Origin of the sequence: Lentzea sp. NBRC 105346 (genome assembly GCF_030269605.1) — a bacterium.
Classification (GTDB): Bacteria; Actinomycetota; Actinomycetes; order Mycobacteriales; family Pseudonocardiaceae; genus Lentzea.
Window position 1 is genome coordinate 172,047 of the sequence record NZ_BSTQ01000017.1, and the last position, 56,258, is coordinate 228,304.

Sequence of the window (56,258 nt, forward strand, 5' to 3'; positions counted from 1 at the left end):
AGCAGGCGGGCATCTCGCTGGACGACTGCTTCATGGGCGTCGTCATCCAGGAGCAGGTCGAGGCGGACTTCGGCGGCGTCCTCGTGACGACGAACCCGATGAACCGCAACGACTTCCGCAACGTCTACGTCAACGTCTCGCCGAAGGTCACCGACGTCGTCGACGGTTCGAAGCTGCCGATGCAGTTCCTCTACAGCACCGTCGAGGGCGGCGGCCGCACCGTGTCGCTGGGTGACGCGAAGGAGGACCTGTCCGAGGCCGGGCACGCCCAGCTGCAGCGCCTGGCGATCGTGGGCCGCCTGCTGCAGTCGCACTTCTCGCCGGACTACACGTTCGACTCGCCGGTCGACATCGAGTGGCTCGCCACCGACGAGATCCTCTACGTGCTCCAGCTGCGGCCGTACTCGATCTGATGCTCGGTCTTCGCGTACCGGCGACTCCGGATGTGGCGCGGGCCGTCCGCCTGACGTACGGCTTCCAGTTCTTCTTCGGCCTGCTGCTGTGGGTACCGATCTTCTACGAGTACCAGAAGCAGCTCGGCATGTCCGACGCCGAGATTTTCGGCATCCAGTCGATCTACTACATCGCGTTCTGCCTCATGGAGATCCCGACCGGCATGGTCGCGGACCGCTTCGACTACCGCACCTCGCTGTGGCTCGGCGCGGGCGTGCTCGTGGTGGCGAACATGGTGCCGGTGTTCGCCGGGAACTACACCGGGTTCCTGGTGCACTTCCTGCTGATCGCGCTCGCGCGGTCGCTGATCTCCGGCGCGCAGAGCGCGTACCTGTACGAGTACCTGAACGCGCACAACGCCGGGCACCTCTACCTGAAGGTCGAGGGCGTCGGCCGGTCGTACAGCCTCGTCGGCAAGATCGTGTACTGGCCGGTCATCGGTCTGCTGATGCAGTGGAACATGCCGTCGCCCTACTGGCTCACGGCCATCAACGCGTTCATCGCCGTGGTGTTCGCGCTGAAGCTGCCGCCCATCCCGGGCTGGCAGCGCACCGAAGGCAAGACGTCCAAGCTCCTCGCGGGCGTCGGCGGCGCGTTCTCGGCGTTGAAGTCGTCGCGCTGGTTGCTGCTGCTGATGATCCAGGGCATCGCGATGTTCACCCTGGTGCGGATCATGCAGGTCAACCTGTTCCAGCCGGCGCTCGAGTCGAAGTCCGTGTCGGTCAACTGGTACGGCTCGGTGCTCGCCGCGATGACGATCTTCGAGGCGGTCAGCGCGGCCCGGCCGCACTGGTTGTCGAAGAAGATCGGCCCGGCGCGGTCGGTGTTCCTGCTGACGATCGTGATGGCGCTGTCCATCGGTCTGATCGTGCCCGCGAACGGCATCGTGACGATCGTGCTGCTGTGCCTGTTCTCGGTCACCGCGGGCATGAGCTTCCCGATCCAGAAGAAGCTCCTCAACGACGCGATCCCGGATTCCCGTTACCGGGCAACGCTGTTGTCGATGGAGTCCATCATGGACCGTGCGGTGTGTGCCGTCGTCGCCGTGGCGCTCGGCGCGTACCTCGCCGGTGGGCGGCTCAACGAGTTCCTGCTGCTGTCGTGCTTCGTCAGCGTCGGACTCATGGCCCTGCTCGCGGCACTGCTGCTCGCGGTCAGGACCACAAGGCGGCGACGAGCTCAGCCCGTCCGTTGATACCGAGCTTGCGGTAGACCCCGGACAGGTGGAGCTCCACCGTGCGGCGGGTGAGGTGCAGGGTCTCGGCGATCTGCCGGTTCGTCAGGCCCTGCGCCGCCATCCGCGCGACGCGGTTCTCCTGCTTGGTCAGGCCCTGCATCTGCTCGCCGTCGTCACGCACCTCGTCGCTGGCCAGCTTCGCCAGCGGGTGCGCGCCGCACGACCGCGCCATGTCCAGCGCGCGCCGCAGGTGCGGCATGGCCTCGTCGGGCTTTCCCTTGCGGCGCAGGTGCAGTCCGAGCCAGTAGAGCGCCTGGGCGTGCAGCAGCTTGTGCGGTGACGCGTCGAGTACGTCGCACGCCTCGGCGAGCACCTTCACGTCCTCGGTCGCGATCCCGACGCCGATCAGCGCGATGCCCATGACCTTCGGCGTGCCCCAGCGCTTGGCCAGGTCGAGGTCCTCCTGAGCCACCCGCAACGCCTCGTCGCGGTTGCCGAGCGCGAGGTGCGCGCGCACGACGTGGTGCCGCCACGGCATCAGCGCGGGGTTGTGGATGTCGAGCTGTTCGAGGCGACGGCCGCACTCCAGCAGGTCCTCCAGCGCGCCCTCGGGGTGGCACGACGCGAGCTTGAGCCGGCCGCGCGCGTAGAGGATGTGGCTGTGCTGCAACAGTTCCCCGTCGTGCGCGACGAGCGGCAGAGCCTCGTCGAACTGGCCCATCTCGATGCACACCTCGGCGAGCTTGGCCGAGGCCAGCAACACGGCCGGGCACTCCGGATCGCCGCTCGCGGGCTGCGTGAGAAACGTGTAGGCGCGGGCGAGGTCACCGGTCGCGTGGAACGCGGCGCCACGCGCGATCATGGTCAGCACGCCCTGCCGCAGGTGCGGGTCGTGCGACACGGGCGCGCTGCTCAGCGCACGCCAGAACCGGCCGGTGTGGTCCGGGTGGTCGGTCAGCACGGGCAGCAGGAACGTGAACACGAACGGCTCGCCGAGCACGTCGATCCACTCGCCGTCGAGCGCCTCAAGGGCGTGCTCGACGGCCTCGGTGGCCGAGTCGCCGCGGCGGGAGTTCCCGATGGCCAGCAGCGCGGACCGCGACCGTTGCAACGCCGGGTCCCGCGGGGTCTCACCGATCAGATCATCGTAGTACTTGGCTGCGCAGTGCGCCATCTGCGGCTCACGGCCCGCGGCCATCAGGTAGGTGGCGCACACGATGTGCCACACCAGGTCCCGGTCCTCGGGCATGAGCCGGCCGACGACCAGGATCGCCAGCGACACGGCGAGATGCGCGTCCGAGCGGCTGCACATCCGCAGAATCAGGTTCAGCGCGGTGTGCGCGGCCAGGTGCGGGTCCTCCGCGCGGGCCAGCGCGTCGCGGATCATGTCGCGGCCCTCGGCCGGGTCCATCAGGTGCCGCACGTGGCCGAGCTCGACCTGCACGGCCAGTTTGTCCTCTTCGGACAGATGTTCCTCGAGCGCGCGTTCGAGGTGTTCGACCCGACCGACCTCGCGCAGCACGTCGACGGCCCACGGCAGCCGGACCGAGCGAGCCTTGAGCACGTGGTCGGCGATCCGCTCGTCGGGTGCGTCCGACTCGTAGAGCAGCCAGGCGGCGCGGGCGTGACCGGCGCTGCGGACGGCGACCGGCATGTCGGCGAGGATGCTGTTGCGCACGAACGGCTGCGCGAACGTGAGCGGGTCGGTGTCGGCGAGAATTCCCATGCGCACCAACGGGTCCACCGACGGCAGCACGTCGAACCCCGTAAGCGCCGACAACAGCGCGATGGTCGCGTCCTCGCCGAGCACGGCGGCGGAGCGGACGACCTCGGCGGCCCCGTCGAAGTCTCGCAGCCGCGCGCGCAGCGTCTCGCCGACCGAGGCCGAGCCGGCGGTGCGCACGTCACCGGGTTCGCGCAGCAGCTGGTGCAGCAGGTAGGGGTTGCCCGCGGTGGCCTCGTGCGCCGCTTCGGGGTCCTTGTCGGTGAGCTGACGGACAGCGTCGACATCGAGGCCGCCGAGCTCGATGCGGTGCGGGTCGGCACCGGTGATCTCGGGTAACGAGACCTCGTCCAGCGCCGGATGGCCCTGCGCGACGCAGAGTGCGATGACGACCGGCAGCCGGTCCAGGCGGGGGCGGATGAACGCGACGGCCCGCTTGGACCACGTGTCGGCGAGGTGCACGTCGTCGATGGCGATCAGCAGGGGCGCCTTCTGGACGGTGCCGAGGACCCGCTCGTACAGCTCCTCCAGGTCCAGCTCGTTGTCGAGGCAGGCGGCGAGCTGCCGGACGACGCCGCCGCTGAGGTGGCTCTCCAGCCGGGAGCAGCGGGCGGACCGGGCCTTGAAGCCCAGCTGCTGGGCCTGCGCCGTCATCGCGTCCAGCAGCGCGGTCTTGCCCGCGCCGATGCCGCCCGCGATCACCACGCAGGACGCGGTGCCGCCGACGGCGTCGGTCAGCAGTCCGCGCAGAAAGGACAGTTCGTTCTCACGTCCCACCAGTGGCGTGGTCACCGCAAACGACTCCGATCTTCGGTACCGAAGGGAGCAGGGCTTCGGAGGGCTTCGGATTCCTTCGGTGTGGACCGTAGAGACCTCCGTCACCCGATCGGGCAAACTTACCGAGAGGTAACAGTTCGTGGAACAGCGGAGCAACAGATGATCCTGGACAGGCTGAGGCAGGGCTGGCAGGCCCTGACGCGCCTGCTCACCAGGTCACACATGCCGCAGCTGCGGGATGACAGCGGAATGACCCTGGGCGTCGACCTCGACGACCTGCGGTTGCGTGCCGCCGTTGCCCGCGGCCAGCGACTCCACGACGGACAGCACCGCGGCGACTGCGACGACGAACCCCGCGGCGACGAGCAGCAGGCTTCTCGCGACCTTGCACAGCGGCGCGCGCACCGACATGGCGAGCGCGGCCCTGGCCGAGGGCTCCCGCAGCAGCGGGGCGAAGCTGGAGAACTCGTCCATCTCGCGCTGACAGTCCCCGCACCGGGTTAGGTGCCACTCGAACGCCTCGGCGTCCTCCGGTGCGAGGACGCCGAGGGCGTACGCGGCCACATCATCATGGCGCGTGCCTGACTCCATCTCCCTAGCTCCTGTCCTGCAAAGCCCGGCGGATCGTGTGCATCGCCTTGTACAGCCGGGACTTGACGGTTCCTTCCGGTACCCCCAGAACCAACGCCGCCTCCTTCACCGTGCGACCGAGAACGTACGTTTCGTAGATTGCTTGACGGTGTTCGTCACTCAATTGGCGGATCACATCGGTGATCACCATGACGGAAAGTGTCTGCTCGGTATCGTCGGGCGATTCGGCGATGTCCGGTCTCGTCAATTCGACTTCCTGTGGCCGCGCCTGCCGGCTGCGCCATCCGTCGATGACAATCCGGCGGGCGACGGTGGAAAGCCAGCCACGTAACATGCCCGGTTCCCGAACAAGATTGTCGGAGTTCTGCCAGGCCCTGATCAAAGTCTCCTGGACGACGTCCTCGGTCCACTGCCGGTCGTAGTTGGTCAGACAGAGCACCTGCGAGAAGAGCATCCGCTGGAACTGCCCGTAGAGCAGAGTCAGCAATTCCTCGTCTTGGGCCCCTGAAGCTCTGGCCAGATTTCCCATGGAGCGTGCGACCTCCCCGGAGATCGGAAACGTCTCGCTGCGGGCGGCAGATCCTGAAGCGACGTGTTCCGAAGGCGGAATCAAGCCCACCTTACTACGCGAACACGAAAGCCTCTCGGGTACGTAAATCGGGCCCGAATGGTTCGACTAAAGTTATGTGATCCACGTCACATATTGATCATTGCATCGATCGTGAACCACGGCACCACCAGCACGTATCTCCTTCGAAGGCAGCTCGAAGTCGGGAGGAACGAGCAACCATGGGGCTCCGGGTCACAATCACCGGTTTCTTGGCTTCAGTCACTCTGTGCATTGTCGCCGCCACCTCGGCGAGCGCACAGCAGTCGGAGATCAACAATGCCGACCGAATGTTTCTCATCGCATTACGACAAGCGAACGTCTGGATTCTTCCGACCACTCGTCAGGCCCCCGACCAGACCACCAACGAAACCGTCCGAACGGCCGCCAAGGAACTGTTCGACGCACATTCCCGGCTCGATATCGACATTCTGAAGGCGGCGGGCGACGTCGGCGTCGTGTTGCCGAACGACCCGAGCAACGAACAACAGTCCCGAATTGTCGAACTGGGCGCCCGGACCGGTACCGATCATGACCGCGCGTTCGCGACGACGATTCGCGCCGCCCAGGGCACTCTCCTGGTCCAGGGCGCGAATATCCGGGCGACCACCCGCAACAGCGCGCTGCGCACGCTCGCACATTTGACCGTTCACATGTTGCTGCGCGGAATGCAGACCATCGAGGCCACCGGCCTGGTCGACCCGAAGGCATTCCAGTTGAACGCGAAGAAGGCCGAGGTGAACGCCGTCCGGATAATCGCGGACAACGTCGACCCGGCGGACCGGGAACTGTACGTGAAATTGCGTCAGGACACGTTGTGGCAGGCCCCGATCAGCCGGGAGGCCGCCGACCGCGCCGCCGACAACCGTGTGCGGAACGTGAGCGAGAAGGTCGCCAGGGAACACACCGCCCTGTCGCAGAAGATCTACGACCTCGCCGCGAAGGCGGGCGTCACCCTCCCCGACGAACCGACGGCCGAACAGAAGTCGTGGGCCAACGCGATCTCCAAGAGCTCCGGCCCCGAACTCGACCGCACGTACGCGAACCTGCTGCGCGCCGCCGACGGCTCACTGATCACGGCCGTCGCCGAGTCACGTGCGAGCACGCGGGACAACGCCGTACGCGACCTGGCGGGCAGCTCGCTCGATCTCCTGCTCAACCAGATGACCCTGCTGGAGAGCACCGGCCTCGTCAGCTCCGACTCGCTCTCCGCCGGAGCGCCGGCACCGGCGCCGAAGGCGAGCGCGCAGTCCCCGTCGCCAGTCGAGGAGTCGAGCAACAACGGGGTGCTCACCGGCATCATCGTGCTGATCGTCGCCGCGGCGGGCACGCTCTGGCTCGTCCGAGCCGTCGGCCACCACGGCGAGCACCGGCGTTAGATCCGCTCGAGAGCCTCGGGAATCGAGCCGGCGACCGGCATACCGGTCGCCTCCAGAGCCCGCCGGTTCATCACACCGGTCGCGACGAGCACGCACCGCGCGCCGACGCTGCGCGCCGCCTCGGCGTCGTCGACGACGTCGCCGATGAGGACGGTGTGCTTCGGGTCGACCCGCTGCGCCTCGAGGTGCTCCCCGAGGTGCTCGGCCTTCGACCCGCCGCCGGTGGCGAGCCTCAGCCCGTCGATCCGGTCGAACAGCTCGGTGAGCCCGTACTCCGTGACGAGCGGGACCAGTTCGTCGTGGAACCACATGGACAACAGGGACTGGGTGCGCCCGGACTCACGCCACGCGTGCAGGTGGTCCGGCACTCCCTTGGCGAGCCGGCAGATGGCGAGCAGCTGCCGGTACTCGTCGTGGTACAGCTTGTCGATCCGCGCCCAGTCCTGTTCGGTCAGCTTCGTCTCGAGCAGACGCTCGTAGCACTGCAACAGCGGCCGGCTGAAGATCTCCTGCCAGTACTCCATCGTGATCGGCGCCCGGCCGAAGCCGGCGCACACGTTGTTGACCGCCGCGAGTACCGCGTGGTTGTCGTCGAGGATCGTGCCGTTCCAGTCCCACACGACGTGCTTGATGTCCACGCCGCGACACTACCTTCTGGCACTGGCGTACCAAACTGGTTTCCAGCTGACCAGGTTGACGATCTCGAAGCGGATCGCCTGCCACATGAGGGAAATCACGTTCCGTCCACTCTCCAGGACACTCTGATGTTCCCGTATCGAGTGCCCATCATGATCCATTAGCAAACCTGTCATCGATCCACTCGTCCGGGTGAACGGGTGTCGACGAGCTCGACGATGTGCGCCTCCGTCGGGTCCGGCGCCTCCCACTTGGCGGCGAGCCGGTCGATCACCGTCCGCGGCACGGGTTCGGTCCGCGCACGGTTGCGGGCGTGCAGCGTGGCCGGCGGCGCCTCGAGACCGACGAGCGTGATCCGCGCGTGGTAGCCGGCGGCGAGGCCGATGCAGCGGTCGCGCATCTGACGCGAGATGTTGGTGGCGTTCCAGACGAACGGCCGCTTGGCGCGCAGGTGATCGCGGGCGAGCTCGAACGCTCGCGCGGCAACGGCCCGCTGGTCGCCCGCCGGGTCCGCGCCGAGCTGGTCGCGCACCGCGTCGAGGCTCACGACCGGCCAGTCCGGGCGGTTCTGCGCGATCCAGTGATCCTTGCCGACGCCCGGAAGTCCGGAAAGGACAGTCACATCGACGCGAGTGTCGTCGTACGCCGCGTAGTTCGGATCGCGGCCGGGCGTGCGGAAGTACCGGAACCGTGCATGGTCGCTGGGAAACGTCCTCGGGCGGTCCAGACAGTCCAGCTCACGGCAGTAGTCCCGGTACAGCGCGATGTTCTCGAGCACCTCGGCGGTGTCGCCGCAGACGCGGCCCTCGATGTCCGCGGTGGCGAGGATCGCGAGATCGTCGTTGCGTGCCAGCAGGCTCACGCGGAACGCGATGCGCTCGAGGTCCGGCCGCTCCAAACCCCAGAACGGCACCTGGTGGTGCCGCACGAGTGCGGCGACATGCTCCCGCTGACGGGATGCCACGTCGAGTTCCCACAGGATCCGGCGGGCCAGCAGATCACCCGCTCGCGAGTGGCCGTGCGCGGTGATCCGGTCACCGTCCACCTGGGTGCGGAACGGCTTCGCCGAGTCGTGCAGCAGCACCGCGGCGAACAGCAGCACGCGGTCCTCCTCGGATCGATCGCGCCATTCCCGTTGCCGCGCAAGCGCTTCACACGCCATGCGGGTGTGTGTGGCGACATCTCCCTCGGCATGATGAACGGCGTCCTGCGGCACCCCGTCCAGCTGCCGCACCCACGCGAACTCCTGGTGGATCGCCCGCCAGTCGACCGTCCAGTGCGGCGGCTTCGGGCAGAGCTCCTCAAAGACCCGCATACATCACCGCCGGGTCCGCGAGCCGGTTGGGCAGGATCGGCCGGTCCTGCCAGTGGCTGCCCGAGTCGAGCACCGCGGTGAGGAAGGTCGGCCGCACCCACTTGTAGCGGGCGACGGTCAGGTCGTCCTCCTCGACCTTGATGTACAGGCCTTCCATGTGGTCGTCGGCGTCGGTCTCGCGCTGGGTCCGCTCGGGGTCCAGCCCGTGGGCCCGCGCGGTCTCGGCGAGGGTGTCGCGCCAGTTCGCGGTGCGACACGTCGACGTCGTGACCAGGCTCGTCAGGGCCTTGATGTTCGCCAGCGCGCCTTCGTGCAGCACGGGAACCGACACGACGGGCGTGCCCCGGAGCACTTCCCGGCGCCTCGGTGTCGAGAGAAACTCGTTCGTGGCGCGATCGAGAAGGTCGAACTCGCAGAAGTAGTGCGGCAACGCGTCGTAGAACACGGTGTGCTTGGCGTACAGCCATTCGCCGTACAGCACGTACCGCGTGCCGAGGCTGCGCCACAGGCTGTCGCGGTGCGCCGCGACCCAAGCCTTGAGCTGTGTGAACTGCCGTTCGCGATGCCCGCCCGCCAGGAAGTGACCGCGACTCTGCAGCCGCGGCTCTCCATCGCCGGTGAAGCTGATGCCCGCGTTGGCGCCGTCGAGCTTCTCCTCGACCACGAGGTGCCGCCCCCGGACAGCCGTGAACGGCACCGAGTCGAGGTCCTCGTCGCCCGGCTGGCGGCGGGAGCCCTCGAGGTGCGGCGTCCGCGGGTACTTGAGCAGCATGCCGCCGGTTGTATCCGAAAGCTTCGGGTGAATGCCACGGGTTTTCACACGACCGCGTCGCCCTCACCAGACTTCCGGACGTAGCGGCGTGACTACGATCCGCAACAAGCTGGCACCGGATGCCATTTTCCTGAAAGGAACCCTGCATATGGCACGACGACTTGTCGGCTCCCTGCTGACCGCGGTGGTGGCACTGGCGGTCTGCGCCGCCCCCGCGCAGGCGGCGCCGATCGACTTCACCGGAATCGTGGCGTTGAACAACTGTTCCGGCTCGCTGGTCCGCACCCCGAAGTCGGCGCCCGGTGACCGCGCCCTGGTCATGAGCAACGGCCACTGCGTCAAGTTCATGGGCGCGAACGAGGTGATCGTGAACCAGGCGTCGTCCCGCACGTTCACCCTGCTCACTCCCACCGGCGGCTCGGCGGGCACCCTGCGCGCGGCCAGGCTGGCGTACGCGACGATGAGCGGCACCGACGTCTCGCTCTACCAGCTCAACACCACGTACGCGCAGATCGAGCAGCAGTACAAGATCCGCGCGCTCGAACTGTCCACGACGCACCCTGTAGCCGGCTCGGACATCAAGGTCGTCTCCGGCTACTGGAAGCGGATCTACACCTGCAAGGTCGACGGCTTCGCCTACCAGCTCAAGGAAGCGCAGTGGACCTGGAAGGACTCGATCCGCTACACGCAGTCCTGCAACACCATCGGCGGCACCTCGGGTTCACCGGTCGTCGACGTGGCGGGCGGGAAGGTCGTGGGCGTCAACAACACCGGCAACGAGAGCGGCGAGCGCTGCACGCTGAACAACCCGTGTGAGGTCGACCAGTCCGGTGCCGTGACCGTCCGCAAGGGCACCAACTACGGCCAGGAGACCTTCCACATCAGCGCCTGCTTCGGCCCCGGCACGACGCTGAACCTGTCACTGCCGGGCTGCACGCTCCCGAAACCGCAAAGCTAGAACTGGTCGTCCAGAGCGGTGGTGCGCAGCTCCTCGCGCACCACCCTGAACGCCATCCCCTCGCTGTACCCCTTGCGCGCCAACGCCCCCACGAGCCGACGGATCTTGGTCGTCTCGTCGAGACCGTCCATCGTGCGCAGACGTTTGCGCACGAGGTCGCGAGCGCGAGACTCCTCGGCGTCGGAGTCGACGGCGGCGACGGCTTCCGCCACCACCGCGTCGTCGACTCCCTTGCGCCGCAGCTCCATCGCGAGCGCGCGACGGCCGAGGCCCTGGTGCTCGTGGCGGGAGCGGACCCAGATCTCGGCGAACGCCGCGTCGTCGATCAGGCCGGCGCGGTCGAACTTGCCGAGCACCTCGTCCGCGACGGACTCGGTGATGCCCTTGCGCAGCAACGCGTTGCGCAGCTCCAGCCGAGTGCGCGGCCGGGCGGTGAGCAGCGCGTAGCAGATGTCCTTCGCCCGGCGAGCCTCGGTGTTTGACGGCCGCTGCTCGGCAGACGGCGGCGAGGTCTCCGGGAAGTCGCTCATCCGGGGCGACCTCCCGAACTCCTCTTCAGTCATCAGAACTCGGTCGGCGCCGGAGCCGTGTCGTCGGCGTCGAGCGTCGCGCCGATGCCCAGCTTGTCCTTGATGCGCTTCTCGATCTCGTTCGCGATGTCCGGGTTCTCCAGCAGGAACTTGCGGGCGTTCTCCTTGCCCTGCCCCAGCTGGTCGCCCTCGTAGGTGTACCAGGCACCGGACTTGCGCAGGATGCCCTGGTCGACGCCCATGTCGATGAGCGAGCCCTCACGGCTGACGCCCTTGCCGTACAGGATGTCGAACTCGGCCTGCTTGAACGGCGGCGCGACCTTGTTCTTCACGACCTTGACCCTGGTGCGGTTGCCGACGGGCTCGCCGCCGTCCTTCAGGGTCTCGATGCGGCGCACGTCCAGACGCACGGAGGCGTAGAACTTCAGCGCCTTACCACCGGTCGTGGTCTCCGGGGAGCCGAACATCACGCCGATCTTCTCGCGCAGCTGGTTGATGAAGATCGCGGTCGTGCCGGACGCGTTGAGCGCACCGGTGATCTTGCGCAGCGCCTGGCTCATCAGGCGGGCCTGGAGGCCGACGTGGTTGTCGCCCATCTCGCCCTCGATCTCGGCGCGCGGCACGAGCGCGGCGACCGAGTCGATGACCAGGATGTCCAGCGCGCCGGAGCGGACCAGCATGTCCGCGATCTCCAGCGCCTGCTCACCGGTGTCGGGCTGCGAGACGAGCAGCGCGTCGGTGTCGACGCCCAGCTTCTTCGCATACTCGGGGTCGAGCGCGTGCTCGGCGTCGATGAACGCCGCGATGCCGCCGTTCTTCTGGGCGTTCGCGACCGCGTGCAGCGCGACGGTCGTCTTACCGGAGGACTCCGGGCCGTAGATCTCGACGACCCGGCCGCGCGGCAGACCGCCGATGCCGAGCGCCACGTCCAACGCGATCGCACCGGTCGGGATGACCTCGATCGGAGCGCGGCCCTCTTCGCCGAGCCGCATCACCGAGCCCTTGCCGAACTGCTTGTCGATCTGCGCCAGCGCCAGCTCGAGCGCCTTGTCCCTGTCGGGTGCTGCAGGTGCCACGGATCCACCTCGTCCTGTCTTAGGCCTTTGTTTCGTCATGTTGGACCTGACGCTACGGACAGGGTCTGACAATTTTCGCGAGGCCTGGTTGCGGGCACTACTGTAGCCGAACATCTGTTCGACGGAACAACCGACACGCCATCAGCGCCGATGCTCGGGAACATCGAACGCCTCGCACACCGCGAGCCAGATCTCCTTGGCCGGGATTCCGGCCTCCAGTGCCTGGTCGGCGGTGCGCCCGCCCAGCGAGGACAACACGTGATCATGGGCCAGCATCTCGGCCCTGATCTCACCGAACTCCCCTGCCATCAGCTTCCGGAACATCGTGTTGCGCATCTGTCCCAGACTAGCCAACGGGTCTGCGCAGGGTCACGAAGAGGCAGACCACCAGCAGTGGCAGCGCCGTGAAGCCCACGATCAGCCCGAGCGAGGCGTAGGACCAGGCGGTGACGACGATGCCGGACACCGCGCCACCGACCGCGCCACCGACGTTCATGCACAGGTCGGACAACCCCTGCGCGGCCGGCCGGTCCGCCACCGCGACGGACTCGGTGAGCAGCGCCGAACCGGCGACCAGCCCGGCGGACCAGCCGAAGCCCAGCAACGCGAGTCCCGCCGCGAGCTGCGGCGCCTCGTGTGAGGGCGCCATGCCCGCGATGCCGGACGCGGCGACGACGAGCGCGGCGCCGATCGCGAGGACGGGGATGCGGCCGAGTTTGTCGGCCATCCATCCGAACAGGGGACTCGCCGCGTACATCGCCGCGATGTGCAGGCTGATGACGACGCCGACGACCTTGAGCGACGACCCCGCGTGGTTCATGTGCACCGGCGTCATCGACATGAGGCCGACCATCGCGGTGTGGCACAACGTCATGCCGGCCAGCGCCAGCCGCGCCGCCGGGGTGAGCGTCGCCCACGTGCGCAGCCCGCCGGGCGCGCCACCGCCGCCGCAATGGGACGGCACAACGGGTTTCGCCTCCCGCACGATCACCAGCGGGTCGGGCCGCAACGCCAGGTGCACGGCCAGCGCCGCGGTCGCGAGCACGACGGCGCCCAGGAGGAACGGTCCCGCGCCCACGGGCAGTCCGAACCCCGACGCCACCCGGCCGGCGGGATCGGCGAGGTTGGGCCCGACGACCGCGCCGATCGTGGCCGCCCAGACGACCATGGACAGTTCCCGCGCGCGCCGGTGCGGATGCGCGAGGTCGGTCGCGGCGTATCGCGCGGCGAGGTTCGCGCTGGACGCGCCACCGAACAGCACCAGGGCCGCGAGCAGCAGGATCCACTGCCCGGCGATCACCGCGAGCGCCGCGATCACGGCCCCGAGCGCGCCGAGCCCGTAGCCGAGCACGAGCGCGGGCCGCCGCCCGCGTCGGACGGCGATCCGGGCGGCCAGCAGCGAGATGACCGCCGCGCCGGTGACGGCCGCGGTCTGCGCGAACCCGCCGACGGCGTCGGATCCGGACAGCGCCGCCGCGATCAGGGTGCTGACGGCCAGGCCGATCGCCATGCCCGCCGCACCGAGGACCTGCGTCGCGGTGAGCACGCGCAGCACTCTGCGCTGGACGTGCTCCACCTGCGGCGCGGCCGTCTTCATGATCACGATGGTGGCACGTGACCAGCACGTCTTAATAGAGCCGTCCGGGTCAGGTGCCCGGCTGCACCGTCTTCTCGAAGAAGTCGGCCACGTTGTCGGCGGACAGTTCGGCGTTCTCGCCGTCGCTCTTGGTGAGGATGCCGAACATCGGGCGATCCTTGACGGTGAAGACGAGCACACCGACGCCGTTGTCCGCGGTGGCGCGGTACTGGCCCTCCAGCCCGTTGCCGGTCCAGTCGGCCTCGACGCGGTCGGTGTTGAACGTCTTCACCACGGCCTCGGCGTTGGTGCTCGCGCCGGTAACCGTCTCGGTGAGGATGTACTGGACCGCGTAGCCGTCGCGCACCTGGCACGTCACGACCGTGCCCTTGATCTCGTCCATGCCCGTGACCTGCGCGGACTGGGCGGACTCACACGTCGAGCCGTCCGGCACCGCGCCGGCGAGCTGGCGCAGGCACGGCGTGAAGCCCTTGTCGTCCTGCGTGGTGTTGTCCTTGCAGTCCTGGGCGTCGGGCAGGTTCGGCCTGGTCAGCGCGAACACCGTGCCCACGACGGCGAGCAGCAGGACCACCGCGGCGCCGATCGCGATGAGCGCCTTCTTGTTGTCCTTCTTCGGCGCGGCCTGCTGCTGCGGGAAGTGGAACTGCTGGGGCCCGGTGACCGGGTAGGTGCCGCTGACCGAATACGGCCCGCTCGGCATCTGGTGCGCGCCGGACACGTTCGGGTTCGGCACCTGGTACGAGCCTGACACGTCCGGTTTGACCGGTTCCGTCACGACGGTCGCGGGTTCGACGTGCTTCTTCGCCGGGTCCTCGGCGCGCAGCGTGATGGTGTCCTTGGCGACGACATGCGCGCCCAGCGCCGCGGCGGGCGCGTCGAGCAGCGTCGGCGTGAGCCCCTTGGCCGCGATCATCTGCGCCACCAGCGGAGTCCGGCTCGCCCCGCCGACGAGGCCGACCCCGGCGGGGGTCACGCCCGCAGTGCGGATCACCGACGCCAGCAGGTCGGCGCCGCGGGAGACGTCGCCGCGGATCAGGGCTTCGAGCTCGACGCGCGTGATGGTCACGGCACCGAACGGCTCGGGCATCCGGAGTTCGGTCTGCGGGTGCTGCGACAGGGCTTCCTTGGCCGTGCGGATGGCTTCCTTCAACTCGGCACGTGTGCGCCGGTCGTCGTCGTCCTCCGGGCGAAGGACCTTCATCCAGTCCGCGGGGTGCTGGTGCGCGACCTGCCGTCCGAGGTGGTCGAGCAACGCCTGGTCGACGTCGAGGCCGCCGACGTCGGCGAGTCCGTCGTCGGCGAGCACGGTGAACCCGGCCGGCGTCGCGCCGACGACCGACACGTCGAGCGTGCCCGCGCCGTAGTCGAACACGGCGAGCGCCTGACCCGCGGGCAGGCGCGCGTAGGAGGCGATGGCGACGGGTTCCGGAACAAGCACCAGATCGGGTGACATTCCGGCGAGGCGGGCGGCCGACAGCAGGACGTTGCGCCGGGTCGGCCCCCACTGCGCGGGGTGCGTCAGGCGGATCTCGGTCGGTTCCTCCCGCACCTTTTCCATGAGGTGCGCGAGGATCGCGGCCAGTACGTCGGTGACGGGCACGACCTGGTCGCCGAACGCGATCGTGCCGTCGTCGATGCGGCGTTTGGGCGTGGCCTCGTAGCGGGCGGGGTCGTCGCGGCCGAGTTCTTCGGCCCGCGTGCCGGCGACGAGCGTGCCGTCCTCCGCGCAGTAGACCCCGGACGGCATCGACTCCAGCGGTCTGGGTGGCTGGCCGGGCGTGGTCAGCACCGCGACGGTGGTGGAAGTGCCCAGGTCGACGGACAGGACGGTCACCGTTCTCCCCTCAGAGTTTGTCGTGGTGGACTCTGCCACATCAAAAACTGTCAGACCTCGGGTTCATGATGTGTGCCATGGACGTGTTGGAGGCTTTCTCGCCGGCGACCAGGCAGTGGTTCACCGGGGCTTTCGCCGCGCCCACGCAGGCTCAGACCGGTGCGTGGGCGGCGGCGGCCGCCGGGCAGCACGCGCTGGTCATCGCGCCGACCGGCTCGGGCAAGACGCTGGCCGCCTTTCTGTGGGCGCTGGACCGGCTGGCGTCGGCCCCGAAACCGGCCGAGCCGAAACACCGCTGCCGCGTCCTCTACATATCGCCGTTGAAGGCGCTGGCGGTGGACGTCGAACGCAACCTGCGGGCGCCGCTCGCGGGCATCCGGCAGGCGGCGTTCCGGCTGGGCGCGCCGGAGCCGTCGATCACGGTCGGCATGCGCACCGGCGACACCCCGGCCGAGGAGCGGCGGCTGTTCCAGCGCACCCCGCCGGATGTGCTGGTGACGACGCCGGAGTCGCTGTTCCTGCTGCTCACGTCGTCGGCGCGGGAGTCGTTGCGCGGGGTCGACACGGTGATCGTCGACGAGGTGCACGCCGTGGCGGGCACGAAACGCGGTGCGCATCTGGCGTTGTCCCTGGAGCGGCTGGACGCGTTGCTGCAACGGCCGGCGCAACGCATCGGGCTCTCGGCGACCGTGCGGCCGGTCGAGGAGATCAGCGCGTTCCTGGCGGGCGGGCGGCCGGTGACCGTGGTGCAGCCGAAGACCCCCAAGACCATCGAGGTCGAGGTGGAGGTGCCGGTCGAGGACATGGCTTTGCTGGGTCAGCCGACCGGTGAGGTCTCGGGATCTGCGGCTGGCGCCGAGCAGCGGACGTCGATCTGGCCGTCGGTGGAGCAACGGATCCTGGAGCTGGTGCGGCAGCACCGGTCGACGATCGTGTTCTCGAACTCCCGGCGGCTCGCGGAACGGCTGACGGCACGCTTGAACGAGCTGGCCGAGGAAGCGCGGGAGCTGGAGACGTTCCCGGCGGAGGCCATCGGTCAGTCGGGGCTCACGACTCAGGTGGCCGCGACAGTCGCGCGGGCGCACCACGGCTCGATGTCGCGTGAGCAGCGCACGCAGGTCGAGGAGGACCTGAAGTCGGGGCGGCTGCCATGTGTCGTGGCGACGTCGTCGCTGGAGCTGGGCATCGACATGGGCTCGGTCGACCTGGTCGTACAGGTCGAGGCACCGCCGTCGGTCGCGTCCGGGATGCAGCGCGTCGGCCGGGCGGGGCACCAGGTGGGCGCGATCTCGCGTGGCGTGATGTTCCCGAAGTTCCGCGGCGACCTGGTGTCGTGCGCGGTCGTCGCGGAACGGATGCAGGAGGGCGCGATCGAGGCCGTTCGCTATCCGCGCAACCCGCTGGATGTGTTGGCACAGCACGTTGTCGCGATGGTGGCGATGGAACCGTGGGCGGTCGACGAGGTAGCGGGCCTGGTGCGCAAGGCCGCGCCGTTCGCCGCGCTGCCCGAGTCGGCACTGATCGCGGTGCTGGACATGCTGTCCGGGCGCTATCCGAGCGAGGAGTTCGCCGAGCTGCGGCCGCGGATCACGTGGGACCGCGTCAACGGCGAGCTGCGCGGACGGCCGGGTTCGCAACGGCTCGCGGTGACGTCCGGCGGCACGATCCCCGACCGCGGCCTGTTCACGGTGATGACGCCGCCGTCGGAGAACGGTCCGGGTTCGCGGGTGGGCGAGCTGGACGAGGAGATGGTGTACGAGTCGCGGGTGGGCGACACGTTCCTGCTCGGCACGTCGTCGTGGCGGGTCGAGGACATCACGCACGACCGGGTGATCGTCGTGCCGGCGCCGGGCCAGCCCGCGCGCATGCCGTTCTGGAAGGGCGACGCGCCCGGCCGTCCGCTGGAACTCGGCCGCGCCATGGGGAAGTTCCTGCGTGAAGTGTCCACAATGGAGCCTGATGACGCGCGCTCCCGGGCCTCCGCGGCGGGCCTCGACGCGTGGGCGACGGACAACCTCATCGCGTACCTGGGCGAACAGCGGAAGGCGACCCGGCACGTCCCGAACGACCGGACCGTGCTGGTGGAACGGTTCCGCGACGAGCTGGGCGACTGGCGGCTCGTGGTGCACTCCCCGTTCGGCGCGCAGGTGAACGCGCCGTGGGCGCTGGCGATCGCCGCGCGGCTGCGCGAACGACGGGGCGTCGACGTGCAGTGCGCGCACTCCGACGACGGCATAGTCGTGCGGCTCCCGGATGCCGTCGACCTCGACGGTGCCGAGGTGAAAGCAGCCGCGGAGGACGTGCTGCTCGATCCGGAGGAGGTCGAGCAGATCGTCATCGCCGAGGTGGGCGGCTCGGCGCTGTTCGCCGCCCGGTTCCGTGAGTGCGCGGCGCGGTCGTTGCTGCTGCCGCGCCGCGATCCCCGCAAGCGCACTCCCCTGTGGCAGCAACGGCAACGCTCCGCGCAGCTGCTGTCGGTCGCGGCGAAGTACGAGAGTTTTCCCGTGGTGCTGGAGGCGATACGCGAGTGCCTGCAGGACGTCTACGACGTGCCGGGACTGCGTGAGCTGATGACGGACATCCGGGCGCGCCGGGTGCGGGTGGTCGAGGTGGAGACGCCGACGCCGTCGCCGTTCGCCCGCAGCCTGCTGTTCGGCTACGTGGGCATGTTCCTGTACGAGCTGGACGCGCCGCTGGCCGAACGCCGCGCGGCGGCACTGTCGCTGGACTCGACGCTGCTCGCCGAGCTCCTAGGCTCCGAGGCGATCCGCGAGCTGCTGGACCCGGAGGTCGTCGCCGAGGTCGAGCAAAGCCTGCAGCGCCTGGCCCCGGACCGCCGCGCCCGGCACGCCGAGGACGCCGCGGACCTGTTGCGGTTCCTGGGAGATCTCTCCGACGCCGAGGCGCTGGAGCGCGGAATCCTGCGGGAGTGGCTCGACGACCTGGTCGGTCAGCGCCGCGCGATCCGCGTGCGCATCGCCGGTGAGGAACGGACGGTCGCGATCGAAGACGCGGGCCGGATCCGCGACGCCCTCGGCGTGGCGCTGCCGGTGGGCGTGCCCGAGGCGTTCACCGAACCGGTCCCGGATCCGCTGGGCGATCTGCTGAGCCGGTACGCCCGGACGCACGGCCCGTTCGCGGCCCTCGAGCCGGCCGCGCGCTTCGGCCTGGGCGTGGCCGTGGTGACCGGTGTGCTGGAACGGATGGCTGGCACGGGCCGCCTGGTCCGCGGCGAGCTGCGTCCCGGCGGCACGCACACCGAGTACTGCGACGCCGAGGTGCTCCGCCGGCTGCGCCGCGCCTCGCTGGCCCGCCTGCGCGCCGAGGTCGAGCCGGTGGAACCGGCGGCCCTGGGCCGCTTCCTGCCGACGTGGCACGGCATCGGCCGCCGCCTGCGCACCGCCCCGACCGTCGACGACGTCTTCTCGGTGATCGAGCAGCTGGCCGGATCCCCTTTGCCCGCAAGCGCTTTCGAGACACTGCTGCTGCCCGCGCGCCTGCCCGGCTACTACCCGGCGCTGCTGGACGAGCTCACCGCGTCCGGCGAGGTGACGTGGACGGGCTGCGGCTCGCTGGCGGGCGGTGACGGCTGGATCGCCCTGGCCCCAACGGATGTGGCGGATCTGCTGCTGCCGGACCTGGTTTCCGAGGCGGCCCCGTCATCACCCCTGCACACCGCGGCGCTGGAGGCCTTGTCCGGTGGCGCCCTGTTCTTCCGTCAGGTCGTCGACCGGGTGTCGCTACACGGCCCGATCACGGACGCGGAAGTCGTTGGCGCACTGTGGGATCTGCTGTGGGCAGGCCTGGTCACCAACGACACCCTCGCCCCGCTGCGCGCCCTCGTCGCGGGCGGCGGCACCGCCCACAAACCCCGCCGCGCAACGCCCCGCGGCCGCTACGCACGCCTACGCGCGGCCCGCCCGGACATGCCGTCGCGCACCGGCCCGCCCACGGTCGCCGGCCGCTGGTCCCTCGCGATCATCCCGGCCGAGGACCCCACGCGCCGCGCCCACGCGCGAGCCGAGTCGTTCCTCGAACGCCACGGCGTCCTCACGCGCGGCGCCCTCGACACCGAACGCGTCACCGGCGGCTTCTCCGGCGTGTACCGGGTGCTGCGGGCGATGGAGGAATCCGGCCAGGTGGTCCGCGGCTACGTGGTCGAGGGCCTGGGCGCGGCCCAGTTCGCCGCACGCGGCGCGGTCGACCGGCTGCGAGCCCTGTCCCGCCCACCCGGCCAGGAACACCCAGGCGATCCCGACGCCGTGGTGCTGGCTGCGGCCGACCCGGCCCAGCCGTACGGCGCCGCCCTGCCCTGGCCTGTTCCGACCGGCGAAGGCAAACACCGCCCGGCCCGCAAGGCCGGAGCGCTGACCGTCCTGGTCGACGGCGTCGCCACCCTCTACGTCGAACGCGGCGGCAAGTCCCTGCTGTCGTTCACCGACGACGAACCCACCCTCCGCGCCGCCGCCCACGCCCTGAGCCGAGCCGTCCGCGACGGCTGGCTGGGCCAGCTGGCGGTCCAACGCGCGGACGGCGAGGTCGCCCTGACCTCCCGCCTGGCCACCGTCCTGCAGGAGGCCGGCTTCCGCGCCACCCCGAAAGGACTGCGGCTGCGCGCCTGACCGGTGTCCGCTGCCCCCGCGCGCTTCCTCGTACGCGAGAGCGGCGAACTCGCGAATCGGGACACACATCACCCAATCGTGTGACCCGATAGTTCGAGTCACCACGAATCTACCGCGATTCCCCTGCCCTGGTGTCCGGGTTCGCGAGGTTCACAACCAGAACGCCCGGCCGGGTTCGTCGATCACGTCCAGCAGCGCGGCGGGCGAGGTTTGAGCAGGTACGTCCTGCAGCAGGTGCCAGCGGGTGTTGCGGTCGGGCCAGTACAGCCACCAGCGAGTGCCGTCGTGTCGCAGTTGGGCGATCGGACGCCGAGTCCACTCGGGCCCGAAGTCTTCACGCCATGGCGCGCGGACTTCCAGGATCGTCACGTTCGAGCCGCGCACGGTGTGCTCGACGCGGACCTGATGGCGATAGTGCGCGGGGATGCGCTGCTCGCACCAGCGGGCGATCTGACGCAGGTGGGTGTCCGGGACAGCCATGACGCCGATCGTCGCAGGCGCGGGCGGGCGGCCCGCAGCAGGTTGCGGACCGCGCGCGGCCGGCAGCGGCCCGCAGCGCGAACAGCTCCACGAGCGTCTCCGCGGCAGCACGGATCGCAGCGCACACACCGTTAGACCAGGCCGCACCAATCCGGACCGCGACGCCGGTCCGGCCGCCCGGTCTTAGGCGCGGAAGAGTCCCGCGTAGGCGTCGAGTGCCGGCTGGCCGCCGAGGTGTGCGTAGAGAACGGTCGAGTCACGGGAGATCTCGCCGGTCGACACGAGCTCGATGAGCCCCGCCAGCGACTTCCCCTCGTACACCGGGTCGGTAATCATCGCCTCCAGCCGCGCACCGAGGCGGATGGCGTCCATTGTGGAGTCGTCGGGCACGCCGTAGACGCCCGCGTGGAAGCGCTCGTCGAGCTCGACGTCGGAGTCCTTGATCTCGGTCCCGATCAGCTTGGCCGTGGCGTGCGCGATGCGGGTGATCTGGGCACGCGTCTCCGCGGGTTTCGCGGACGCGTCGATCCCGATGACCCGGCGGTCTCCGGCGAACCCGGCGACCATGCCCGCCTGCGTACTGCCGGTCACCGAGCAGACGATGATCGGGTCGAAGCGCAGGCCGAGCTGCGCTTCCTGCTCGCGCACCTCGTCTGCCCACGAGGCGAACCCGAGTCCGCCCAGCGGGTGGTCCGAAGCGCCCGCGGGGATCGGGTACGGGTTGCCGCCCGCGCGGCGCACGTCCTCGATCGCCTGCTCCCACGCGGGTTTCACACCGATGCCGAAGCCCGCTTCGATGAGCCGTACGTCGGCGCCCATGAGCCGGCTCAACATGATGTTGCCGACCCGGTCGTAGATCACGTCCGGCCAGTCGACCCAGCTTTCCTGCACCAGCACGGCCTTCAGACCGGCGCGGGCAGCGGCCGCGGCGACCTGCCGGGTGTGGTTGGACTGGACGCCGCCGATGGACACCAACGTGTCGCAGCCCTGCGCCAGGGCGTCGGCGACGAGGTACTCCAGCTTGCGGGTCTTGTTGCCGCCGTAGGCCAGGCCGGCGTTGCAGTCTTCGCGCTTGGCCCAGATCCGCGCGCCGCCGAGATGCTTGGTCAGCCGCTCGAGCGGATGCACCGGGGAGGGACCGAACAGCAGCGGGTAACGGTCCATCACATCTCCTCCTTCAGGGTCGCCCAGTTGCGTTCGACGAGTTGTGCCGCAAGTTCGCCGTCCCCGATACGGAAGGCCTCGATGATATCCGCGTGCATCGATACCGAATGGTGTCCGATCGCCGAGGCGAACCGCTGGTGCTCCAGCCGCCGGACCAACGGCAGGTAGCGCTCGATGGTGGCGGCGACGGCGAAGTTGCCGCAGCGGTCGACGGCGACGGAGTGGAACTCGTCGTCGGCGTCGAGTGCAGCGACAATATCCTTTTGTTTTAGAGCTTCCTCGAAGCGCGCGTTCGCGACGCTCATGTCGTCGATGTCGTCGTCGCCCATGACGGCCGAGCGCGCGGCCAGCACGTGCATCGCCTGGACGACGGCGTGCGCGGCGCGCACCGCGTCGGCGTCCAGTGGCGTGACGCGCGTGTAGCTGCCCGGCTTCGCCTCGACGAGGCCCTCGTCGGCCAACCTCGACAACGCCTCCCGCACCGGCGTGCGCGACAACCCGAGACGAGCGGCGAGGTCGACGTCCCTGATTGCGGTGCCCGGTTCCAGGTCGCCGCGGACGATCGCGTCGCGGATCGCCGTGACGGCCTGGTCCTTCAGCAGCGTGCGTCCAATATATTGCATTCTGCATACTGTACGCGGAGTATTAGGCTTTGCATATGGCCCTCCGCGACATCCGGTACCTGGGCGACCCGGTGCTCAGCAGTCCCGCCGATCCGGTCACGAAGTTCGACCGCAACCTCGAAGCGCTGGTCAAAGATCTGCTCGACACCGTCGAACCGCCGGGGCGGGCAGGGCTGGCGGCGCCGCAGATCGGGGTCGGACTCCGGGTGTTCAGTTACGCCGTCGACGGCGACGTCGGATACGTGATCAACCCGGAGATCGTCGAGCTGTCCGGCGAGCTGCAGGAGGGCGACGAGGGCTGTCTGTCGGTACCCGGACTCTGGTACCCCACGACTCGGGCGAAGGAAGCGGTCGTCAAGGGCGTCGACCTGCGCAACGAGCCGGTGACCGTGCAAGGATCGGGCACGATGGCGCGCTGCCTGCAACACGAGACCGACCACCTGGATGGCAGGCTTTACCTGTCCCGGTTGACCCCGGAGCTGCGCAAACGGGCACTGCGCGCGGCTCGCGACTCCGAATGGTTCTGGGCAAGCTGATGCTCGTCGCCGGCATTGACTCATCAACGCAGTCGACCAAGGTCGTCGTGTGCGACGCGGCGACGGGCGTGACGGTCCGCGAAGGGCGCGCGTCCCACCCGGAAGGCACCGAGGTCCCGCCCGCCGCGTGGTGGCAGGCGTTCCAGGAGGCGACGGCCGGCGGTCTGCTCGACGACGTCGAGTGCATCGGTGTCGCCGGCCAGCAGCACGGGCTCGTCGCGCTCGACGGCGACGGCGAACCGGTGCGCGACGCGTTGCTCTGGAACGACACCCGGTCGGCGCGGGCCGCCGCCGACCTCGTCGACGAGCTCGGCGCCGCGACCTGGGCGGAGCGCACCGGCTCGGTGCCGCTGGCCAGCTTCACGATCACCAAGCTGCGCTGGCTCCAGCGTCACGAACCCGACCTCGCGCAACGGGTTCGGTCGGTACTGCTCCCGCACGACTGGCTCGGCTACCGGCTCACCAACCGCATGGCGACGGACCGCGGCGACGCGTCCGGCACCGGCTACTGGTCGCCACAGCACGACCGCTGGGACACCGAGCTGTTGACGCACGCGTTCGGCCGCACCGTCGGACTGCCGACGCTGCTCGCCCCGCACGAACCTCTCGGCCGCACCCAGGACGGGGTGCTGGTGTCCGCGGGCACCGGCGACAACATGGCCGCCGCGCTGGGGCTGGGCATCGAGGTCGGCGACGTCGTCGTGTCGATCGGCACCAGCGGCACGGTGTTCGGCGTGACCGACCGGCCGACCGCCGACCCGGACGGCATCGTGGCCGGGTTCGCCGACGCGACCGGCCGCTTCCTTCCGCTGGTGTGCACGCTCAACGCCGCCCGCGTGCTCACCGCGACCGCGGCGATGCTCGGCGTCGATCTGTCCGAATTGGACAGACTGGCGCTGGCGGCCGAGCCGGGCGCCGAAGGTCTCGACTTCGTGCCGTATCTGGACGGCGAACGCACCCCGAACCTGCCGGACGCGACAGGCACTCTCTCCGGCATGACACGCGGGAACATGACGCCGCGGAACATGGCGCGTGCGGCGGTCGAGGGCATGCTCACCGGTCTCGTCGCGGGCCTGGACGCGTTGCGGGACAACGGGGTGACGACCAGGCGCGTGCTGCTGATCGGTGGTGGCGCCCGCTCACGGGCCGTGCAGGAGATCGCGCCGCTGATCTTCGGCGTGCCGGTGACCGTGCCGGAGCCCGCGGAGTACGTCGCGCTCGGCGCGGCCCGTCAGGCGGCGTGGGCGCTCACGGGCGCCCTGCCCACGTGGCACGCACCCGTTCGGTGAGCGGCGGCGCGTCCTCGGTGCGCAGGAACTCGAGCCACGGTCCGGGTTCGGGACGCACCGAGGCCCAGCCGTCGCCGCTGCGCACCACGGGGTGACCCGACGCCCGCGCGGCCGCGAGCGGGTCCGGCACGTCGATCACGATCGCGGCGACGTCACCGGTGTCCATGTACTCGGGCCGCGGTTCGAGCACGCAGAACTCGTTGCCCTCCGGGTCGCACAACACGACCCACGGCACGTCGCCCTGCCCGATGTCGACGTGCTGCGCGCCGAGTTTCAGGGCCAGCTCGACTATCGCGGCCTGATCCTGCGCCGAGGAGCTCGCGAGATCGAGGTGGATCGGGTTCTTCTCGATCTTCGGGGCGTCGTTCAGCACGAACGTCAGCTCGACGCCGTCGCCCACCAGCTCGGACCAGAAACCGGCCAGTGCCTGAGGATCCGCCGCGTCGAAGGTGATTTCCACACCGAGGAGCGTACTGTCTCGCGCCATGGCGAAGTTGGTCCTCGGCCCGCTGCTGCGACACGTCGGTGACACCACGGCGACGGTCTGGGTGGAGACCGACGAGCGGTGCACGGTGACGGTCGCGGGCCACTCCGTCTCGACGTTCCAGGTGGGCGAGCAGCACTTCGCGCTCGTGCGGCTGCGTGACCTCGGGCCGCGCACCGAGTACGACGTGCGGCTCGACGGCGAGGTCGTCTGGCCGCTGGCCGGCGACCCGTACCCGAAGCCCACGATCCGCACGAAGGACGTCAAACGCATCCTGTTCGGCTCGTGCCGCGCGGCGAAGCACGACGTGGACAAGCTGGGCCGCGACGCGCTCGACGCCTACGCCACCCGGATGGCGCAGAAGCCTGAGGACGAGTGGCCCGACGCGATGCTGCTGCTCGGCGACCAGGTGTACGCCGACGAGCCGACCGACGCGGCGAAGCGGTGGCTGCGCGAGCACCGGCACGGCACGGACGAGCCCGCCGACGAGGTGGTGCATTTCGCGGAGTACGCGCATCTGTACCTGGAGACGTGGTCGGATCCCGAGATCCGCTGGATGATGTCGACGGTCCCCAGTTCGATGATCTTCGACGACCACGACGTGCGCGACGACTGGAACACCTCGTACGTGTGGCGTGAGCACATGAAGGCGAAACCGTGGTGGCGCGACCGGATTCGCGGCGCCTTGTCGTCGTACTGGGTCTACCAGCACATCGGCAACCTCGGTCCGGACGACCTCGACTCCGACCCGCTGTTCAAGCGGGTTCAGGAACACGGCGGCGACGTGCTGCCGTTGCTGGAAGACTTCGCTGAAGAGGCCGACCGGGAGTCCGGCGGGCGCAAGCCGATGCGGTGGAGCTATCGGCGCGACTTCGACCGGATCCGGCTGCTGGTGATCGACACCCGGTCGGGCCGGATCCTGGAGGACGGCCGGCGGTCGATGGTCGGCGACGACGAGTTCGAGTGGATCGAGGAGAACGCAGCCGGCGACTTCGACCACCTGCTGATCGGGTCGTCGCTGCCGTGGCTGATGCCGCACGCGTTGAGCCATTTCCAGTCGCTCAACGAGATCGGCGCCGCCAAGGCCGGCTGGCAGGGCCGGGCGGCCGAGCGGATCCGGCAGGTGCTCGACCTCGAGCACTGGCCGGCGTTCCGTCAGTCGTTCGACCGGTTGACGCGGCTGGTCCAGAAGGCCGCTTCCGGCGTGGAGACGGTCTGCGTGCTGTCCGGCGACGTGCACCACAGTTATGTGGCCGAAGCCGAATTCCCTGTGCGCACAAGGGGGCGCGCGCTGCAACTGGTGTGTTCGCCGGTGCGCAACGAGCCGCCGGGGTTCATGTTGCCGGCGTTCCGGCTGGCGTGGTCACGGACCGCGGCCCGGCTGCTGCGCAAGCTCGCTTCCCTGGCCGGGGTGCCGGAGGACCTGATGAGCTGGCGCAAGCTCACCGGTCCTCACTTCGGCAACTCCGTGGGGTTGCTGGAGTTCGACGGCGACCAGCCGCGGTTCCGGCTGGAAAGCGCTGACGGGCAACAGAAAACGTCCGTCCTACTTGGTCGCGAGCCTTAGCAGCGCCCACATCTGAGCGATCGCGTCGTGGTCGCCGACCGGGCGGGCGTAGGAGTCCGGCAGGCGTCCCCACAGCCAGCGGTACATGGTCATCGGCTCGGCCGACACCTCGGCGTCCGCGATGTCCGCCTCCTCGTCGGACACCCGTGCCGCGGACGATCCCGTGGGACCGCACCGGGCGAGCCAGGTCTGGCCGCCGGAGCGGACCGCGACCGTGCCGTCACGGGTGCCGCGGACGCCGAGCACGGTGAGCTTGTGCGTGAACCACAACGTGAGCACCTCGTCGATACCGTCGAGCGCGACCTCCTCGTCGACCGGGTCGACGGTCAGTCCGGCGGCGGCCTGGATGTCCATGCGGTGCACGGTCGTCTCGTGCATGAAGCGCCGGCCCCAGAAGCCGTAGTTCTCCTGCTCGGGCCACCAGGTGGCGCACGGATCCTCGGGGTCGTGATCTCCGAGCACCTCCAGCAACGCCGCCGCGCTCGCGAGGACGAAGTCCGGCATGTCCTGTCCTTCGGCCGGATACTGTTGCCACACCGTGGGTTCCTCGCCGAGCCTGATCCACTCGAGCCCCAGCCGGTAGCCGCTGGCGACGTGCCGGACGGTCTCGCCGAGATTGAGTCCGGGGCAGGCGGGAATGCCGCGCTCCGGCCGTTGCCCGCGTGCGGAGGAGGCCAGCAGTGCGGCCTCGGAACTGATCACTTCCAGCGCGTTCACTGCCTCGCCTCGTGCATGATCCGGTCGACGATGCGGACGAACGTGTCCGCCTGACGCACCAGGTCATCCGCGGCGCGCGGCGTGACGTGGCGGGTGATTCCGGCGAGCACCGCCGCGCGCGTCGACGACGCCGACGCGAAGAACGCGGCCCACTCGCGCAATTCCGGCGCGATCGAGGCGAGCAGCACCCACGCACTGGTCGGCTTCGCGCGCCCCCGGTGCGGCCGACCCTTGAGCGCCAGAACCGTTGCGGCGCCACGCAAAGCGGCCAGGTACGCGACCGCGAACCGTTCGGCGGGTTCTGGTGTCCGTTCGGCTTCGGCAATGCCCACGCGCGCCTGGCGAAGCAACGCGACGGCCGAAGCGGGCGGGAGTGGCTTATCCGGAATCGGATTCTGGCCAAGGATCGGGAAGTCGATCGAAGCTGACATCTCGGCCTCCTCGTGGCGTCGGTGAACGACGTCTCCGCCGAGGGGAAGCCGGCGGCTCTCGGAGGTGGGGTGCTTCCCCCACCCCACCTCCGAGGCATTGGAAGTTCGAACACACGTTCGAACCAGCCCAGCGTAACTCCTGCCATGGATAATCTTCAACCCGCCCCACCACGTGGGTGACAGCCGTGGTCTGATGGACTCGTGAGCTCCCTGGACCACCCCGGCATCCGCAAGGTCGCCGCGGCCCTCCCCGCGGCCTCGGCCGCCGAGATCGTCGTGCTCGCGGATGCCGTGCGCACCGCGGCCCAGGCCGCCGAAGCCGTCGGCGTGCCCGTCGGCGCCATCGCCAACAGCCTGCTTTTCGCCGCGATCCGCGACGGCGCGGCCGCACCGCTGCTCGTACTGACCTCCGGCGCGCACCGCGCCGACACCGGGCTGATCGCGGAACTCGTCGGCGCCGACAGCATCAAGCGCGCCGATCCCGAATTCGTGCGCGAGCACACCGGTCAGGTCATCGGCGGCGTGTCGCCCGTCGGGCACCCGGCACCGATCGAGACGTTGGTGGACACCGCTTTGGGCGACTACGAGGTCATTTGGGCCGCGGCCGGCCACCCGCACGCCGTGTACCCCACGACGTTCGCCGAGCTCGTCGAGCTCACTGGCGGCACTCCGGCCGTGGTGGCCTCCGCTCTTTCGGGTCGGGCCTCATGACCGCCTCGCCCCGCCTGGAGCGGATCGTCGAGCTGACCGCGCAGGAGCTGAACGCCCGGCTCGCCGAGGCGCTGTCGCTGTACGTCACGGCGATGAACTACCCGCCGGGCACCGTCGAGCAGCGCGCGCCGATGTGGCTCGCGCACATGCTGCGCGAGGACTGGCGGTGCGTCGTCGCGCTAGGCGAACGCGGCGAGCTCGTCGGCATCGGGTACGGCTACCGCGGCGCCGCCGGGCAGTGGTGGCACGAGCAGGTGCGCCGGGGACTCACCACGGTCGCGCCGCCGCCGGTCGTCGAGGAGTGGATGCACGACTACTTCGAGCTGACCGAGCTGCACGTCCTGCCCCGCGCTCAGGGGCGCGGACTCGGCGAGGACCTGCTGCGGCGGCTGCTCGACGGCGTGCACACCAAGCACGTGCTGCTGTCGACGCCCGAGGGTCCGAGCAAGGCCTGGAAGCTGTACCGGCGGGTCGGGTTCGTGGACGTGTTGCGCCACTACCAGTTCACCGGGGATCCGCGGCCGTTCGCCGTGCTCGGTCGACACCTTCCTCTCTGATCGCGGCCCGTTGGCCGGGGTAGCGGCTGCGGGGCCTATCGGTGCCGCGAGGCCTGCGGATTCTGCGAGGCCTGCGGATTCTGCAAGGCCACCGGCTACGCGATGCCACCGGCACGGCAGTGCCCGCCGGTGCCACAGTGCACGTTGATCCTGTGGCCTCATCGGTGCTGCCGCCCACCGGCACTGCAGAGTCTGTCGACACTGCATCGGCCGGTCGGTCACGCCTGACCGCGGGTGCTGATCAGGCTTCACGTACACCGTCGGCCGACCTGGGGCCGCCGGTCGGGTCTGGCGGTCGCCGGTCAGGTCTGGCGGTCGCCGTCGGCCGAGCCTGGTGGCGAGGCCGTCGGCCGGGGCGGTGGCGCAACAAGAACAGTGCCTGCCCTTGCGGCGTCGCGCCGTCGAGCGATTCGATCACCTCAGCCCCGCTACCGAAGCGTGCAGTGCGGCTGAGGCTCCGGCGTCATCGACCGGCTCCGGCGTCCGGCCGCTGCGTGCGGGCCGGGACGGCTGGGGCCGAACGATCAGCCGTGTCCGAACCATAGCGGACCACCCCGACATCGGCCGGAAGTTATCCACAGTCGGCTGGTCAGAGGCCCATACATGCCACTGGGCACAGGCCCGTGCGTGCCTTGATGCTGCCCCCGCGCGCGCTTCCTTGTTGCGCAACGACGGAACGGGCCCAAAAGTTTCGGGGATTGCCGGGTTGGTGGTGCGAACGGGCCGTTCGCACCACCAAGTCCCGACTGACCTGCGGAAATCAGATTTCCGCGAGGCGCTCCCGCAGCGTGTCCAGGCCCATGGAGCCCATCTCGAGGGCCTCCTTGTGGAACCGCTTGAGGTCGAACGAGGAACCGTGCCGCGCACGGGCGTCGTCGCGGGCCGCCAGCCACAGGCGTTCGCCGATCTTGTAGGCCGGGGCCTGGCCCGGCCAGCCGAGGTAGCGGTCGATCTCGTCCCGGACGTGGGCCGCCTCGGAGAGGGTGCGGGTCAGCATGAACTCGAGGCCCAGCTCCGGGGTCCAGCGCTCGCCCTCGTGGAAGCCGGTGCCGCGCGGGATCTCCAGTTCCAGGTGCATGCCGATGTCGATGATCACTCGGGCGGCGCGGAACAGGTGGGCGTCGAGCATGCCCATCAGGTCGCCGTCGTCGTCGAGGTAGCCGAGCTCGCGCATCAGGCGCTCGGAGTAAAGGGCCCAGCCCTCGCCGTGGCCCGACACCCAGCACATCAGGCGCTGGTAGTCGTTCAGGGTCTCCGACTGGTGCACCGCCGTCGCGCACTGGAGGTGGTGGCCGGGAACGCCCTCGTGGTAGACGGTCGAGGTCTCCCGCCAGGTCGGGTACACCTCCTTGTCGTCCGGCACGGACCACCACATGCGGCCGGGACGGCTGAAGTCAGCGGTGGGCGGCGTGTAGTAGGCGCCGACTCCGCCGCCGGGCGGGGCGATTCGGCACTCCAGGGTCATCAGGGCGTCGGGCAGTTCGAAGTGGACGTCGCGCAGGTCCAGCAGGGCCTTGTCGGACAGCTGCTGCATCCAGTCGCGGAACGCGTCCTTGCCGTGGATGTGGTAGCGCGGGTTCTCGTCCAGGGCTCGGCCGACCTCGGTCAGCGAGGCGCCGGGGAGGATGCGGGCGCCGATCTCCTTCATCTCGGCCTCGATGCCGAGGAACTCCTGCCAGCCCCACTCGTAAGCCTCGGCCAGGTCCAGGCGCGAGCCGGTGAAGAAACGTGAACCGAGGCGGTAGCTCTCCTCGCCGACGGCGTCCTTCGCGGGCGCCTTCGGGGCCAGCTCCGTCCGGAGGAACTGGGCGAAGTCGGCGTACGCCTCGGCCGCGGCGCGGGCGCCCGCCTCCAGGTCGGTGCGCAGTGACGTGTCGACGGTCGCCGGCGCGATCAGGGAGGTGAAGAACGACTGGCCGCCGGACAGGCCCGCCCACACCGAGCACTGCTCGGCGACGCGGTTCACCTGGCGGATGGCCGACACCTTGCCGCGGTCGGCGGAACGGGCGAGTGACGCGCGCAGGTTCGCGATCGCGTCGGGCATCGCCGCCAGGCGCTTGGCGATCACCGCCCACTCTTCGGGGGTCTCGGTCGGCATCTGGTCGAAGATGTCGCGCAGGCTCTGCACCGGGCTCGCGATCACGTTCAGCGAGGCTTCGGTCTCGCCCGCCTCGTAGAGCTCGCGCTCCAGTCCGACGCGCTCCAGGAAGACCGCCTTGGCAGCGCTTTCCGAGCGGTCGGCCGGTTCCGCGGCCTCGATCTCCCGCAGCGCACGGGTCACGATCTCCTGCCGTGCGGCGTGCCCGTCCGGCGAGAAATCGGTCAGCTCCTCGTCGTGGCCGGGGATGCCCAGCGCCGTGGCGGTGATCGGGTCCAGGGCCGCATATTCCGCGACGTACTGGTCGCTGATGCCGTGCACAGATGCCATGCATCGCACGCTACAGCGTTAAGAAGGTAGTTAGTTAGCCTCACGACCTCAGGCGCGGACTGCATCGTTGTAGGCGGGCTGGCAGGATGTCCGCCGTGCGTAGATCCTCGGCGCTGCTCGTGCCGGTCTTCCTGCTGCTCGCGTTGTTCTCCCTCAGCGGTTGCGTGCGCGTGTACGCCGCGATGGCCGTGTCCGAGGACGACCGGATCTCCGGCGAGATCGTGGCCGCGACGCCGCCGACGCAGGACAACGACCCCGGACCGCAGCTGAAGGTGCCGCCCGAGCTGGCCAGCCGGGTGACGACTAAGCCGTACCGCGTCGAGACGTACGCCGGGACGCAGCTGTTCTTCAACGGGCTCACGTTCGACGAGATGCGCACGCTCTCGGTCGCGACGAGCTCGTCGAACAGCCGGTACCAGCTGAGCTTCCGGCGTTCCGGCGACCTCGTGACGATGTCGGGTTCGGTCGACCTCAGCCAGGTGCCCGCCGAACGCGCGGACATCCAGGTGAAGATCAGCTTCCCGGGGTCGGTGGTCAACACCAACGGCCGCGAGGAGGAGCAGGGCACGATCGCGTGGTCGCCGAAGCCCGGTCAGGCGTCGATGCTCAGCGCGACCGTGCGGTACGCGGGCTCGGAGTCCACGTCGTTCTTCGGCTGGGCGATGCTGGTCGCCGGACTCACCGCGGGCGCGGCGCTGATCGTCGTGGTGCTCGCGTTGATCGCGCACAAACGCAGTGCCGTGGCCTACTAGGCCCTGGCGGGAACGAGTCCGAGGCGGGCGAGCACCTCTTTCGTCGCCTTGGACCGGTTCATCGTGTAGAAGTGCAGCGCCGGGACGCCTTCGTCGAGCAGCCGCTGGCACATCTCGGTCGCGATGTCGATGCCCGTCGCGCGGAACCCGGCCGGGTCGTCGGTGTACGGCTCCAGGCGTTTGCCCAGGTCGTCGGGCAGCGGGGCGCCGGACAGCTCGACGATCTTGCGCAACGACCGGACGGTCGTCATCGGCATCAGGCCGGGGATCATCGCCGCCGGACAGCCCGCGCCCGCGACGCGGTCGCGCATGCGCAGGAACGGCTCGGGCGCGTGGAACAGCTGCGCGATCGCGTAGTCCGCGCCCGCGTTGAGCTTGCGCACCAGGTACTTGACGTCGTCGTCGAGGTCCATGGAGCGCGGGTGACCGTACGGGAACGCGGCCACGCCGACGCAGAAGTCGCCCAGTTCCCGGACGAGCCGGACGAGCTCCTCCGCGTAGTTAAGACCTTGTGGGTGCGCCACCCACTCGCCCATCGGGTCACCGGGCGGGTCGCCGCGCAGCGCGAGGACGTTGTGCACGCCGACGGCGGCGTACCAGCCGATCACGTTGCGCAGCTCGGCGACGGAGTGGTCGACGGCCGTGAGATGCGCCACGGGCAGCAGCGTCGTCTCCTGCGCCACCCGGCCGGTCGCACGGATCGTGCGGTCGCGGCGCGAGCCGCCGGCGCCGTAGGTGATCGAGACGAACGCGGGGTCGAGCGACTCCAGCTCGCGGATCGCCTTCCAGAGGACCAGCTCATCGGCGGCGTCCCGGGGCGGGAAGAACTCCACGGAGAACTTGATCCCCTCACCGCGCAGCCGCTGCACCACCGACGTCATGCCGCCCAGCCTAGTGGTACGCCCGTCCAGTGGGACTGTAGTCCGGATGGTGGACGCCTACCCGGTCAGCGGGCCCGTGGGGTCTCGGGCGACGATAGGGAACGTGTCCCACCACCCTCTCGACCTAGCGCTGCCCAAGCATGTCGAACACGCGCTGACCGAATACCTCGCCACCCGCCGGGCGTCCGGCGAGGCCATGGACGCGAGCTTCGCGAGCGCCGTCGACGCGCTCGCCGACTTCGTGCTCGGCGGCGGCAAGCGCATCCGGCCGACCTACGCGTGGTGGGGGTGGCGCGGAGCGGGCGGCGACCCGGACGGCCCGCTCGCGCAGGCCGTGCTCACCGCGGTCAGCTCGCTGGAGCTGATCCAGGCGTGCGCGCTGATCCACGACGACCTGATGGACGCCTCCGCCGTGCGGCGCGGGAAGCCCACCGTGCACGTCGCGTTCGCTGCGCGGCACGCCGAGCAGGGCTGGCACGGCGGTTCGGACCGCTTCGGCATGGCCGCGGCCGTCCTGATCGGCGACATCGCGCTGGCCTGGGCCGACGACATGCTGTTCGCCGCCGGGCTGCCGGCCGAGGTGCTGCGGCGGATGAGCGAGCCGTGGCGGGACATGCGCACCGAGATGCTCGCCGGCCAGTACCTCGACGTGCTCACCCAGGCCAAGGGCGACTCGTCCGCGGACGCCGCGCTGCGCATCGACCGGCTGAAGACCGCCGCGTACACCGTCGAACGCCCGCTGCACATGGGTGCCGCGATGGCGGGCGGCTCGCCGGAGCTGATCGCTGGGCTGCGGGCGTTCGGCGCCGACATCGGCGTCGCGTTCCAGCTCCGCGACGACCTCCTCGGCGTCTTCGGCGACCCGGCCGTGACCGGCAAGCCCGCCGGCGACGACCTCGCCGAAGGCAAGCGCACGCTGCTCGTCTCGCTCGGCATGGAGCTGGGCGCGGCCGATATATTGCATTCTGCACTCGGCATGCAGGATATCGACCGCAGCATGGTCGACGAGGTGCGGCGGCAGCTCGTCGCCGTCGGCGCCGTCGACGGCGTCGAGGCGCGCATCGAGGAGCTGACGACGTCGGCGCTCGCGACGTTGTCGTCGACGCCGTTGACCGAACCGGCCGCCGCGAAGCTCTCCGAGCTCGCGATCAGCTCGACCAAGCGGACTTACTGACGACGACGGCGACGACCTCGACAGCCACGGCGCCGATATATTGCATGCTGCATTCCAAAAGCGGAATGCAATATATTGCATCCTCCGGGGTCAGGGTGTCTTGCGCCGCAGGGTGACGGCGCCGAGTACGAGTGCGACGACGGCGCATGCGAGCACGATGAAGAGGTTGCGCAGGAGGGTGCCGTCGACGTCGGAGCTTCGGGTGACGTGGGTCAGGGCGTCGACCGCATAGGAGAGCGGCAGGACGTCGGAGATCCAGTTCAGCACGGTCGCCATCTGGTCGCGCGGCACGAACAGCCCGCACAGCAGCACCTGCGGCATCACGAACGCCGGCATGAACTGCACGGCCTGGAACTCGGTGCGGGCGAACGCCGACGCGAAGAGTCCCATCGCCATGCCGAGCAGGGCGTCGAGGACGGCGATCAGCGTGAGCAGCCCGAGGCCACCCTTGATCTCCAGGCCGAGCCACAGCCACGAGACCGAGGCGGCGACCACGACCTGCAGGATCGCGACGAGGCCGAACGCGATCGCGTAGCCGAGCAGGAGGTCGAGCCGGGCGATCGGCATCGTCATGAGCCGTTCCAGCGTCGTCGTCTGGCGCTCGCGCAGGGTCGTGATCGACGTGACGATGAACATGATCGTGAACGGGAAGATGCCCAGCAGAGCGGGCGCCGCGCGGCTGAACATCGGCTCGGAGTTGAACACGAAACGCAGCAGCACGAGCAGGAACGTCGGCATCAGCACCATCAGTGCCACGGTGCGGCGGTCGTGGCGGAGCTGGGTCAGGATCCGCTGCGCGGTCGCGAGGGTCTTCATCACGCCACCGCCAGCCGGAGGAACGCCTGCTCGAGGTCGTCGGAACCGGTGCGGGCCCGCAGGGCGGCCGGGGTGTCGTCGGCCAGCAGGAGCCCTTCGCGCATGAACAGCAGCCGGTCGCACCGCGCCGCCTCGTCCATGACGTGGCTGGACACGAGCACGGTCCGGCCCTCCTCGGCGAGCGAGTGGAACATCTGCCACAGGTCGCGCCGCAGCACCGGGTCGAGCTCCACGGTCGGCTCGTCGAGCACCAGCACCTGGGGCGAGCCGAGCAGCGCGACGGCGAGACTCGCTCGGGCGAGTTGTCCTCCCGACAGGCTGCCGACCAGTTGATCGCCCTGCGGGACGAGGTCGACGTCCGACAGGACCCGGTCGACGTCGGACGACGGCGCCTCCAGCACGGCGGCGAAGTAGCGCAGGTTCTCCCGCACCGTGAGGTCGGCGTAGACGGCCGGATTCTGGGTCGAATAACCGACCGAACCGGTCACGGACACCGAGCCGGCGGCAATGATCTGCACGCCCACGATCGACCTCAGCAAGGTCGTCTTGCCACACCCACTCGGTCCGATCAGGCCGGTGACGAATCCCGGTGGCACGCTGAAGGTCAGGCCACGCACGACCTCGTTGCCACCGCGAACCACGCGCAGCCCGTCGACCAGGATCGCGAAATTCGACATGCGTTGAGTATGAGGCGGCGTTAACACCTTGTCACTTGCCTGCTGGCACCCGAGTGCGTTGTGCAACGATGTTCCCGCGATGGCAACGACTCCGTCCCTCTCCCGCACGCGCACCACGGCACTCGACGCCGCGCGCGCGAACGCGTATGCCATCCCCGTCCGCACCACGATGCTCGGCGTGCTGGGCGTCGCGCTGGTCGCGATCGGGGGCACCGGGGCGGGCGCCACCCTCAAGCGCGACCCGCTCATCGCGGACACCTCGCTGTCCTGGATCCGCTACGGCCACGGCCAGGATCTCGCCAGCATGCTGCTGTACCTGGGGCTCGGCCTGGTGATCTGGGCGTGGATCCGGCTCGGCCGCCTGGTCCGCTGGGGCCAGGTCTCCAGCTTCGCCGTGCTGGTGGCGGTCGCGGCGTGGACGATGCCGCTGCTGTTCGCGCCGCCGTTGTTCAGCAAGGACATCTACAGCTATCTCGCGCAGGGGCAGCTCGCGCTGACCGGGTTCGACCCGTACGCGGTCGGCCCGTCGGTGCTGCAGAGCACGCTCAGCGAGAACGTCAGCTGGGTGTGGCAGCACACGCCCGCCCCGTACGGGCCGCTGTTCATCCTGGTCGCCAAGGCGATCGTGTGGGCGACCGGCGGGAGCGTCATCGGCGGTGTGGTCGCGATGCGCCTCGCGCTGGCGGTCGGCCTCGCGCTGCTCTGCTGGGCGCTGCCGGGCCTGGCGCGACACCTCGGCGGACGCGGCGACGTCGCCTTGTGGCTGGCCGCGGCCAACCCGTTGATCCTGGTCCACCTCGTCGGCGGCGCGCACAACGATCTGCTGATGGTCGGCCTGATGGCGGCCGGTGTGCTGCTCGTACTCGACCACCGGCACGTCAGCGGCTTCGCACTCGTCGCGCTGGCGTTCTCGGTGAAGGCCACGGCGGTCGTCGTCGTGCCGTTCCTGATCTGGGTGTGGGCCGCACGGCTCGACGGTGACCAGCGCAAGCGGTTCCAGAAGGCGCTCGGCGCCGGGGCCGCGGTGTTCCTCGGCGTGTTCGCGGCGTGCACGCTCGTCGCGGGTGTGGGGCTCGGCTGGATCCCGGCGCTGCGGTCGTCGTCGATGATCGTGAACTGGCTGTCGATCCCGAGCGCGGTCGGCGACTTCGTGCGCATGATCGTCAACTGGTTCGTGCACGTCGACGGCGGCATCTTCATGGGCGTGGCGCGCGCGCTCGGGTCGATCCTGCTGCTGTTCATCGCCTGGCGGCAGTGGCGGGCCGCACGCGAGGGCGGGCCGAACGCGATCCGCTGCGCGGCGATCACGATGCTGGCCGTCGCCCTGCTCTCCCCCGCGACGCTGCCCTGGTACTTCAGCTGGCCCCTTGCGCTCGCCGCCGGGCTCACGTGGACCACGAAGGGCCAGGTGACCGTCGTGCTCGCGTCGGTGTTCCTGCTGCTCGTGACGTTCCCGAACGGCGACACCGCGCTCTACTCGTGGGGGTTCCTGACGCTCGCGCTGGCGGTGTCCGTGCTGGCCGCGCGCTCGCTGGTGAAGCCGGACCCCTTCGGCCTGTCCACTCGATACGAATGAACCTCAACCAGGCGTTCGCGACCTGCCGCCGCATCAACGCCAGGTACGGCAAGACGTTCTTCCTCGCGACCACGCTGCTGCGCCCCGACCAGCGCCCGGCGGTGCACGCCCTGTACGCGTTCGCGAGGTGGGCCGACGAGATCGTCGACGAGGCCGGCCGTGAGCACCGCGGCGAGGAGCTGGACCGGCTGGAACGCCTGCTGGACAAGGAACCCTCGAACGCCGTGCTGCACGCGCTGGCGGACACCACGCGGCGCTACGAGCTCGATCGCGAGCTGTTCACGGACTTCCTGGCGTCGATGCGGATGGACCTGCACGTCACGTCCTACGCCTCGTTCACCGAACTCGGCCGGTACGTGCGCGGCTCGGCCGAGGTGATCGGACTGCAGATGGTGCCCGTCCTCGGCACGGTCGCGCCCAGGGCGGAGGCCGAGCCCTACGCGGCGAAGCTCGGGGTCGCGTTCCAGCTGACGAACTTCCTGCGCGACGTGGGCGAGGACCTCGACCGCGGCCGCGTCTACCTGCCGGCCGACGAACTGGCGGCGTTCGGCGTCGACCGGGACCTGCTCGGCTGGTGCCGGCGCAACAGGCGCCCGGACACGCGGGTGAAGCGGGCGCTGGCGCATCTCGTCGCGCACGCGCACGGGGTCTACCGGGAGGCCGAGCCCGGTATCGCGATGCTGGCGCCGGCGTCGCGGCCGTGTGTGCGGACGGCGTTCACGCTCTACCGCGACATCCTGGAGCTGGTGGACTGCTCGGTGCTCTGGCGGCGCGTCGCGGTGCCGAACGCGCGCAGGCTGGCCGTGGCAGTGCCCGGCGCGGGCCGGGCACTGCTCGCCAAAGTGACTAGATGACTACAACGCCGACGATGTTCGACGTGGCCGAGGCGTACACGCTCGTACCGGGGAAGTAGAGCCGCAGGTCGGCGGACGCGCTGATGGTCAGCCTCGAGGTGAAGGTCGCGTTCGGCTGGCATGACCGCGAGTAGATGTCGGTCCACGCCGTCGCACCGACCCTGACCTGCGCGAAGACAGTGAGGCCCAGCGTCATCTCACGGACTTCGCCCTGAGCGCCCAGCTTGCCCTTGATCTGGAGCTTGTTGCCCTTCTTGAGCTTGACCTGCGCACCACCCGCATCGAGCTCGAGAGTGGTGGGCTTGCCCGACACCGCCGGGGACGCCGAGGCCACGGAAGGCGTGAGCAGCAGCCCGAAGGCCGCCGCGATCGCGATGAACGACCGCACAATCTTGGTGATCATCCTCTAAGTTCAACGGTTCCAGGCGTCCCCCGCTCGGGGAGACGCCTGAAACCAACGCAAAGAGTGAACGGTCAGAATCCGAGGGCTTGAGCCCGCCGCTTTACCTCACGCCCACGGTCTCCGCGCAATGCTTCGATCGGAGTGCCAGGGAGGCTGTCGTCCTCGGTGAACAGCCAGCGCAGGATCTCGTCGGTGGAGAACCCCGAGTCCTTCAGCACGGTGATGGTGCCCGGCAGGCCCTTCACCACGCCTCCGGCGGCGAGGAACTGAGCTGGAACGACGAGAACGCCGTCACGCCGCTCGGCGAGCAGTTGCCCGTCGCGCAGCAGTTGGTGGACCCGGTTCACCCCGAGCCCCAGTCGGTCGGCCACCTCGGGGAGGGTGAGAACCTCCAGGTCGGGGGCCAGTACATCCGCAGCGGCAGGTATCGCACTCACGGGGGTCACGATGCCATAACCGAACTGGGAACGCCCTTCCGCCAACCGGGTCATCCTCGCCTTTACCATCTCGCACTGTGGAGAGGTCGGTTTCGAACTTGATGGGTGGACTGCTCGACCAGCGATACCGGCTGGACGCGGTGCTCGCTCGCGGTGGCATGTCCACCGTTTACCGAGGTCGGGACACTCGCCTCGACCGCCAGATCGCGGTGAAGGTGATGGATCCGTCGCTCTCGAGCGACCCGGCGTTCGTCGCCAGGTTCGAACGCGAGGCGCGCGCGGCCGCACAACTTCATCACCCGGCCGTGGTAGCTGTGCACGACCAGGGCGTCGACGGTGACCAGGTGTACCTGGTGATGGAGCTGATCGACGGCGGCAACCTGCGTGACCTGCTGAACCAGCGCGGCAAGCTCGACCCGTCGATCGCGCTCAGCGTCGTGGGCCCCGTGCTGTCGGCGTTGGGCGTCGCGCATCGCGCCGGGCTCGTGCACCGGGACGTGAAGCCGGAGAACGTGCTGATCGGAACGGGTGGCCAGATCAAGGTCGCCGACTTCGGCCTTGTCCGCGCGGTCGCCGACATCGGTGCGACGAGCGACAGCACCATCCTCGGCACGGTGGCGTACCTGTCACCTGAACAGGTGGAGCGCGGCGTCTCGGATGCGCGCAGTGACGTGTACTCGGCCGGAATCCTGCTCTACGAGGTGCTGACGGGTGAGGCGCCCTACCGTGGCGACACCCCGATCTCGGTGGCCTACCAGCACGTGAACTCCGACGTCCCCGCCATCCCCGGCGTGCCGCTCGCGCTGGACAACCTGGTGCGCAAGGCGACCCGTCGCGACCCGTCGCTGCGGCACCCGGACGCGAACGCGTTCCTGGAGGACCTGGAGCGCGTCGGCGCCGAGCTGGGGCTCACGCCGCAGCCGGTGCCGGTGCCGGGCACGGCGCCCGAGGAGGACCGGACGGTCGTCATGCGCCCGGTGAGCGTCGCGGTCGGCGCGACGCCGCCGTCGGTCGCCGAGGCGACGACGCCGGTGCGGAAACCCGCCACCGCCAACGCGACGAGCGTGATGTCGCGGCCGCAGACGCCGCGCAAGCCGAGGCCCCGGCCGAAGAAGGTCGATCCGGTCGAGGAGGAGCGGCTGCGCAGCAAACGCCGCTTCATCATCTGGACGAGCGTGGTCGCCGTGGTGGCGTTGATCGTCGGCATCTTCTCCTGGTGGCTCGGCAGCGGCCGCTGGACGGCCGTGCCGGACGTCAGCGGGCAGAGCGAGACGAACGCGTCGCAGCTGCTGCGGGACGCGTCGCTGACGGCCATCGTGGTGAAGGAGCCGAGCAACGAGGTGCCGAACGGGCAGGTGCTGCGCACCGACCCCGGCAACGGCACCGAGCTGCTCAAGGGCCAGACCGTGAAGCTCATCGTGTCGCGCGGCAAGCCGGTCGTGCCGTTCGTGAACGTCGGCATCGATGAGGCCGCCGCGATCAGCGAGATCGAGAAGGCCGGCCTGAAGGCGGTCAAGGATCCCGCGAAGGACGCGTTCAGCGACTCGGTGCCGCAGGGCAAGGTCGTCGGTCTCGATCCTCGCCCCGGCACGCAGCTGGACGTCGGCGGCAACGTCACCCTCGTGATGAGCAAGGGCCCGTCGCCGCGCAAGCCGGTGCCGAACGTGACCGGCAAGACGAAGGACGAGGCGTTCCTGGAGATCCAGCGCGCCGGCCTGGAGCCGTTCGAGCTGAAGACCGAGGAGTCCGAGGCCGTCGACAAGGACCGCGTCGTGCGGACCGAGCCGGCCGCGGGCACCGTCGTGACCGGCGGCGACAAGCGCGTCGGCGTCGTCATCTCCAGCGGGTCGGAGACGGTCGAGGTGCCGAACGTGACCGGCCAGAAGATGCGGGACGCGGAGCAGGACCTGGAGAAGCTCGGACTCAAGGTGCGGGCCGAGTTCAACAAGCGCGGGACGTGCGTGAACCAGTCCATCCCGCCGGGCACTCGGGTGCGCAAGGGCACCGAGATCACCATCGTCGGCCTGTAAGGAGGTCGTGAGTGCTTTCCGTCGCTATGACGACGGAAAGCACTCACGACCAACCGTTCAGGAGCGGAGCATTTCCGCGACGAGGAACGCCAGCTCCAGCGACTGCTGGGTGTTCAGGCGCGGGTCGCAGGCGGTCTCGTAGCGGCCGGCGAGGTCCGCGTCGGTGATCTCCTGTGCGCCGCCGAGGCACTCGGTGACGTCCTCACCGGTGAGCTCGATGTGGATGCCGCCGGGGTGCGTGCCGAGCCTGCGGTGCACCTCGAAGAAGCCCTGCACCTCGTCGATGATCCGGTCGAAGTGGCGGGTCTTGTAGCCGGTGGACGACTCGTGCGTGTTGCCGTGCATGGGGTCGCACTGCCAGATCACCTGGTGACCGGACGCGGTGACCTTCTCGACGATGGCGGGCAGCACGTCGCGTACCTTGCCGTTGCCCATGCGCGAGATCAGCGTCAGGCGGCCCGGCTGGTTGCGCGGGTCGAGGCGCTCGACGTACTCGACGGCCATCTCCGGTGTCGTCGTCGGGCCGATCTTGAGGCCGATCGGGTTGGACAGCAGCTCGGCGAACGCGATGTGCGCGCCGTCGAGCTGGCGGGTCCGCTCGCCGATCCACAGGAAGTGCGACGACAGGTCGTACAGGCGCGGCTGGTCGCCCGACGTGTCGAGGCGCAGCATGGCGCGCTCGTAGTCGAGCAGCAGCGCCTCGTGCGAAGCGTAGATCTCGGTGCCATGCAACGACTGGTCCGTCACGCCGCACGCGGACATGAAGCGCAGACCGCGGTCGATCTCGCCGGCCAGCGCCTCGTACCGCTCGCCCGCGGGCGAGGTGCGCACGAAGTCGCGGTTCCAGTCGTGCACGCGGTGCAGGTCGGCGAGGCCGGCGCCGGTCAGCGCGCGCAGCAGGTTCATCGCGGCGCCCGCGTTCGCGTACGCGCGGATCAGCCGCGACGGGTCCGGGATGCGCGCTTCGGGCGTGGCGACGAGCGAGTTGACGATGTCGCCGCGGTAGGAGGGCAGGCCGAGCGCGTCGATGTTCGACGAACGCGGCTTGGCGTACTGGCCGGCGATGCGGCCGACCTTCACGACGGGCACGCTCGCGCCGTAGGTCAGCACGACCGCCATCTGCAGCAGGGTCCGGATGTTCGCGCGGATGTGCGGCTCGGTGTTGTCCGCGAACGTCTCAGCGCAGTCACCGCCCTGCAGCAGAAACGCCTGTCCCTGGGCGACCTGTGCGAGTTGTGCCTGCAGCTGGTCGATCTCGGCGGGCACGGTGATCGGCGGAACGCTCTCGAGCACGGTGCGGACCTTGCGCACCTGGTCCGCGTCGGGCCACTCGGGCTGCTGGGCGGCAGGACGCGCGAGGGCGTCGTCGAGCCGCTTGCGCATCTCGGGCGGCAGCGGCGGAAGCTCGGGAAGCGTGTCGATGGGCACGTCCACGGTCCAGTTCACGCTGCTCAGCTTATTCGTTCCACACTGAGAGACGGGTACGGGTCTGCCAGTTCTTGCAGTTACGTGTGAACGAACAACCCCTGCCCAATTGAGATGACGCTGTGCATCATGACCTGATGGACACCACCCGATTGGATGACAGCACCGCGACCCGGTTGCTGTCGACGGCCGTGGCGAACCTCCAGCGTGATCACCCGGTGCACTGGACTCACCTCGTCTCCGATGACTCCGAGCTCGTGCCGCAACGGGTGCTGCACCCTGTTTTCGCCCGGTCGTTCGACTGGCACTCGTGCGTGCACCAGACGTGGCTCGCGGTGCGTCTCTTACGCCTGCGGCCCTCACTGGAGGGTGCTGACTCGGCGCGATCGGTGCTGTCCTCGTTGATCACTCCGGCGAACTGTGCCGTGGAGGCCTCGTTCTTCGCTTCCCGGGCGGGCCGGTTCTGGGAGCGTCCTTACGGGTGGGCGTGGCTGTTGCTGCTCGACGCCGAGTTGCGTACCGGCGGGATGCCCTGGTCGGTGGAGCCCATCGCTTCGGTGCTGCGGGACCGGTGGCTGGAGTGGATCTCCGCCGCGCGGCTGCCCGTGCGGACCGGTACGCACAGCAACACGGCGTTCGCGACGTCTCTGGTGTTCGACGCCGCGCAGGCGGTCGGGGACTTCGAGCTGGCGTCGGCTTGTCTGGAGGCGGCGCTGCGGTGGCATCGGGAGGATGCCGACTACGGCGGGTTCGAGCCCGACGCCGCTGACTTCCTCTCGCCCGCTTTGATGACCGCCGACCTGATGCGGCGCGCGTTGGATGATGTTGACTTCGCCGCTTGGTTTCTGCGGTTCTTGCCTTCGTTGGAGGAGGCGCGGTGGAAGGGGTTGCGGGAGCCGTTCCCCGTTGACGATCCCTCCGACGCCTACGGGTCGCATCTAGCCGGGTTAGCTTTGTCGCGGGCCTGGAACTGGGAGGCGTTGGCCGGGGCTTTGCCGGCTATGCATCGGTATGCCGAGTTGGCGGCTACTGCTGCGGCGGCGCATCGGGAGGCTGGGTGGCGGTACGTGTTCGGGCACGGGTACATGGCCGATCACTGGCTCGGCACGTTCGCCGCTTACCTGGATGTGGGGGCTCTCACCTAGCCGTTTCCGGTCTGCGGAAACTGTCGGTGGTCGGTGGGAGAATTGAAATCGGGGGTCCCCCTGGGCGGGGGGATGCCTGCGTGAGCGTGGGCTGCACGGGCTTGACCTGCGTGAGCGTGGGCTGCACGAGCTTGGCGCGCTTGGCCTGCGTGAGTTTGCTTGCGTGAGCGTGGCCTGCGCGAGCTTGGCGCGCTTGGCCTGCGTGAGTTTGCCTGAGTGAGCATGACCGGTGCGAGCGGCTCGGCTTCCGGTCGGCCGAAATTGTCAGACCCCGCTGGAAGAATAGAAACCGGGGGTCCCCCGAGGGCGGGGGGACGCCTGCGAAGCCGTTCGGTGCGGCGCACACCCCGCGTGAGGTGTGCGCCGCAACCCTGGGATCAGCCGAAGAAGACCTCGGCCTCGGCGTAGCGCTCCAGCGGCACGGTCTTCAGCTCGGCGGTGGCCTCCGCGAGCTTGACGCGCACGATGTCCGTGCCCTTCAGGGCGACCATGACACCGAAGTCGCCGGCCGCGACCGCGTCGACGGCGTGCAGACCGAAGCGGGTCGCGAGCACGCGGTCGTAGGCGGTCGGCGTGCCACCGCGCTGGGTGTGGCCGAGCACGACGGCGCGCGACTCCTTGCCGGTGCGGTCCGCGATCTCCTCGGCCAGCCACTGGCCGACGCCGCCGAGCCGGACGTGACCGAACGCGTCACGCTCGCCCGAGTGCAGGACCTCGGCGCCGCCCTCGGGCATCGCACCCTCGGCGACGACGATGATCGGCGCGAACTCGGCCTCGAACCGGCGCTCCACCCACTCGACGACCTTGTCGACGCTGAACGGGCGCTCCGGCACCAGGATCACGTTGGCGCCGCCCGCGAGGCCCGAGTGCAGCGCGATCCAGCCCGCGTGGCGGCCCATGACCTCGCAGACCAGGGCCCGGTGGTGCGACTCCGCCGTCGTGCGGAGCCGGTCGATCGCCTCGGTCGCGATGTGCACCGCGGTGTCGAAGCCGAAGGTGTAGTCGGTGGCGCCGAGGTCGTTGTCGATCGTCTTCGGCACGCCCACCACGCCGATGCCGTCGTCGGTCAGCCGCTTCGCGACACCGAGGGTGTCCTCGCCGCCGATCGCGATCAGCGCGTCGACCTCGTTCTCGGCGAGTACCTCGCGGATGCGGTCTACGCCGCCGTCCACCTTGTAGGGGTTGGTGCGCGAGGATCCGAGGATCGTGCCGCCGCGCGTGAGGATGTCCTCGACGTTCTTGAGCCCCAACGGTTTCGTCAGGTTCTCGATCGGTCCCTGCCACCCGTTGCGGAACCCGAGGATCTCCCAGCCATGGGTCTCGATGCCCTTGCGGACGACGGCGCGGATGACCGCGTTCAGACCAGGGCAGTCACCACCGCCAGTGAGCACACCGATGCGCATCTGCTAACCCAATCTCTCTGAGTGGTCTGTGTCACCCAGACTTTCATGACCTGGATCGGTGCAGCAATCAGGGGTCTCAATTACCGGACAGTAAACGGCCCGGTCAGCGGATCGGGAAGCCGAGTTTGCGGCGGTGTTCCTCGATGACCTTCCACCGCGCGAGGTTGTGGCGGGCGTCGGCGAGCGCGTCGTGCGCGTCGGACGGCGGGGCGGGCAGCTTCGGCTTGCCGACGTCCTCCCAGCGCTGCCGCAGGTCGCGGGTGAAGCGGGGCAGGGCGCGCGGCAGCGCGGGCATGGCGCCCCACAGCTGCGCCAGCGCGACGTGGTCGTAGGCCGCGAACCACGCCCACAGTTCGACGTCGTCACGGTTGGCCTTGCGGGCGCCCAGGAAGTCGAGCAGGTCCTCGCGGATGCGTTCGCGGCTGCGCCACGCCTTGTTCGACGGCGCGGGCAGCTGGTTGAGGACGTTCGCGCGCACCCACGGGCCGGCCCGGTCCGGGTCGAACTCCGTGGACACGGCGTAGAACTCGCGGCCTTCGGTGTCGACCACCCCGATCGACACCAGGTCGATCGTCACCCCGTCCTCGATGAACTCACAGTCGTAGAAGAACCGCACCGCGCAACCCTAGGCGCGCGGCTCAGCTCGCCTTCGTCGAGGGCAGGCGATCGGCCGCCTGCACCTGCTCGGGGCCGGTCGCCGCCTCCTTGGCCTTGGCCGCGTAGACGTCCACGTACTCCTGACCGGTGAGCTCCATCAGGGCGTACATGATCTCGTCGGTGATCGACCGCAGCACGAACCGGTCGCCGGACAGGCCCGCGTAGCGGGAGAAGTCCAGCGGCTTGCCGATCTTGATGCGGATCGGGTACGGCCGCCACATCTTGGAGCCGATCGGGTTCGCCTTGTCCGTGCCGAACATCGCGACCGGGATGACCGGCGCGCCGGACTCCAGCGCGATCCACGCGACACCGACCTTGCCCTTGTACAGGCGGCTGTCGGGCGAACGGGTGCCCTCGGGGTAGATGCCGAGCAGCTTGCCCTCACGGACGATGCGCACGCCCGTGTCGAGCGCGCCCTGCGCCGCCGAGGCGCTCGACCGGTCGATCGGCACCTGGCCGACACCGGAGAAGAACCACTTCTGCAGCTTGCCCTTGAGACCGGTACCGGTGAAGTACTCGATCTTGGCGGGGAAGGTCACCCGCCGCGAAAGCATCAGCGGCAGGAAGAACGAGTCCGAGACGGCGAGGTGGTTGCTCGCCAGGATGGCCCCGCCCTCCTTCGGGATGTTCTCCGCACCCTCGATGATCTTCGGCTGGAAGAACAGCCGAAGGATGGGCCCCAGGAAGACGTGCTTCATCAACCAGTACAGCACCTTGGGGAGCGCCTCCCTTGACCCGAACCTTGATCCCGCGACCAGCCTACGGAGGTGACCGCACCTCACACAACGAAGACCCACCGGCTATCGGTACGGGCACAACTGGGCCGACTGCCGTAATCCGCAACACATCGGGGCCGTGCAACGATGAGGGGGCTAGGAACGAACAGGACGAGAGGTTCTGGATGAACGGCAGGCGCGACTCGACGGACGGTCCGGAGAACGTCGACGAGGCCTTCGCCGAGATCGTGGCGGGCCTCGAGGCCGAAGGCGTCGGGAAGAACTGGCTGGACCTCGACGAGGCCGCCGACGAGCCGCTGCCCGAGCCCGAGCCCGCGACCACGGAGATCGTCCTCGACGACGAGCCGGACCCCGCCGACGACGACCACTACATCCCGCCGGAGCCCCCGCCGTTCCCCGTGCTGCGGCCCGGCACCATCGCCGCGCTGATGTTGTTCGTGCTCGGCATCGTCCTGCTCGTCGCGCCGGGGGTTTTCGGCCTCGAACCGCGCATCGGCACGCCGCTGGCGCTGGTCGCGTTGTGCACGGGGGTCGGCTGGCTGGTGCTCCGGATGCGCAACACCCCTCCGCCGGATGACGGCGCCCAGGTGTGATCCGTCACTTTGGTAACGACGTGATAACGGCCACGAATCGGTACCTGAACGATTCAGTGCAGGTTACCGTCGGGGCATGGACCAGATGCAGTACATGATGATGGCCCGCGCTCTCGCGACCCTGAACAAGAAGGACGAGGAGCGCCGCGCGGCCCGCGCCCGTCGCCGTCCCCGCATCCTGCGCAAGCTCGCCCGCTAGCGCTCACGTCGCAGGTCTCCGGTCAGCAGGCCCGACGTAAGCAGGGATCTGGAGTGACGCGTCAGCTGCGGCAACGCTGACGCGGGCGTCCCCCCGCCAGGGGGTCCCCCTGCTTTTGATTCTTCCAGACGGCACCGACAGATCCGGGCCCTGAACCGGAGTTATCCACAGGCCGGGTGGGGTGTCGGCAGAACCGGGTCGGAGTTGTCCACAGGCCGGGTTGCCGTCAGTGGCATCGGCACGGCCGGATCCGGGTATGTCTCAGGCGACAAGTCCCCCAACGCCTTGGGAGGAGACATGCCCTGGGTCCGGCGACACCGCCGCCTCGTGCCGTACGGCTGGTTCCGCACCACCAGCGTCCGCAGCCACTACCGCAGGTCGCCCTACGGCGGTTCGATCATCCCCATCGTGGTGGCCCTCGCGGTGATCGTCCTGCTCATCGTGCTGTTCTGAGTCACCGCGACGAGTTGGGGCTCATCTTGCCCACCAGCTCCCGCGCCAGCGTGGCCGCACCGACGATGCCCGCGTCGTCGCCCAGCTGAGCGGTACGAATACGCGCCAGCGGCCGGTGCCCGGCACCGGTGACGACCGCGGCGTACCGCTCGCGGGCATCGTCCAGGAACAGCGGCGCGGACTCCGAGACCCCGCCACCGATCACGACGACCTCCGGGTCGTACACGTCGGCGACCAGCGCCAGGCCCTCCCCCAGCCACTTGGCGAGCTCTGCCAGCGCGCGCTGCGCCAGCGGGTCGCCGTCGCGGGCGGCGCCGGCGACGCGGCGGCCGGTGATCGCGCGCGAGTCGCCCAGCGCCTCGCGGGCCAGGACCGTGGACACACCGGGATGCTTGGCCAGCAGCTCGACGGCCGTCGCGGACAACGCCGTGCCGCTGCAGTAGCGCTCCCAGCAGCCGTGTTTGCCGCACGGGCACGGGCGGCCGTCCGGCACGACCCGCAGGTGTCCCAGCTCCGGTGCCACACCGTGGGCACCGCGGAAGACCTCGCCGTCCAGCAACAGCGCGCCGCCGATGCCGGTGCCGATCGCGACCAGCACCGCGATCTTGGCGCCACGGGCGGCGCCGAAGCGGTGCTCGGCCAGGGCCGCCGCGTTGGCGTCGTGTTCCAGAACCACGGGCAGACCGAGCCGCCCAGCCATGCGGTCGGCCACGTCGGCGTGCCGCCACGCCAGGTGCGGCGCGAACCGCACGGTCCGGCGGTCGGACGCGACGAAGCCCGCGACCGCGAGACCCACGGCGGACACGGTGTGCCGGGACGAGACCTCCTCGACGGCGGCGACGATCGCGTCCTCCAGCGGGCCCTCACCGGCCGGTGTCGGCGCACGGGACGTGTCGATCACGGAACCGCGCGGATCGACGACACCGGCCCGCACGCTCGTCCCGCCGATGTCGACCCCGACGGTCAGCACGGGCCGCTCCGGCGCACCACCGGGATGTGCTGGACCCGCGGCTCACTGGACCCGGACGAGGGCGGCGGCTCGGGCGGAGGGGTGCCCGGCTCGCGCAGGGCGGCCCGCAGCACGGCGATCAGGCCGGCCGCATGCTCGGCCGCCTTCGACGCCAGCTCGGAACGGTCACCGCGCAGCAGGGCCACGCCGTTGCACAACGGGCACCAGCCGCACGTCTCGGGCGTGTGCGCCTCGGGATCGCCCGCCTCGGCGACCTTCTGCAGCCACGGCTGCACCCGCTCGGCCGCGGCGTCGATCAGCAGCCGCAGCTCCTCGGCCAACCTGCCGGTCTCATCACTCACGCCTGATCACCGCATCCAGAGGGCCGGGTCCGGCCGGAACCGCACCGTCACACCAGAGTCGTCCATCTCCGCACCCGTCACGATGCACCGCTTCAGCAGCGACGGCAGCGCGACCAGCTTGCGCCGCCCGTCCACCGTCAGCGCCAGCTCGTCGCCGACGCGCGCCAGGTCCAGTTCGCTGTCGTCGGCCAGCGGCACCGAGATCCGCAGCGAGTACGAGGCGTCGTGACCGCGGCCGCTGCCGGACACCTCCAGCATCTGGCCGCTGGAAGCACCGCCTTCCAACGGGTCCGAGGTCCCGTACAGGCCTGAAGCGACCTCCAGCAGGGCCGGGATGCCGACGGGCTCGGCCGCGCGGTGATCGACCGTCTTCAGCGTCCCGATCCCGGTCAGCGACGCCAGCACGGCGTCCTGCTCGTGCCTGCGGGTGCGCAGCCACGAGGCCGCCGCGCCGCGGGCCGAACCGGGCGACGGGACGAGTCGGTTCGCGATCACGCCGTCCACGTGGATTCCCTGCAGCGCCAACGCGGTCAGCGTGCGGCGCGTCTCGGCCGCGACGACCCGCTCGGGCGTCAGCACGAGCCGGACCGAGGTCCGCGCCGGGTCGGCGAGCATGGTGCGCAACGCCTCCAGGTGCTCGGCCAGCCGCGACAGGGCGTCCGCCGTGGCGTCCCACTTCTCGACGGTCCCCGTGCCCGCGACACCGGCCAGCAGGCCGCGCACGACCCGCCGGTGCGTGGGGAAGAGCCGTTCCAGATAGCCGGCGAACGCCTCGGGCAACGCCAGCAGCCGCAACGTCTCCGCGGTCGGCCCGCAGTCGACGACGACCGTCTCCCAAGGTCCGGACGACGCGAGCCGCTGCACCTCGGCGAGCGCCAGAAGTTCTTCCACACCGGGAAGAACGGTCAGCTCCTCGGCGTCGATCTCATCCACGCCCGCGCCGGCGAGCATCGTGCGCAGGTGGCCGCGCAGCTCGCCCCACGCGTCGTCGACGAGTCCGCGCGGGTCGATCTGGCACGCGTAGAGTCCACCATCCACTTCGGACGGTTTGGCGCCGAGTGTCGTACCGAGCGCGTCACCCAGTGAGTGCGCGGGGTCGGTCGACACGACGAGTGCCTTGCGTCCGGAGGCGGCGAGCCTGGCACCGGTGGCGGCGGCGAGCGTCGTCTTCCCGACGCCGCCCTTGCCGGTGAAGAGGAGGACTCGGCTCAAGCGGAGGTCTCCACGCGCTTCTTGAGCTCCTTGAGCGCGGTGTCGAGGATCATCTTCTCGGCCTTGCGGCGGAACAGACCGATCATCGGGATCACCAGCTGCACGGAGAGCGTGTAGGTGACCTTGGTGCTGCCGGACCCGGTCGGCTCGAGCACGTAGCTGCCGTGCTGCGCCTTCTGCATGGTGCCCTTGACCAGGTCCCAGCTCACCGACAGACGGTCCGGGGACCAGACGTACTTGAGGACGTACTCGTCCTTCACCGGCCCCTGGTCGATGTTGTACTTGACCTGGTCGTCTTCCAGGATCTCGACCTGCTTCACCCCGTTAGCCCAGTCCGGGTACGCGGCGAAGTCCGCGATGACCGCCATGATCTTCTCTGGCGGTGCGTCGATGACGATGGACTGAGTGGACTCGTCGGCCATGCAGGGCAGGTTACCGGGGGTGTCACCAAACCAGGACGTGAGGCTTGCCGCTGCGCTGGAAGTGGCCGACGTTGATGCATTCGGTGAACCCGACGCGTGCCCTGCGGGCGAGCGGCTGGTGCACGTGGCCGAACAACGACCACCGCGGCCGGTCGCGCGCGATCACCTCGAGCGCCGCGTGCGAGCCCCACTCGGGGCGGCGCGCGATCACGTCGTACATGAGCTCGGACACAGCGGGCGGGATGTGCGTGCACAGCACGTCCACGTCGGTGAGCCCCAGCAGCGCCGCGCGCATGTCCTCCTCCGAGCGCAGGTAGGGCCACCACGGCGCGTCGAACCGGCGCACCACGCCACGTGGCAGCAGGCCGCCGCCGACGAACCCGAAGCGCAGGCCGCCGATCTCGGCGACCTCACCGTCCAGGACGTGGACGCCGTCGTGGGCGAAGCGCGGCCACAGGTGCGGACTGTCCACGTTGCCCGGCGTCGCGTACGTCGGGGCGGTCATCGCGGAGAACATCTGGTCGTACTGCTCGAGCACGGCCTCCTCGACGACGGAGGCGGCGTCCTTGAGTCCGTCCCAGAGGGACCGGATGTAGGTCGCGGTGTCGTGCCGGTCCTTCGCCGATCGAGGCGTGCCGCGCCGGAGTTCCGCGAAAACACCTACTTTCTCCGGCCCGAACACGCGTCCGAGAATCCCTCTCGAATGATCGTGGTAGTCGACGAAGTCGATCAGGTCGCCGAGGACCACCAGGGCGTCGGCACCGTCGCCGGCGCGCGCCAGCGCCTCGGCGTTGCCGTGCACATCGGACACAACGTGAACCCGCACACTTCACAACCTAGTTATGAGACGCGGACGGACCAAGATCACCCGGCTGGCGGGCAGCCAGCGGGCCTACCGTCCTCCAGATTCATCTTGAGCTCGAGCGCCACGGTCTTCGCGGCGATCTGGCGACGCCGGACCTCGCGTCGCGCCTGCCGCGCCGTGGGCGCCGGGCCCTGTGGATCAGCGCGGAGGAAGTAGTGCACGACCGTGCCGTCCAGCACCGGTTCCAGCCAGACCTCCATCGTTCCGACCAACGCCCCGCGCACCGTCCAGCGGAGTCCCTCGTTGCCCCTGTCGGCGTAAACATCGAGTTCGAGGTCGGGCCAGTAGGCGCGCCACGAGGCGGGCGCGGCGAACGCGGCGGCGACCACGTTCGGTGGCACGGCCAGGAATGTCTCGTCGACGACGTCCACGCTCGGCATGACGTCAAAAGGTAACGGAAGGGCGTCCCAACCTTTGTATCGCCGGAATCACACGCTAAGTTTCCCGACCAGTAACAAACAACCGTACGGAGGTTGACGTGCGCGAGTTCAGCGTCCCCGCCACCGCCACAGTGGCTCCGGAGGAGAACCTCACCGACATGGTGTGGGCCAACGCGGAGCGCTTCGGCAACACGGTCAGCTTCCGCAGGCGCATCGACGGGACCTGGGTCGACGTCACGGCGCGTGACTTCGCGGCACAGGTGATGGCGGTCGCGAAGGGCCTCATCGCCCTCGGCCTGCAACACGGCGACCGGATCGGCCTGGTTTCGAAGACCCGCTACGAGTGGTCACTGATCGACTACGCCATCTGGGCGGCGGGTGGCATCACCGTCCCGATCTATGAGACGTCCTCGGCCGACCAGATGGAGTGGATCCTCTCCGACTCGGCCGCGAAGGCCGTGTTCGTCGAGACCGCCGGCCACCGCAAGACGCTCGACACGGTCATCGACAAGCTGTCCGAGCTGCGCCACGTGTGGCAGATCGAGGGCAGCGCCGGCGCGATCGACGAGCTGACGGCGCTCGGCAAGGACGTGCCCGACGAGCAGGTCCACTCCCGCAGGCGCGAGGTGCAGGCGGACGAGACGGCGACGCTCGTCTACACGTCGGGCACGACCGGCCGCCCGAAGGGCTGCACGCTCACCCACCGCAACCTGCTGTCCGAGGTGCGGTCGTCGCTGGAGCTGTTCCCGGAGATCCTGGCGGCGGGCAACTCGCTGCTGATCTTCCTGCCGCTCGCGCACATCCTGGCCCGTGCGCTGGCCGTCGCGTGCATCTACTCGCGGGCGACCGTCGGCCACACCGCTGACGTGAAGGACCTGGTCGCGGACCTCGGCACGTTCCGGCCGACGTTCGTGGTCGCCGTGCCGCGCGTGTTCGAGAAGGTCTACAACGGCGCGAAGCAGAAGGCGCACGCGGCGGGCAAGGGCAAGATCTTCGACGCCGCCGAGGCGACCTCCGTCGAGTACAGCCAGTCACTCGACACGGGCGGCCCCGGCCTCGCGCTGCGCCTGAAGCACGCGCTGTTCGACCGCCTCGTCTACGGCAAGCTGCGTGCCGCGCTCGGCGGCCGTTGCATCGCCGCGGTGTCCGGCGGCGCGCCGCTGGGCGACCGGCTCGCGCACTTCTTCCGCGGCGTCGGCATCCCGGTGTTCGAGGGCTACGGCCTCACCGAGACCAGCGCGGCCGCGTGCGTCACCTCGCACGGCGCCTCGAAGGTCGGCACGGTCGGCCGCCCGGTGCCGGGCACGTCGGTGCGCATCGCGGAGGACGGCGAGATCCTGATCAAGGGCCCCATCGTCTTCACCGGCTACTGGAACAACGAGGCCGCCACGAAGGAAGCGCTCGAGGACGGGTGGTTCCACACCGGCGACATCGGTGAGCTCGACGACGAGGGCTTCCTCAAGATCACCGGCCGCAAGAAGGAGATCATCGTCACCGCGGGCGGCAAGAACGTCTCCCCGGCGCAGCTCGAGGACCGGATCCGGGCGCACCCCCTGGTCAGCCAGTGCATGGTCGTCGGCGACAAGCAGCCGTTCATCGGCGCGCTGGTCACCATCGACCCGGAGTTCTTCCCGGCGTGGAAGGAACAGAACGGCAAGCCGGCCTCGGCCGACGTGTCGGACCTGGTGGAGGACGCGGACCTGCTCGCCGAGATCCAGTCGGTGATCGACGACGCCAACAAGTCGGTGTCGAAGGCGGAGGCGATCCGCAAGTTCCGCGTGTTGCCGGTCGACTTCACCGAAGCGGGCGGCGAGATGACGCCTTCGTTGAAGCTGCGCCGCAACGTCGTCGCGACGACGTACGCGGCGGACATCGACGCCATCTACGCCAAGTAAGTGCCGTTAGGGGCACCCTTGCGACATCTGACGTCGCGAGGGTGCCCCTAACGGAACGTCCCCTGACATGCGCGAAAGGCCCAGGGGCACGGCCCCTGGGCCTTTCGACCCCCAGTGTTCGTGATCCGCGAACTCGCGGAACCCGAGAAGCTTGATGCCCGGCCCCCCGACCGGGCAGTAAGAAGATTGCCGTACGGCGCTGTCGTATCGCTGACGCGCCGATGTCACTTCGCGACAGTGCGCGCATAGGCTGTGCAGGCGGGGCACGCAGCGCAGACGTTCACGAGGGGACGGTAATGGGTTCGGGTCCGGAGTTCCGGCTGCTCGGTCCCATGGAGGTGCGCCTCGACGGGCGCGAAGTGGTGCTCCGCGCGGGCAAACACCGGGCGCTGCTGGCGGCCCTGTTGCTCCGTCCCAACCGAACGGTGCTGGTCACGGAGCTGATCGAGCACGTGTGGGGGGACACGCCACCGGCCCGGACGCGCGGCACGTTGCAGACCTACGTCATGCGGCTGCGGCACACGCTGGGCGACCCGGCGCTCATCCGCACGGTCGCGGACGGCTATCAGATCCGCGTCGAGGACTCGCAGCTCGACGTGTACCGGTTCGCCGAAGCGGCGGCGCTGGGACGCGAGGCGGCGCAGAACGGCGACCTGACGGCGGCACGGCAAGCGTTTTCCACGGCTTTGGAACTGTGGCGCGGGCCGGCGTTGTCGGACGTGCCATCCGAGACGCTGCACCAGGAGCACGTGCCGCGGCTGACCGAGCAGCTGATGCAGGTGCACGAGCAGCGCATCGACATCGAGCTGGCGCTGGGCAACCAGGCGGACCTGGTGTCCGAGCTGTTCTCGCTGACCCGCGACCACGCGTTGCGGGAACGGTTCTGGGGCCAGCTGATGCTGGCGCTGTACCGCAGCAGCAGGCAGGCCGAGGCGCTGGAGGCGTTCCGGCAGGTCGGGAAGCTGCTGGGCGACCAGCTCGGCATCGAGCCGAGCGAGGAGCTGCGGGACCTGCACCAGGCGATCCTGGTCGGCGCGCCCGAGATCGCGGCGCCCCGGCCCGCGACCACCGCACCTGCGGAACCCGCGTCAGCGGCGTCAGCGGCGTCGACCCAGCTGCCCACCGACATCCCGGACTTCGTCGGCCGCGCGGAGCACATCCGGCGGTTGAAGGAGTTGATCGCGCCACCGGAATCCACGGCCGTGCCGATCGTGACGCTGTCCGGGCCGGCCGGCGTGGGCAAGACGACCCTCGCGGTGCACGTCGCGCACCGGCTGCGGTCGCGGTTCCCGGACGGCCAGCTGTACGTCGACCTGCGGGGATACGCGCTCGGGCCGGCCGCGGACGGGGTCGACGTGCTGTCGCGGTTCCTGCGCTCGCTGGGCGTGCCGCCGGACGAGATCCCGGCCGACGCGGACGAACAGAGCACGATGTTCCGCTCGCTGCTGGCGGGCCGCCGGATGCTGCTGGTGCTGGACAACGCCTCCGCACCGGACCAGGTGCGGCCGCTGCTGCCCGGCGCGCCGAGCTGCCCGGTGATCGTGACCAGCCGCGACGACCTGCGCGGGCTGATCGCGATGAACGGCGCGCGCACGGTGCCGCTGGAGGCGTTCACGCCGGAGGAGTCCGTCGAGCTGCTGACGAAGGCGCTCGGTCCGGGGGACCACGCGGAGCTCGCCGAGCGGTGCGGGCACCTGCCGCTGGCGCTGCGGGTCGCCGCCGCGTACCTCGCGGGCCGCGAGGACCAGACGATCTCGGGGTCGCCCATCGAGCTGGCGTACGCGGCGCTGCCCGAGCGGCCGCGCCGGCTGTTCCGGCTGCTCAGCCTCATTCCCGGTCCCGACTTCACGGCCGAGGTCGCCTCCGCGCTGGCGGACACCGACGCGGGCGGGCTGCTGGCGGTGCTGGCGATCGCGAACCTCGTCGTGGAGGCGACACCGGGGCGGTTCCGGTTCCACGACGAGTTGCTGCGGTTCTCCGCGCGGCTGCGGGAGACCGAGGACGAGCAGGCGGAGCAGGACGTGGCGTGGTCGCGGCTGCTCGACCACTACGCGCGCTGGGTCAACCGGTGCGCGGAGGTGCTCTACCCCGGTGTCGTGCGGCTGCCGTCGGCGTCGGCGGGCCCGGTGCTGCGGATCTCGTCACCCGAGGAGGCGTTGGGCTGGCTCGACGCCGAGCGCCCGAACCTGATCGCGGCGATCCGCCAGGCGGCCGAGCACGGTCCGGCGGCGATGGCGTGGCGGCTCGCGGACGGCCTGCGCGGCTATCTGTGGATCGGCCAGCACGTCGGCGAGTGGCTCGCGACCGCGCACCACAGCCTGCACGCGGCGCACGAGAACCACCACCGCCCGGCCGAGGCCGCGATGCACGCGAACCTCGGCGCGCTGTACCTGAAGCTGGGCGAGTTCGAGCGGTCCATCGAGCACCACGACCGCGCGGTCGCCCTGTACCGCGAGCTCGGCGACAACGACGCCGAGGCGGGTGTGCTCAACAACCTGGCCCTGGTGCACCGGCGGTCCGGCAACCTGCTGGCCGCCAAGGACACCCTGCTGCGCTCACTGGAGATGCTGCGCGCGAGCGGCACGATCCTGATGGTGCTGTACAACCTCGGGCAGCTCGCCGTCGAGCTCGGCGAACTGGACGAGGCCGTCGAGCACTTCACGTCGGCGCTGCGGCTCGGGCCGGCCGCCGACAGCCACACGTACCTCGGGATGGCGTTGCGGCTCCAGGGTTTCCTCGTGGACGCGCGGCACCACCTGGAGCTGGCGCTCGAGTTGGACAACGTCCCCGAGGGCCTCGCGGAGACGCTGGAGCAGCTGGCCCTGGTGCACCTCGACCTCGGCTCGCCCGACGCCGCTCTCGAACTGGCCACGCAGGCCGTCGGGACGCTCCCGGACGGCAGCGACCAGCAGGTGTCGACGAGCACC

General features: G+C 69.8%; 54 protein-coding genes (2 of these 54 cut by a window edge). 21 read left to right on the forward strand and 33 right to left on the reverse strand.

The annotated features are described in order from the left end of the window. Both QSK35_RS31880 and QSK35_RS31885 read left to right on the forward strand, forming a co-directional pair. Positions 1-413 carry the final stretch of a PEP/pyruvate-binding domain-containing protein gene (locus QSK35_RS31880; protein WP_285751319.1) on the forward strand. Its footprint begins 1,555 nt before the window's first position, so 413 of the gene's 1,968 nt are visible here — the last part of the coding sequence; its start codon lies off the left edge, out of view; it ends in the stop codon at positions 411-413. Continuing rightward, positions 413-1,648, forward strand: coding sequence for an MFS transporter (locus tag QSK35_RS31885; protein WP_285751320.1), 1,236 nt, complete (start codon positions 413-415; stop codon positions 1,646-1,648). The genes QSK35_RS31880 and QSK35_RS31885 overlap by 1 nt, the downstream gene beginning before the upstream one ends. Here the strand turns inward: QSK35_RS31885 and QSK35_RS31890 are convergent. From QSK35_RS31890 to QSK35_RS31900, 3 genes are all read right to left on the reverse strand, one after another. After that, positions 1,608-4,145, reverse strand: a complete 2,538-nt coding sequence (locus tag QSK35_RS31890; protein ID WP_285751321.1) for a LuxR C-terminal-related transcriptional regulator — start codon at positions 4,143-4,145, stop codon at positions 1,608-1,610. The two genes, QSK35_RS31885 and QSK35_RS31890, sit on opposite strands and share 41 nt — an antisense overlap. Before the next feature lie 201 nt (positions 4,146-4,346). Continuing rightward, positions 4,347-4,721 (reverse strand): zf-HC2 domain-containing protein, encoded by a 375-nt coding sequence (locus tag QSK35_RS31895; RefSeq protein ID WP_285751322.1) that lies wholly within the window; start codon positions 4,719-4,721, stop codon positions 4,347-4,349. Positions 4,722-4,725: 4 nt separating this feature from the next. After that, positions 4,726-5,250 carry a sigma-70 family RNA polymerase sigma factor gene (locus tag QSK35_RS31900; RefSeq protein ID WP_285751416.1) on the reverse strand — a complete coding sequence of 175 codons (525 nt, stop codon included), beginning with the start codon at positions 5,248-5,250 and terminating at the stop codon, positions 4,726-4,728. A 260-nt stretch (positions 5,251-5,510) separates the two neighbouring features. On the opposite strand from QSK35_RS31900, the gene QSK35_RS31905 reads away from it, so the two are divergent. Beyond that, positions 5,511-6,707 (forward strand): DUF4142 domain-containing protein, encoded by a 1,197-nt coding sequence (locus tag QSK35_RS31905; protein ID WP_502881749.1) that lies wholly within the window; start codon positions 5,511-5,513, stop codon positions 6,705-6,707. On the opposite strand, the gene QSK35_RS31910 is transcribed toward QSK35_RS31905, so the two are convergent. The 3 genes from QSK35_RS31910 to QSK35_RS31920 form a co-directional block, all read right to left on the reverse strand. Continuing rightward, a complete protein-coding gene (locus tag QSK35_RS31910) occupies positions 6,704-7,345 on the reverse strand; it encodes an HAD family hydrolase (RefSeq protein ID WP_285751325.1) in 642 nt (213 codons plus the stop codon). The two genes, QSK35_RS31905 and QSK35_RS31910, sit on opposite strands and share 4 nt — an antisense overlap. Before the next feature lie 170 nt (positions 7,346-7,515). Continuing rightward, positions 7,516-8,658: an AAA family ATPase gene (locus tag QSK35_RS31915; RefSeq protein ID WP_285751327.1), complete on the reverse strand. Its 1,143-nt coding sequence runs from the start codon at positions 8,656-8,658 to the stop codon at positions 7,516-7,518. Then, positions 8,645-9,430, reverse strand: coding sequence for an RNA ligase family protein (locus tag QSK35_RS31920; RefSeq protein WP_285751328.1), 786 nt, complete (start codon positions 9,428-9,430; stop codon positions 8,645-8,647). The genes QSK35_RS31915 and QSK35_RS31920 overlap by 14 nt, the downstream gene beginning before the upstream one ends. 148 nt (positions 9,431-9,578) lie before the next feature. Between QSK35_RS31920 and QSK35_RS31925 the strand changes: the two genes are divergently transcribed. Continuing rightward, positions 9,579-10,388 (forward strand): S1 family peptidase, encoded by an 810-nt coding sequence (locus QSK35_RS31925; RefSeq protein ID WP_285751330.1) that lies wholly within the window; start codon positions 9,579-9,581, stop codon positions 10,386-10,388. Here QSK35_RS31925 and QSK35_RS31930 read toward each other — a convergent pair. The 5 genes from QSK35_RS31930 to QSK35_RS31950 all read right to left on the reverse strand — a co-directional run bounded on the left by QSK35_RS31930 (position 10,385) and on the right by QSK35_RS31950 (position 15,425). Beyond that, positions 10,385-10,918: a regulatory protein RecX gene (locus QSK35_RS31930; protein WP_285751332.1), complete on the reverse strand. Its 534-nt coding sequence runs from the start codon at positions 10,916-10,918 to the stop codon at positions 10,385-10,387. The genes QSK35_RS31925 and QSK35_RS31930 overlap by 4 nt on opposite strands. Before the next feature lie 32 nt (positions 10,919-10,950). After that, on the reverse strand, positions 10,951-11,994 hold the full coding sequence (recA, locus tag QSK35_RS31935; protein ID WP_285751333.1) for a recombinase RecA: 1,044 nt from the start codon (positions 11,992-11,994) through the stop codon (positions 10,951-10,953). 141 nt (positions 11,995-12,135) lie between these two features. Continuing rightward, on the reverse strand, positions 12,136-12,330 hold the full coding sequence (locus QSK35_RS31940; protein ID WP_285751335.1) for a DUF3046 domain-containing protein: 195 nt from the start codon (positions 12,328-12,330) through the stop codon (positions 12,136-12,138). A gap of 10 nt (positions 12,331-12,340) precedes the next feature. Then, the gene (locus QSK35_RS31945; protein ID WP_285751337.1) at positions 12,341-13,591 is read right to left on the reverse strand and encodes an MFS transporter; all 1,251 of its coding nucleotides are present in this window, start codon (positions 13,589-13,591) and stop codon (positions 12,341-12,343) included. Positions 13,592-13,640: 49 nt separating this feature from the next. Continuing rightward, positions 13,641-15,425: an Hsp70 family protein gene (locus QSK35_RS31950; protein ID WP_285751338.1), complete on the reverse strand. Its 1,785-nt coding sequence runs from the start codon at positions 15,423-15,425 to the stop codon at positions 13,641-13,643. Between the two features lie 77 nt (positions 15,426-15,502). Here QSK35_RS31950 and QSK35_RS31955 point away from each other — a divergent pair, with 77 nt between their 5' ends. Beyond that, on the forward strand, positions 15,503-20,047 hold the full coding sequence (locus QSK35_RS31955; RefSeq protein ID WP_502881750.1) for an ATP-dependent helicase: 4,545 nt from the start codon (positions 15,503-15,505) through the stop codon (positions 20,045-20,047). Positions 20,048-20,197: 150 nt separating this feature from the next. Here the strand turns inward: QSK35_RS31955 and QSK35_RS31960 are convergent, their stop codons facing one another. From QSK35_RS31960 to QSK35_RS31970, 3 genes are all read right to left on the reverse strand, one after another. After that, positions 20,198-20,527: a DUF3024 domain-containing protein gene (locus QSK35_RS31960; RefSeq protein WP_285751340.1), complete on the reverse strand. Its 330-nt coding sequence runs from the start codon at positions 20,525-20,527 to the stop codon at positions 20,198-20,200. Between the two features lie 183 nt (positions 20,528-20,710). Then, on the reverse strand, positions 20,711-21,691 hold the full coding sequence (locus tag QSK35_RS31965; RefSeq protein ID WP_285751342.1) for a 1-aminocyclopropane-1-carboxylate deaminase: 981 nt from the start codon (positions 21,689-21,691) through the stop codon (positions 20,711-20,713). Continuing rightward, entirely contained in the window at positions 21,691-22,314 is a 624-nt protein-coding gene (locus QSK35_RS31970) for a GntR family transcriptional regulator (RefSeq protein ID WP_285751344.1), read from the reverse strand. Before QSK35_RS31970 ends, QSK35_RS31965 begins: the two co-directional genes overlap by 1 nt. 35 nt (positions 22,315-22,349) lie before the next feature. Between QSK35_RS31970 and def the strand changes: the two genes are divergently transcribed. Then, positions 22,350-22,850: a peptide deformylase gene (gene def / locus QSK35_RS31975; protein ID WP_285751346.1), complete on the forward strand. Its 501-nt coding sequence runs from the start codon at positions 22,350-22,352 to the stop codon at positions 22,848-22,850. Next, positions 22,832-24,139, forward strand: a complete 1,308-nt coding sequence (xylB, locus tag QSK35_RS31980) for a xylulokinase (RefSeq protein WP_285751347.1) — start codon at positions 22,832-22,834, stop codon at positions 24,137-24,139. The genes def and xylB overlap by 19 nt, the downstream gene beginning before the upstream one ends. Here the strand turns inward: xylB and QSK35_RS31985 are convergent. After that, a complete protein-coding gene (locus QSK35_RS31985; protein ID WP_285751348.1) occupies positions 24,099-24,599 on the reverse strand; it encodes a VOC family protein in 501 nt (166 codons plus the stop codon). The two genes, xylB and QSK35_RS31985, sit on opposite strands and share 41 nt — an antisense overlap. 25 nt (positions 24,600-24,624) lie before the next feature. Between QSK35_RS31985 and QSK35_RS31990 the strand changes: the two genes are divergently transcribed. Continuing rightward, a complete protein-coding gene (locus QSK35_RS31990; RefSeq protein ID WP_285751349.1) occupies positions 24,625-26,190 on the forward strand; it encodes an alkaline phosphatase D family protein in 1,566 nt (521 codons plus the stop codon). Here the strand turns inward: QSK35_RS31990 and QSK35_RS31995 are convergent. Both QSK35_RS31995 and QSK35_RS32000 read right to left on the reverse strand, forming a co-directional pair. Next, complete coding sequence (locus tag QSK35_RS31995) at positions 26,170-26,907, reverse strand: maleylpyruvate isomerase N-terminal domain-containing protein (RefSeq protein WP_285751351.1); 738 nt, start codon at positions 26,905-26,907, stop codon at positions 26,170-26,172. The genes QSK35_RS31990 and QSK35_RS31995 overlap by 21 nt on opposite strands. Then, positions 26,904-27,338: an SAV_6107 family HEPN domain-containing protein gene (locus QSK35_RS32000; protein ID WP_285751353.1), complete on the reverse strand. Its 435-nt coding sequence runs from the start codon at positions 27,336-27,338 to the stop codon at positions 26,904-26,906. Before QSK35_RS32000 ends, QSK35_RS31995 begins: the two co-directional genes overlap by 4 nt. A 201-nt stretch (positions 27,339-27,539) precedes the next feature. Between QSK35_RS32000 and QSK35_RS32005 the strand changes: the two genes are divergently transcribed. Both QSK35_RS32005 and QSK35_RS32010 read left to right on the forward strand, forming a co-directional pair. Continuing rightward, positions 27,540-28,049, forward strand: a complete 510-nt coding sequence (locus tag QSK35_RS32005; RefSeq protein ID WP_285751354.1) for a YbaK/EbsC family protein — start codon at positions 27,540-27,542, stop codon at positions 28,047-28,049. Then, the gene (locus QSK35_RS32010) at positions 28,046-28,606 is read left to right on the forward strand and encodes a GNAT family N-acetyltransferase (RefSeq protein ID WP_285751357.1); all 561 of its coding nucleotides are present in this window, start codon (positions 28,046-28,048) and stop codon (positions 28,604-28,606) included. The genes QSK35_RS32005 and QSK35_RS32010 overlap by 4 nt, the downstream gene beginning before the upstream one ends. A gap of 760 nt (positions 28,607-29,366) precedes the next feature. On the opposite strand, the gene QSK35_RS32015 is transcribed toward QSK35_RS32010, so the two are convergent. Next, positions 29,367-31,034, reverse strand: coding sequence for a DUF885 domain-containing protein (locus QSK35_RS32015; protein WP_285751359.1), 1,668 nt, complete (start codon positions 31,032-31,034; stop codon positions 29,367-29,369). 95 nt (positions 31,035-31,129) lie between these two features. Between QSK35_RS32015 and QSK35_RS32020 the strand changes: the two genes are divergently transcribed. Then, positions 31,130-31,786, forward strand: coding sequence for a DUF3153 domain-containing protein (locus QSK35_RS32020; protein WP_285751360.1), 657 nt, complete (start codon positions 31,130-31,132; stop codon positions 31,784-31,786). Here the strand turns inward: QSK35_RS32020 and metF are convergent. Further along, the gene (gene metF / locus QSK35_RS32025) at positions 31,783-32,667 is read right to left on the reverse strand and encodes a methylenetetrahydrofolate reductase [NAD(P)H] (protein ID WP_285751361.1); all 885 of its coding nucleotides are present in this window, start codon (positions 32,665-32,667) and stop codon (positions 31,783-31,785) included. The genes QSK35_RS32020 and metF overlap by 4 nt on opposite strands. A 103-nt stretch (positions 32,668-32,770) precedes the next feature. Between metF and QSK35_RS32030 the strand changes: the two genes are divergently transcribed. Then, positions 32,771-33,841, forward strand: coding sequence for a polyprenyl synthetase family protein (locus tag QSK35_RS32030; RefSeq protein WP_285751362.1), 1,071 nt, complete (start codon positions 32,771-32,773; stop codon positions 33,839-33,841). A gap of 90 nt (positions 33,842-33,931) precedes the next feature. Here the strand turns inward: QSK35_RS32030 and QSK35_RS32035 are convergent, their stop codons facing one another. Next, positions 33,932-34,657: an ABC transporter permease gene (locus tag QSK35_RS32035; protein WP_285751365.1), complete on the reverse strand. Its 726-nt coding sequence runs from the start codon at positions 34,655-34,657 to the stop codon at positions 33,932-33,934. Next, positions 34,657-35,334, reverse strand: a complete 678-nt coding sequence (locus QSK35_RS32040) for an ABC transporter ATP-binding protein (protein WP_285751367.1) — start codon at positions 35,332-35,334, stop codon at positions 34,657-34,659. Before QSK35_RS32040 ends, QSK35_RS32035 begins: the two co-directional genes overlap by 1 nt. Positions 35,335-35,413: 79 nt before the next feature. Here QSK35_RS32040 and mptB point away from each other — a divergent pair, with 79 nt between their 5' ends. Together mptB and QSK35_RS32050 are read left to right on the forward strand one after the other, a co-directional pair. Then, positions 35,414-36,910 (forward strand): polyprenol phosphomannose-dependent alpha 1,6 mannosyltransferase MptB, encoded by a 1,497-nt coding sequence (mptB, locus tag QSK35_RS32045; RefSeq protein ID WP_285751369.1) that lies wholly within the window; start codon positions 35,414-35,416, stop codon positions 36,908-36,910. Beyond that, a complete protein-coding gene (locus tag QSK35_RS32050) occupies positions 36,907-37,764 on the forward strand; it encodes a phytoene/squalene synthase family protein (RefSeq protein ID WP_285751371.1) in 858 nt (285 codons plus the stop codon). The genes mptB and QSK35_RS32050 overlap by 4 nt, the downstream gene beginning before the upstream one ends. On the opposite strand, the gene QSK35_RS32055 is transcribed toward QSK35_RS32050, so the two are convergent. Then, entirely contained in the window at positions 37,757-38,167 is a 411-nt protein-coding gene (locus QSK35_RS32055) for a hypothetical protein (RefSeq protein ID WP_285751372.1), read from the reverse strand. The two genes, QSK35_RS32050 and QSK35_RS32055, sit on opposite strands and share 8 nt — an antisense overlap. 71 nt (positions 38,168-38,238) lie before the next feature. Next, the gene (locus QSK35_RS32060) at positions 38,239-38,604 is read right to left on the reverse strand and encodes an Rv2175c family DNA-binding protein (RefSeq protein ID WP_285751374.1); all 366 of its coding nucleotides are present in this window, start codon (positions 38,602-38,604) and stop codon (positions 38,239-38,241) included. Positions 38,605-38,681: 77 nt separating this feature from the next. Between QSK35_RS32060 and pknB the strand changes: the two genes are divergently transcribed. After that, positions 38,682-40,634, forward strand: coding sequence for a Stk1 family PASTA domain-containing Ser/Thr kinase (gene pknB, locus QSK35_RS32065; protein ID WP_285751375.1), 1,953 nt, complete (start codon positions 38,682-38,684; stop codon positions 40,632-40,634). A gap of 57 nt (positions 40,635-40,691) precedes the next feature. On the opposite strand, the gene QSK35_RS32070 is transcribed toward pknB, so the two are convergent. Continuing rightward, complete coding sequence (locus tag QSK35_RS32070) at positions 40,692-42,080, reverse strand: class II 3-deoxy-7-phosphoheptulonate synthase (RefSeq protein ID WP_285751376.1); 1,389 nt, start codon at positions 42,078-42,080, stop codon at positions 40,692-40,694. 116 nt (positions 42,081-42,196) lie between these two features. Here QSK35_RS32070 and QSK35_RS32075 point away from each other — a divergent pair, with 116 nt between their 5' ends. Beyond that, positions 42,197-43,204 (forward strand): DUF2891 domain-containing protein, encoded by a 1,008-nt coding sequence (locus QSK35_RS32075; protein WP_285751377.1) that lies wholly within the window; start codon positions 42,197-42,199, stop codon positions 43,202-43,204. Positions 43,205-43,581: 377 nt separating this feature from the next. Here the strand turns inward: QSK35_RS32075 and QSK35_RS32080 are convergent, their stop codons facing one another. The 3 genes from QSK35_RS32080 to QSK35_RS32090 all read right to left on the reverse strand — a co-directional run bounded on the left by QSK35_RS32080 (position 43,582) and on the right by QSK35_RS32090 (position 45,977). Continuing rightward, positions 43,582-44,607, reverse strand: a complete 1,026-nt coding sequence (locus QSK35_RS32080; protein ID WP_285751378.1) for a 6-phosphofructokinase — start codon at positions 44,605-44,607, stop codon at positions 43,582-43,584. 103 nt (positions 44,608-44,710) lie between these two features. Further along, positions 44,711-45,223, reverse strand: a complete 513-nt coding sequence (locus QSK35_RS32085) for a polyadenylate-specific 3'-exoribonuclease AS (RefSeq protein ID WP_285751379.1) — start codon at positions 45,221-45,223, stop codon at positions 44,711-44,713. A gap of 22 nt (positions 45,224-45,245) precedes the next feature. Further along, entirely contained in the window at positions 45,246-45,977 is a 732-nt protein-coding gene (locus QSK35_RS32090; protein WP_285751380.1) for a lysophospholipid acyltransferase family protein, read from the reverse strand. A gap of 188 nt (positions 45,978-46,165) precedes the next feature. Here QSK35_RS32090 and QSK35_RS32095 point away from each other — a divergent pair, with 188 nt between their 5' ends. The 3 genes from QSK35_RS32095 to QSK35_RS32105 all read left to right on the forward strand — a co-directional run bounded on the left by QSK35_RS32095 (position 46,166) and on the right by QSK35_RS32105 (position 47,246). Further along, a complete protein-coding gene (locus QSK35_RS32095; RefSeq protein WP_285751381.1) occupies positions 46,166-46,594 on the forward strand; it encodes a hypothetical protein in 429 nt (142 codons plus the stop codon). Between the two features lie 76 nt (positions 46,595-46,670). Continuing rightward, positions 46,671-46,793: a hypothetical protein gene (locus tag QSK35_RS32100; protein ID WP_285751382.1), complete on the forward strand. Its 123-nt coding sequence runs from the start codon at positions 46,671-46,673 to the stop codon at positions 46,791-46,793. A 297-nt stretch (positions 46,794-47,090) separates the two neighbouring features. Continuing rightward, positions 47,091-47,246 (forward strand): hypothetical protein, encoded by a 156-nt coding sequence (locus QSK35_RS32105; RefSeq protein ID WP_285751383.1) that lies wholly within the window; start codon positions 47,091-47,093, stop codon positions 47,244-47,246. 1 nt (position 47,247) lies between these two features. Here the strand turns inward: QSK35_RS32105 and QSK35_RS32110 are convergent, their stop codons facing one another. Genes QSK35_RS32110 through QSK35_RS32135 form a run of 6 tightly spaced genes read right to left on the reverse strand, consistent with a single transcriptional unit; the run spans position 47,248 to position 51,436 of the window. After that, a complete protein-coding gene (locus QSK35_RS32110; RefSeq protein ID WP_285751384.1) occupies positions 47,248-48,216 on the reverse strand; it encodes an ROK family glucokinase in 969 nt (322 codons plus the stop codon). After that, positions 48,210-48,557, reverse strand: a complete 348-nt coding sequence (locus QSK35_RS32115; protein WP_285751385.1) for a hypothetical protein — start codon at positions 48,555-48,557, stop codon at positions 48,210-48,212. Before QSK35_RS32115 ends, QSK35_RS32110 begins: the two co-directional genes overlap by 7 nt. Before the next feature lie 6 nt (positions 48,558-48,563). Then, positions 48,564-49,769: an ArsA family ATPase gene (locus QSK35_RS32120; protein ID WP_285751387.1), complete on the reverse strand. Its 1,206-nt coding sequence runs from the start codon at positions 49,767-49,769 to the stop codon at positions 48,564-48,566. After that, positions 49,766-50,191 (reverse strand): SRPBCC family protein, encoded by a 426-nt coding sequence (locus QSK35_RS32125; protein ID WP_285751388.1) that lies wholly within the window; start codon positions 50,189-50,191, stop codon positions 49,766-49,768. Before QSK35_RS32125 ends, QSK35_RS32120 begins: the two co-directional genes overlap by 4 nt. A 22-nt stretch (positions 50,192-50,213) precedes the next feature. Further along, positions 50,214-51,017 carry a metallophosphoesterase family protein gene (locus QSK35_RS32130; RefSeq protein ID WP_285751389.1) on the reverse strand — a complete coding sequence of 268 codons (804 nt, stop codon included), beginning with the start codon at positions 51,015-51,017 and terminating at the stop codon, positions 50,214-50,216. Between the two features lie 38 nt (positions 51,018-51,055). Then, complete coding sequence (locus tag QSK35_RS32135) at positions 51,056-51,436, reverse strand: polyketide cyclase / dehydrase and lipid transport (RefSeq protein ID WP_285751390.1); 381 nt, start codon at positions 51,434-51,436, stop codon at positions 51,056-51,058. 98 nt (positions 51,437-51,534) lie between these two features. Here QSK35_RS32135 and QSK35_RS32140 point away from each other — a divergent pair, with 98 nt between their 5' ends. After that, a complete protein-coding gene (locus QSK35_RS32140) occupies positions 51,535-53,331 on the forward strand; it encodes an AMP-dependent synthetase/ligase (RefSeq protein WP_285751391.1) in 1,797 nt (598 codons plus the stop codon). Positions 53,332-53,627: 296 nt separating this feature from the next. Beyond that, positions 53,628-56,258 carry the 5' portion of an AfsR/SARP family transcriptional regulator gene (locus QSK35_RS32145; RefSeq protein ID WP_285751392.1) on the forward strand. It continues 267 nt past the right edge of the window, so only the first 2,631 of its 2,898 coding nucleotides appear in the window; its start codon is at positions 53,628-53,630; its stop codon lies beyond the right edge, outside the window.

Bases quoted from the DNA above. Each gene is read 5' to 3' on its own strand.
- QSK35_RS31885 (WP_285751320.1), top strand. From the start codon at position 413: ATGCTCGGTCTTCGCGTACCGGCGACTCCGGATGTGGCGCGGGCCGTC.
- QSK35_RS31895 (WP_285751322.1), bottom strand. From the start codon at position 4,721: ATGGAGTCAGGCACGCGCCATGATGATGTGGCCGCGTACGCCCTCGGC.
- QSK35_RS31900 (WP_285751416.1), bottom strand. From the start codon at position 5,250: ATGGGAAATCTGGCCAGAGCTTCAGGGGCCCAAGACGAGGAATTGCTG.
- QSK35_RS31905 (WP_502881749.1), top strand. From the start codon at position 5,511: ATGGGGCTCCGGGTCACAATCACCGGTTTCTTGGCTTCAGTCACTCTG.
- QSK35_RS31915 (WP_285751327.1), bottom strand. From the start codon at position 8,658: ATGCGGGTCTTTGAGGAGCTCTGCCCGAAGCCGCCGCACTGGACGGTC.
- QSK35_RS31920 (WP_285751328.1), bottom strand. From the start codon at position 9,430: ATGCTGCTCAAGTACCCGCGGACGCCGCACCTCGAGGGCTCCCGCCGC.
- QSK35_RS31925 (WP_285751330.1), top strand. From the start codon at position 9,579: ATGGCACGACGACTTGTCGGCTCCCTGCTGACCGCGGTGGTGGCACTG.
- QSK35_RS31930 (WP_285751332.1), bottom strand. From the start codon at position 10,918: ATGAGCGACTTCCCGGAGACCTCGCCGCCGTCTGCCGAGCAGCGGCCG.
- QSK35_RS31940 (WP_285751335.1), bottom strand. From the start codon at position 12,330: ATGCGCAACACGATGTTCCGGAAGCTGATGGCAGGGGAGTTCGGTGAG.
- QSK35_RS31945 (WP_285751337.1), bottom strand. From the start codon at position 13,591: ATGAAGACGGCCGCGCCGCAGGTGGAGCACGTCCAGCGCAGAGTGCTG.
- QSK35_RS31955 (WP_502881750.1), top strand. From the start codon at position 15,503: ATGGACGTGTTGGAGGCTTTCTCGCCGGCGACCAGGCAGTGGTTCACC.
- QSK35_RS31960 (WP_285751340.1), bottom strand. From the start codon at position 20,527: ATGGCTGTCCCGGACACCCACCTGCGTCAGATCGCCCGCTGGTGCGAG.
- QSK35_RS31965 (WP_285751342.1), bottom strand. From the start codon at position 21,691: ATGGACCGTTACCCGCTGCTGTTCGGTCCCTCCCCGGTGCATCCGCTC.
- QSK35_RS31970 (WP_285751344.1), bottom strand. From the start codon at position 22,314: ATGCAATATATTGGACGCACGCTGCTGAAGGACCAGGCCGTCACGGCG.
- def (WP_285751346.1), top strand. From the start codon at position 22,350: ATGGCCCTCCGCGACATCCGGTACCTGGGCGACCCGGTGCTCAGCAGT.
- xylB (WP_285751347.1), top strand. From the start codon at position 22,832: ATGGTTCTGGGCAAGCTGATGCTCGTCGCCGGCATTGACTCATCAACG.
- QSK35_RS31990 (WP_285751349.1), top strand. From the start codon at position 24,625: ATGGCGAAGTTGGTCCTCGGCCCGCTGCTGCGACACGTCGGTGACACC.
- QSK35_RS32000 (WP_285751353.1), bottom strand. From the start codon at position 27,338: ATGTCAGCTTCGATCGACTTCCCGATCCTTGGCCAGAATCCGATTCCG.
- QSK35_RS32010 (WP_285751357.1), top strand. From the start codon at position 28,046: ATGACCGCCTCGCCCCGCCTGGAGCGGATCGTCGAGCTGACCGCGCAG.
- QSK35_RS32015 (WP_285751359.1), bottom strand. From the start codon at position 31,034: ATGGCATCTGTGCACGGCATCAGCGACCAGTACGTCGCGGAATATGCG.
- metF (WP_285751361.1), bottom strand. From the start codon at position 32,667: ATGACGTCGGTGGTGCAGCGGCTGCGCGGTGAGGGGATCAAGTTCTCC.
- QSK35_RS32035 (WP_285751365.1), bottom strand. From the start codon at position 34,657: ATGAAGACCCTCGCGACCGCGCAGCGGATCCTGACCCAGCTCCGCCAC.
- QSK35_RS32040 (WP_285751367.1), bottom strand. From the start codon at position 35,334: ATGTCGAATTTCGCGATCCTGGTCGACGGGCTGCGCGTGGTTCGCGGT.
- mptB (WP_285751369.1), top strand. From the start codon at position 35,414: ATGGCAACGACTCCGTCCCTCTCCCGCACGCGCACCACGGCACTCGAC.
- QSK35_RS32050 (WP_285751371.1), top strand. From the start codon at position 36,907: ATGAACCTCAACCAGGCGTTCGCGACCTGCCGCCGCATCAACGCCAGG.
- QSK35_RS32055 (WP_285751372.1), bottom strand. From the start codon at position 38,167: ATGATCACCAAGATTGTGCGGTCGTTCATCGCGATCGCGGCGGCCTTC.
- QSK35_RS32075 (WP_285751377.1), top strand. From the start codon at position 42,197: ATGGACACCACCCGATTGGATGACAGCACCGCGACCCGGTTGCTGTCG.
- QSK35_RS32080 (WP_285751378.1), bottom strand. From the start codon at position 44,607: ATGCGCATCGGTGTGCTCACTGGCGGTGGTGACTGCCCTGGTCTGAAC.
- QSK35_RS32095 (WP_285751381.1), top strand. From the start codon at position 46,166: ATGAACGGCAGGCGCGACTCGACGGACGGTCCGGAGAACGTCGACGAG.
- QSK35_RS32100 (WP_285751382.1), top strand. From the start codon at position 46,671: ATGGACCAGATGCAGTACATGATGATGGCCCGCGCTCTCGCGACCCTG.
- QSK35_RS32105 (WP_285751383.1), top strand. From the start codon at position 47,091: ATGCCCTGGGTCCGGCGACACCGCCGCCTCGTGCCGTACGGCTGGTTC.
- QSK35_RS32125 (WP_285751388.1), bottom strand. From the start codon at position 50,191: ATGGCCGACGAGTCCACTCAGTCCATCGTCATCGACGCACCGCCAGAG.
- QSK35_RS32135 (WP_285751390.1), bottom strand. From the start codon at position 51,436: ATGCCGAGCGTGGACGTCGTCGACGAGACATTCCTGGCCGTGCCACCG.